We start from the raw sequence: 41,419 nt of genomic DNA on the forward strand, positions 1-41,419 counted from the left end.
CGGGTAATGTCACGCAACTCGGCCCGGAACTTGGGGTCGGGCAGCGCCCCGGCTGATGTAATGCGTTGGCCGGAGGCCTCCGCTTCCGCCTGCATTGCCGCGTACTCGGGGTTCCGCGTCCTGGCGAAATCGAGCAGACTGTCGACCGAAGCGCCGATAGCCGGTTCCTGAGCCAGTGCGGGCATGCCCAAGCCGATGGCCATTAGCACGGCGAATATGGGGGCAAGCCTGAATCGTCGCATACGACCTCCCTGTGAAACGCGACTTTACAAAGCGATGGGCACTCCGGGTGGCTTACCCCGGAATGCCATCGCCCTCATTGTTATTTGGCCGGTTCGAAATGCACAATGGTTACCGCGCCATTGACATTGTCAGCCATGAAGCGAATCTTGTCGCCCGTCTTCATCTGCTCCAGCCAGGCGGCGTTGGACACCTTGAACACCATGGTCATTGCCGGCATGTTCAGGTTGGCCAGCGGACCGTGCGACAGGGTCACCTTGCCAGCAGTCTTGTCCAGTTTTTTGACCTGGCCGTCGACCATCTGCATTTCAGCGGACGTGTTAGCCGGCGTAGCCATGACATGGCCGGCATGGTCGCTTGCGGCCTGTGCCGAAACGGCACCGAGGGTGGAAAAGGCGATCAGGGAGGCGGTGATGAATGCTTTCATGGGTTTCTCCTGTTGGGGGATCAATGTTTGGCAAAGACGCTGGTTTCGCCGCCGGCCTGAACCAGCAGCGTGTTGTAGGGAACGGGTTTCGGACTTTCCATGCCCGGCGATCCCGGCGGCATCGACGGCACCGCGATGCCGATGGCTTTCGGTTTTTCCTTGAGCAGGCGCTGAATATCGGCAGCCGGCACATGGCCTTCAACCACATAGCCGGCTACCTTGGCGGTGTGACAGGAGCCAAGGCGATCGGGCATCCCTAATTGTTTGCGGGCTGCCGGGACGTCCATGACGTTGTTCGACCGGACCTCGAAGCCCGCATCTTTCAGATGATCGATCCACTTGCTACAGCAACCGCAATTCGGGCTCTTGTAAACATCCACCGTTTCTCCTGCCGTTGCCGTTGTGGCAAGGCTGGCACCGAAGGTAGAGATCAAGGCAAAAACAAGAACGGGGTTACGCATGGCGAAGCTCCTGTATGAATCGAGTGGCGTCAGTATGGATAGCTGATGCCAACAATTGGCTGTCTGCCGGATTACATTTATGTAATCTTTTGGGGCTTAATGTTTGTGCGTTTCCTGGTCATGGCTGTGCGTTTTTTTGCCCTTGCCGGCTGGCTTTTCCGCGACCGGTGCAGCCGGTGCCGCTTCGTGGTCGCCATGCCCGTGATCGTGGCCTTCCAGACTGCCGTGGGAGTGGCCATCGCTTTCCGCCACCAGTTGCTCGTAGGCGCTTGCAGACTGCAAAGGCATCTTTTGCAGGAAGGAAGCCATATCCCAGATGGCTTCATCCTCCATGCCGCCCTTCGACCAGGCCGGCATGCCGGAAGCCTTGATGCCATGCTTGATGATCCAGAAATCGCGAGCGGCATCACGTGACGATGGCGAAGCCGGTTTTTCGGAGAGATTGGGTGGTGTTGGATATAAGCCCTTACGAATCTCTGAATCTAGAGCTTCCGGGGACAGGTGGCAATTGGCGCACATCGCCGCATAGTTGCCGGCACCGCGCCGGACCCGCTCGGGGTCGGCGAAGTCGGCTGGAACCTGGATGTCGGCCGCACGACTGGCAATAGACCGCTCCCTTGCAAAGGCCAGCGCCTGATAGGTGAGGGGGCTGTGGGGCGTGTCGGCTCCGACATCGACGACGCCGGCCATGACGACGATCCCCGCCGTTACAACGCCCAGACCAACGGCTGCCAAAGCGCCAAGAAGCATTTTATTCACGATGGATTTCCTTTAATTTGGTGCGAATTCAGTGTTGACCGTGGCTGCCCGGTTTCCTGACCACGACTTCCTGCAACTGCGGCTTCCCGGTTGAGCGCATGGCCCCCTTGCCGGCATCGTTGCTACGAGTCGCTGCGGCAACTGGTCCGGTCCATTCATAGGCCTGCGTGTTTTTTGGTTGTTTGTACCATCCCGGATCGCGGTAATCGCCCGGTTTCTGATCGCGCCGCACTTTCAGCATCGAGAACATGCCGCCCATTTCGACAGCGCCATAGGGCCCTTGGCCGGTCATCATGGGGAGCGTGTTGTCGGGAATCGGCATTTCCATCTCCCCCATGTCCGCCATGCCGCGTTCACCCATCACCATATAGTCGGGGATCAGGTCGGTGATCTGCTTGACCACGCCCCGGTGATCGACGCCAATCATCGTCGGCACGTCGTGTCCCATGGCATTCATCGTGTGATGGCTCTTGTGGCAATGGAAGGCCCAATCGCCTTCTTCATCGGCCAGAAATTCGATCTGGCGCATCTGGCCGACCGCGACATCGGTCGTCACCTCCGGCCAGCGGGAAGCGATTGGCGTCGGGCCGCCATCGGTGCCACTGACGACAAACTCGTGCCCGTGCAAATGCATCGGGTGATTGGTCATCGTCAGGTTGCCCATGCGGATGCGAACTTTGTCCCCCTTGCGGACATTGAGCGAATCGATGCCCGGGAACGCCCGGCTGTTCCAGGTCCAGAGATTGAATTCGAGCATGGTATTGACCTGCGGCGTATAGCTGCCCGGGTCGATGTCATAGGCGTTTAGCAAGAAACAGAAGTCGCGGTCGACTTCCTCGATGAGCGGATGCTTGCTCTTCGGATGGGTTACCCAGAAACCCATCATGCCCATGGCCATCTGGGTCATTTCGTCGGCATGCGGGTGATACATGAAGGTGCCGGGGCGGCGCGCAACGAACTCATAGACGAAGGTCTTGCCGACTGGGATCTGCTTCTGATTGAGGCCGCCCACCCCATCCATACCGTTCGGCAGGCGCTGGCCGTGCCAGTGAATGGTGGTGTGCTCCGGCAGCCGATTGGTCACAAAGATGCGCACGCGGTCGCCTTCGACCACTTCGATCGTCGGACCAGGGCTTTGTCCGTTGTAGCCCCACAGATGGGCTTTCATGCCCGGGGCGATTTCGCGAACGACCGGTTCAGCGACGAGATGGAATTCCTTGACGCCATTGTTCATCCGCCACGGCAAGGTCCAGCCGTTGAGGGTCGCCACCGGATTGTAAGGGCGCCCGTTGGGCGGTTGCAGCGGCGGCATGGTATCCGGTTTGTCCATCGTCACCAGTTCGGGCAGCGCCGCCATGGCGACGGAACTGACCGAAGCGGCGGCGACGGCACCGCCGGCCATGCCGATATTTTTGAAAAATTCGCGACGGGTCGTCATGGTCGTCTCCTTGGCGCTTAGTGGTCGGCCCGACCCGTCGCTGTGACGGTGGCGCGGGCCGCCGTGTTCAGTGAGGGCTTGCCGATCATCGACATCTGCAAATCGCCCTCGGCAATCCAGAAATCCCGCAGCGTCTCGATATAGCTGTTAACCGTCGCGATCTGCGTTCGCGCGTCGGCGAGCAACTCGAACACGCCAATCAGCATGCCGTTGTAGCGCAGCACGTTTTCTTCGGAAATCCGCTTGTGGAGCGGAACGATCTCGTCGCGATAATGGCGGGCGATATCGTAGTGGGTTCGATAGGCGTGATAACTCTCACGAACCTCCGATCGCGCATTTGTCGCCGCCTCGGCTGCACGTTCGAGCGCCTGCATGTAGACAGCCTCGGCCTTGGCCACCTTGGCGCTACCCCAATCGAAGATCGGTAGTTCGAAGCTGATTTCATAACCTTTCTTGTAACCGCTGTCCCGGGCGCCTTCCAGGACGCGGGCCGGCCCCACCTCCAGAACGTTGATGAAGCGGGTCGCCTTGCTCAATCCCAGGTTACTGGCCAGGGCTTCGGTTTCGAGGCGAATGGCTTGCAGGTCAAGGCGCTGATCGAGGGCTGCCTGTTCCAGGACAGGGAGTTCATTGACTGCCTTGGGCAAGTCCGGCAAACGCTCTGGAAGCCGGAAGGCTGATCGGTCTGCCAGTCCGAGAACCCGGGCAAGGCGCTCCCGGGACGAGGTTGCCGCCTGTTCCGCCCTGGCCAGGTTAAGGGCCGCATCGGCGTAAAACGCCTGTTCCCGAGCCTGGCGCAACTTGCTGAAGTTGCCCACCAGCGCCATCCGACGGGCCAGTTCGGCGCCGGCTTCCGAGGCCTGTTTGACTTTGCGCAGGTAGCGCACCGACTCTTCGGCTGCGACGGCGGTGAAATAGGCCTGCCGGGTATCGGCGGCCAGACGGGCAACGTCGATGACCGCCAGGCGCTGGGTTTGCGCGAAATTGCGGCGCTCGACCTCGACTGCCAGTGGCATGGTGATCAAGGCGAAGATATTGAAGGTCAGCGCTTGCTCGATCTTGTATTCGCGACTGCCGTTTTCCGGTTTGCTGGCCCGCAGCATCGAGAAGTGCGGATTAGGAAGCCTACCGACCTGCACCAGATCGGCCTCGCTGATACCCAGGTCAAAAAAGCTGGCCTGCAGCCCCCGGTTGTTGAAGAGCGCCAACTGGATGGCGTCGTCGACCGCCAAGGGCTTCGCCAGGAGTTCGCTGACGCGGCCTTGCAGGGTCGCTCGCTCCTTGTCGCTGCGTGCCCACTTCACTTCCTTGCCGAGCCGCTCCTGGGTGGTCTGTTCAACGCTAGCAAAGCCTCCGTCATCAGAGAAGGTGGCGCAGCCGGCGAGGCTAATCAGGGCGATCACGAACACTGTGCGCTTAGCGCTGCTGTACAGTCCTTCGGGAGGATGGGCTGACATGGCTTATTTCCTCTCGCGCGGGGTGCCTTCGGTCGCTGTTCCCGAAGGTTGCTGCGATTTTGAAGGTGCGGGATTTTCTGTGTTGAGATGCCCCATATGGCCTTGCAAGCGCCCCATCGCGTCATTGGCTTGTCGCCAATCCTGAACCGTTTCGTCCGGCATGGGTTTGTAGTCGACAAATACCGAACGGTAGCCGGCAGTTGGCGTCGAGGCTGGCGATGCGTGGTCATCGGCCCATACCGGACTCATGGCGACGACCAGGATCAATGTCCTATATTTCATGCGGCCTCCGTGGGGAAGGGGGAGTCTTGGGAATCTATCGCTCCCATGGTGGACATCATGCTTTCGCGAAACCAACAATCGGCTGACTTACGGATTACATTTGCGTAATCTAGGGCGATCGATGCTGAATCCGACGCAAAATGGACCAACGATAGCCAACGGTTGGTGGAGAGCGTCATGAAAATATTGGTCGTAGAAGATGAACCAAAGACCGGGATATACCTGAAACAAGGGCTCGTTGAGGCAGGCTTCGTGGTCGATCTGGTGGCGAACGGCCTGGATGGCTTGCATCTGGCGCTGACCGAGGCGCATGATCTGGCCATCCTCGATGTCATGCTGCCAGGTATCGATGGCTGGCAGGTGTTGCAGGGAATCCGGCGAGCCGGGAAAGAGATGCCCGTACTGTTTCTGACCGCACGGGATCAGGTGGAAGACCGGGTCAAAGGCCTGGAGTTAGGTGCGGACGACTATCTGGTCAAACCGTTTGCTTTTTCCGAGTTGCTGGCCCGCGTCAGAACCTTGTTACGGCGGGGGGGCAAGGCAAAAGAGTCAGAGTTTCTGCGGGCAGCCGACCTGGAGCTTGATCTGCTGCGGCGTCGGGTGACCCGTGCGGGGAAACGCATCGACCTGACCGCCAAGGAGTTCGCCTTGCTCGAATTATTGCTGCGCCGCCAGGGTGAGGTGCTGCCCCGTTCATTGATCGCCTCCCAGGTTTGGGACATGAATTTCGACAGTGACACGAATGTCATTGAAGTTGCCATCAAACGCCTGCGCGTCAAGATCGACGAAGGCTTCGAGCCCAAATTGATTCGCACGGTCAGGGGCATGGGCTACGTTTTGGAGATTACCGATTGAAGCAAATCCAGAGTCGATCGCTGACGCTTCACCTAACCTTGTGGTTTGCATTGGCGTCGGTATTCGTGCTGTTCCTGCTCGGCTTGCTCATCGGGCGCTCGGTGGAACTACACTTCGAAGAGCAGGACATCGATGTGCTGGCCGGCAAAATGGAACTGGCCAAGCATGTTCTTGAAAAAGCGCTGGCCACGCCAAGTGGCGAGACGCTGGCAAAACAACTCGATGAGGCTTTGACTGGGCATCACGGTTTGGTCATTGCCGTGGTCGGACCGAACCGGCAACGCTTGGATGCCCATGTGGGGCTTGTTCTGCCCCCTGAATTACTCAATGAGCGTCTCGCAATCGGTAGTGGACGCCCGACCAAATGGGTCGCCGACGATGGTCTCCCATGGCGGGGCATTTCGGCCACATTGACCGCCCGAGGCCAGGCGGGATCCTCGTACACCGTCGTGGTGGCCACCGAAATATCGCATCACGAGCATTTCATGGGCGCTTTCCGGCAAACCTTGTGGGTCTTCATGCTGCTGGCCACGCTGGCCATGGGCCTGCTCGGCTGGTTTGTCGTTCGGCGCGGACTGGCACCGCTGCAGTCGATCAAGCGTCAAGCTGCGGCGATCACCGCCAACCGGCTGCACACCCGTCTGCCGGTTGAGGCTATTCCCCTTGAACTGGGCGACTTGGCGAGCACCTTGAACGAGATGCTGTCTCGGCTCGAAGAATCCTTCCAGCGCCTGTCGGATTTTTCGTCTGACCTTGCCCATGAACTGAGAACACCGGTCAGCAACTTGCTGACCCAAACCCAGGTCACGCTGTCGCGAGCCAGATCGGCCGACGAATATCGGGACATTCTGGCCTCCAATGCGGAAGAGTTCGAGCGCTTGTCCCGAACAATCGCCGACATGCTTTTCCTGGCCAAGGCGGAGAACAATCAACTCATCCCGCACCCGGAGCCACTCGAGCTAGCCGATGAAGTTGCGGAGTTGCTGGAGTTCTACGGGGTCCTGGCCGAGGAAAAGGAAATCCATCTGTCCGTCATTGGCCATGGCACCGTATCCGGCGACCGTCTGATGCTACGTCGGGCGATCAGTAACCTGCTCTCCAATGCGCTTCGCTATACCCCGCTTGGTGGAACGGTGACGGTCCAGATCGAAACGCAGGGCGATGAGGCGGTTAAATTGACAGTGGAAAACACAGGGGCATGTATCGCGGCCGAGCATCTGCCTCGCCTGTTTGATCGTTTCTACCGGACCGACAGTGCACGCCAAAGAACAACCGAAGGCTCAGGCCTGGGGCTGGCAATTACACGCTCCATATTAATCGCTCATGGCGGTGATGTCAGCGTAAGGTCGGCAGAAGGCATCACACGATTCACGCTGTCCTTGCCAGTTGGTGGGCAACTATAAAAATCAAGCGATGGGCCAGGTCGATCTATACCTCAATACGGCCGAACGGGGCACCACCCGACGCAGCTATGCGTCAGCCATCTAGTACTTCGAGATCGAGTGGGGAGGCTTGCTGTAGCAAGCCGAGTATCCGGCAATAGCTTGCAGGTGGGAGCGGTCATACGGGCCAATTTGCTGGCTTACGGCCGCTGAACAACATTGCCGCCGTTGGTGGCGCAGAACGCCACTGACCGCAAAGGCCGACAAGCTCGAATTGGTGATCCGGCAGCTTTTAAAGTGGAGCAGCCCGTTGAATGGCCGCAACCCGAACAGACTGATAGTCCGGTTGTGGCCGAGAGTGTGAGATCGCCAGCGGCAGCTATGGAGCAGTCAAGTTCGCAGAACCTGTGTTTGGCTGAACGACCGCTGTGTAGAAAACCGGCTGACAGCAATGGGCATATTCTGTTGAAAAACTCGCTTATTGGCGAAAAGGAAGGTCGGGCTAAATAGATCGACGTTCACAATCGCTCTGTATTCGACGATCTCGTGTCGGGGAATGTTTCGACATACCCTAGAAAAACCTAGTTTTGAGTTTTTCAACAGAATAGGCACGCAGCTGCCGTTCGGCTTTAGCGAACGTCACGCCCCGCAGCCCAATGTCAGCGTGCTTCTAAGCGGGCATTTTCGTTGGTGGAATCACTCATATGTAAAAACATAATAATCCATTATGGGTATTGACGACTGAATCGGTGAGGCGTAGAAATACACCTGCATCTTGTTGTACGTTCGTTAGGCCATCTAACGCAACGGTGACCAGTCAGCCCCTGTCACTGGTACAGCCTTCAAGGCTTGGGGTCTATTCTTAGTTTCATCCATCCGAACGGGATATCACACCTCCCGTCCGGGATACGTGCGATCTCCCGTTTTCATATTATTTAGGAGATTGTCATGTCCAATCAACAACGTAATTCCGCTTCTTCCGACGCTTCCAACGGTTACTTTGATCTGCACACGCGTGGTATTGGGTATCTCAACCGTACGCGCTGGGTTGATACCAAGGGCAAGGGAGGCCGTCGTGGCACCCCTTTCCTGGCTTGCAGCATCAATGCATTGCATGGCGACGCGAATGATCCGAACACTTCGTTGTTCGATTGCCGTGTCTCCGGTAGTGACGCCCAGAAAATCATCCAGGCAGTCATGCCTTCCGTCGAAAAGAAGGAAAAGGTTATCGTCGGGTTTGTCATCGGCGATATCTATGCGCACACCTACGAACGTAAGGTGCGCGAAAACGGTAAAGAAACCGGTGCAGTCGAAGCTGCTTGCCTTATCAAAGGGCGACTGCTTCAAATCACCTACGTCAAAGTGGGCGACGAAGTTGTGTATCACAAAGACAAGGAAGGGGTCGTGACCATTTCCCTGGACCTGGCGGGTTCGGACGATTCTGATCGTACCGGCACTCACGATTAACCAGCTTCGGCTTTATCACCCAGCGGATCCTTCTCTTTGAGAGCGGTCCGTTTTTCTTTACTGGAGATGACTCATGAATAAAAACGGAGTTTTGGCTAAACAGTACCTGGATGTCAGCTTGCCTCTGCAGGTACTCCAAAGTAATGCGGGGTTTTATCTCGGCACTGCCGATGATGATGGACCCTGCTCACGTGAATCGGTCGAATTCTGGCCAGCTCGTGGCGGTGCAGAACAAGCCCTTCTCAAGGATGAGTTCACGCAACGTCAGGAGCCGTAGGCCCGAAATAACTTTCACGCTAATTCTATTAACCCTGCCTGGGATGAGTATCCCGGCAGGGGACTTGTCTCGGGTTTTAATTAACTGGAGACGAATCAATGAAACGCAAGGAAAAGATCCGATGGTTGCGCGAGGTCGCTAAATGGCTGCGCGCAGCGGCCGGAGCGCCTGGTGTTTTGCTGGTGATGGTGTGGCTCGGAAACGGTGCTCTGTTGCTTATGGGGAAACCCTTGGCAATACCGCAACCTGAACCCGACAAAATGGGAGCGCTCGGTATCATTGCTGTGGCGCTGTCGTACATCTGTTTCAGCGCAGTTGCTACCAAACTTGAGCTGCAGGCCGATCAACTGGAAGAAGAACCCCGTCCGACGATTGTTGTCGAATCACCCTACAAGGTGCGCCGGAAGGGCGATGATTCCACTAGGCTACCCTACAATCTGTGATAGATTTGGAGGCATTATGTGGTCTATCAATACATTCCCGATGATGGTTTTTTGGCAAACTTTAGCCGTATTTGTCACGTTTGGCTTTGCCCTGACAGTTGTTGGTTTCTGGGTTGCCAAGCAGCCAGTGACAGATGACGACGAGAAATCGACGGGTGGCAATATTCGCTCGATGCGTAATCCGTACCGAGTGATGCTACAGCAACGTCGCGCCCGCACCTTTCATCATTAACAGCACAGCAAGCAATCCCTCCCTGGTTGTAACCAGGGAGGGTGCTGCCCAAAAATATCGTCTGGTTTTTTGGACAGCACCTGTTTCCAGCGTTTTGCGTGTTTCGCTAAAAACACGACGCCGTTCGCGGTGCAAAGTGACCTGTCAGCCCCTGACACAGGTACAGTCGAAAGACTCGGGGTTTTATTTAGTGCGGGAGCTCCCTGGTAGGCTCGTCCTGTCCTCCAGTTTCGGCCTCTAAAGCAACCCACGGATGCCTGTGGATCGGAAATCCATAGGTATCGCTTCAAGCAAAACCCGCCGGCCTCGTAAGAGGTTGGCGGTTTCATCCTCAGCAATTCGACAACCCGTCGGGAAACCTCCCGACAAGGTGGGTTCTCCGACTTTTTCATTTACGGAGAACTTCGATGTCCATATCCCTACCTGGCAAGCTGCGCGTCAAACGTCTTAATGGCGCCAATGGTCCTTTTTGCGTCGGCGATCTCGAAACCGAGATTGGTGATTTTCGGGTCAAGGACGCGATCCTCGATCAATTCGACGAAGGCCTCTACGAGGGGCAATTCTGTATCCAGCAGATTTTCCCCTGGTCCTATACGGCTTACGGCCGGATGGTCATCGAGATTCGCGCAAAACTGGCGGATCTGCAGATTGATGGCCATACCCGAGCTGGTGCCGAGCGGGATTCGGTTGAACCGGATCCCGCGAAAGAATCTCCTGTTGAATCCGTAGTGCCTGCACCGGCACCTGCAGCTCCTCCAGCAGATCCTGTGACAGCCTCGCCAGCGGTTCCGATCGACGCAGAGCAGGACACACCGAAGCCGCGCGCACCACGTACCCCCGCGAAGCCGCCGGTGGACACAAACAACGAAGCCGACCAGGCTTTGTTTGGTGATGACCTTTTCGGCGCAGTTGCCGAGCGTCAGCCGGTCAAGCTCGATCCGACCATTGACCGCATCCAGTTCCGTCTCCAACGAGATCGTCTCAAGGCGCTGGACTACACGTTCCACGCCGGTTCGCAGAGCTGGATGTTCTCAGCGTAGTTTTCTTAACCAACGAAAGCCCGTCAGTGGGCTTTCCCATGCGCTGGTCGCATCGGAAAGCTTGCCTCGCGGGTTGTGATTCACAAGCAGGTATGCGGCCGACCGACAGGCTGCGGCGTTTAGCGCCTCGTGCGCCCATGTTTTGGCATCTCTGGCCCCCTTGTTCAGATGCCTCGTTCCGTTGGATGTTGTCGCCGGGGCGATGAGGGGCTTGTTCAGCTCAATAGCTTTTTTGTTTTCTAGCAGAACCCGCGGCGGGTTCATCAAGAGCGTTCCGCAGAGTGCTTTTGATGAAATCGTTGCACCACACCAACCGGTGTGTCGAAGTCTGTCAGCCCCTGTAACAGTCACGGAAGCAATGCTTCCTGGGGTTTTCTGGTTGTTCATCTTGCCCATCGGGTTTTCTCCCGCTGGGGAAGATCCATGGGTCAATTCTCGAATGGAGGTTACTCATGGCTTTAATGTTCTCAAGACTGGCTCACAGCTTCATCAAGAACGGTTATTACCCGACCGATGAAGTCACACTGGGGCGCATCATGTCAGCGCTCGATATGGGCGCCGGCACGATCCGAATCTGCGATCCGTGCTGCGGTGAAGGATCCGCACTGGCCGATGTGCGACACCATCTGGTCGAAAGTGGGGCACAGGTCCAGGCCTTCGGCGTCGAGTTCGACGCTGAGCGTGCCTGGCATGCGAAATCATTGCTCGATACGGTCCTGCATAGCGACATCAACGATGTCTCCTGTTCGCCGCGGTCGATGGGCTTGCTATTCCTGAATCCGCCCTACGGCGATGTGGTTGCTGACAAGGCGCAAACGGGCGACATGGTCAAACGTGAGCGCCTGGAAAAAATCTTTTTCCGGCGAGCCTTGGGAATGTTGCGATATGGCGGGATTCTGACGCTGATCGTTCCGCATTATGTGCTGGATGGCGAGTTCGCCAGCATGATCGCCCGCAACTTTGAGCAAGTGCGCTGTTTCATGGCACCCGAGACTCGTTTCAAGCAAGCCGTCATCCTGGGCGTCCGCCGGCGCAACACCGGTCGGATCGACGCCGGGGTGGTTCGATCGCTGGAGGCCTTTGGCCGGGGCGAGTGCATGGGCGATGTTTTGCCCGAGACCTGGCCAGAGGAACCCTACCTGGTGCCCGAGGCGGATTTCGCGGAAGCGGACTTTCGATTCCACGCAGTCCGGATCGATGCGCCCCAGCTCGAAGCGGAGCTGATGCGTTTCAAGGGCAATACCTTGTGGCCAAGCTTCGGTATGCAGTTCGGCCAGGTTCAACAGGCGCATCGTCGCCCGTTGCGGGCTATGCGTCCGTGGCACCTGGCGCTGGCGCTTGCTGCAGGCCAGATCTGCGGTGAGGTTCGTTCTCCGGACGGTCGGGTATTGCTCATCAAGGGCGATACCTACAAGTCGAAGCGCGAGCACGTCGATATCACAACGCACGACAACGGCTCGATCACCGAGACGACGACGCTGACCGACATCTTCGTGCCCGTGATTCGGGGTTTGGAGTTTACGCCGGGGCCGAAGTTGGGTTCGGTGGTGACCATTCACTAGGGAGCTAACCATGGCAGAAACGGAAAAGGTCTATCAGGTGCGCTTCCTGCGCTATGCCTACCGCCATTTCGACCGGTATTTTCCGGCGCACTGGGTCACTTGGCAGATGTCAGCGCCGACAGGCAAGGAGGCGTTGCGGCGGGTCAGAGCAAGAGTAAGACGAGGCGAGCAGTACCGCCTAGTAAATCCGGACTGAGATCCACACCTTTTAACCAATGCCCCAAGGGACTTTTCACCGTCCCTTGGGGGATGGTGTCCCGGGGCTCATTTTGGAGAAACATAATGTCATTCGAAAATGAGCACGAAACGAACGAGCAGTTCATCGCGCGAATTATGAGTTTCGGCTGTCCGACTGGGCCGCTGATCCAAGCCTTCGCTATCCAGGCCTTGCGGACGTACGCAGAAGCGGTATCGGAGGCGCCGGCCGAGTCGCTGGATTCGCCATTGCTATGCGGAGAATCGTGGAAGGCGACGGCGATATGGCTAAAGACCGAACTCAACCGCAAGTACGGCGGCTTTGGCAGGAAGAAGTCCGTCAGCGATGATGACGTGTGCGCAACGTGTCGTAATTGCCAGTATTCCCCAGGAGAAATGAGTTGCTGCAGTAAGGGGTGGCCGGGTATGGAAGACGCCGACGGTTACATTCCTGAGTGTGCGCAGCTCGCGCTCAAATAACGCAACCCCGTGCAGCTTAAATGCTGCCGGGGTATTTTTATGCCAAAATATTCAGAATTTGAATTGGGAAATCACGATGAAACAGCTTCTCACAAGCGCATTGCTGGCCAGTATTCTTGGCCTGGCTGGCTGCTCGGGCGACGACCATAAAACGATTGAATGGTACGACCAACACCCTGAGGCTCGCGCGGACAAGCTGAAGTGGTGTGCCGTCGATGCAACGCGAGTCACAGACCCCGATTGCATGAACGCAAACAAGTCGCAGCAGGTGCAAAACATAACTAAAGGCACGCGAACGTTTGGTCCGGGCTACAAGTTCTGACGCTGTCGCAGGCCAGTTTGCTATTTGCGAATTGCGAACTGGCAGCCTTTTCAAATTGCCGAGGTAATCTCGATGTCACGATACTCATTAGCTCAGTTTGTACAAAATGCCGATGAACTGGAGGAACGGGAGCTTGCCCGAGAGCACAGGGATTGCCTGACTGGGGCAACCACCTTTCAATGCTGGCTGGACGACGGATTTCTAGGATGGGATGAACCTATGGAAACGTACTTCCTGCAAGGACCAGAAATTCACGTCGGGATAAAAGAAGGACCGATTTATTGGTTCGGCGGCACGCCAAGAGAAATTCTGTCGCCCTACGCCTTGTCCAAGCTGCTGTACGCCGTCTTCCCTGGGGCTGTCGGGCTGCCCATACTGGCCGATCCGGCAATCGTCGAATCGCTGCTTCAGGAGCGCAACGATAGCTTTAGGACTTCGCCTGAACTCCAGAAATGCGATCAATCGTGGATTTCTGGAGAGATCGTGGTTTCTGGCGACTATCTCAGGGACAGCCTAAACATTGATCCAGCGGCCGTTGATTAACTGGCTTACGACTTCGAAAAATCGATGGTATGCTATTTGGGCATATTGTAGTACCACCGTCACGCAATGTGATCGGTGTCTGAATCCAGTCAGCCCCTGAGACTGGAACGGTCGAAAGACCTGGGGTTTATTTAGCGCTTCACCACCCGAACGGGAGATTTCACTCCCGACCGGGGCGTGCGATCTCCCTTTTTTCTTTTAGGAGATTGCAATGATCAAGAGCACTCAAAACACCAAGTCCACCGCTGTCGATAATAACCAGCTGAGCACAGTGATGCGCTCGATGGACGTCGATCAGTGGAAGTATCTGGTTTCACGCATCAGTAACCCGACGACGGCCAAGATCATTGTTGAATATCTCGACAGTGATCCGACCGCCAAGCTTCAGTTTGCGGGTATCTATGTACGCGCCCGCGAGACCGTCCAACGGTCCCGCATCCGCTACGCGAAAGCGAAGCAATGGGGTGAGCGACTGGCTCGCTTGATGTCCTGGATTTCGTCCAGCGCCACCAAGCTTCGTCAGCGCCAATCCGTCGCTGTTGATCTGAATACCCTCCGCAAGGAAACGCCCAATCAGCAACCGCTGATCTGGCCGGTGCTCAACGTCAACATCTAACGCCTTTTCGCCAATACCCAACCCGTTCAGGGGGACAAGTTCCCCTAACGGGCGGCTTGCCTCCTGAATTTACTGGAGCAAGCTATGTATTCATTTACTGAAATCGTTGCCACCGACGAACAGCGCGTTGCCGATGCCATTGGTACTGTTGATGGCGAAATGGTGCGAGGCGTCCTGAAGGTCATGCGTGATGAAGTTTTCATGTCGACTGTCGATCACCTCGATGATGTCATCTTCCGGATGGGTGCTGAACAGGCACGGGCGATCCTCTTCGGGCGCATTTCGCGGCCCTACGTGGCCATCGAGATGTTCTTCGGTCAGGAGCGTGTGCTGGGCACTGATGGCAGCTTTGCCGAAACGCCTACTGTTGGCGCACGATATCCGACTGGAGTGGCCGCCTTGCGCGCTGCTGAGCATGCACGTAACCGCCGACCTGGTGGCATGGTGATGTCCAAAGCCAAACCCTATCAATTGCCGATCTGATCGGTTTTCTATAAGTCCAAGCCCGTCGTGATCGATCCCTCCAGATCGGTCGCCACGGGTTTTTTGCTGGAGATCATCATGCAAATAAACTCCCTCTATGCCGTCCGCGAGTTCGGCGACGTTTTTGTCGATGCTGCCGTCCGGGACGAGCTCGGTGAACTGGTATTTCTCTCTCTGTATGGACGGGATACCGTGATCCTGCAGTTCCTGGCAACGTTTAGCCTGCCAAGCGGGCAGGGCGGTCGTCGTGACTTCACCCTGGTTCGTGGGTTCGAACAGCACTGTATCGGCATGGCCGCACCAGAAAAGCTGCAGAAGCTGACCGGGCGCTTGCCACGTAATAATCTGTTCGGAAATTTGACACACACCTGGTTGTATCGGGAAGACGCCATCAAGCCGGATCGTGTGAATCGCCGGGCGCTGCTCTTGCGCTTTGACGAAACCGAAACGGCGTTTGCTGATCGCACCTGGTTACTCCTTCGTGAGTTGTGCCCAGTGCCCTTGCTTGATCATTGGCGTCAGCCTTTGATGACGGCGCTGGGTGCTGAACTGATTGTGCCGTTGGCCGCCGGCGAGGCACCACCGATCGGGTCGGTCGACGGGGCGCGTCTGCGCGTTCCGGAGTCGTTCGAGCAGATCGTTTCAATGGCCGTGGCCATGGGTGCACTAACCCTTGATGAAGCCGTTATGCCGGCAGATTCGAATCATCGGATAGAGCAAGCTGCACAAGCGGTCGCACAGGCTGCCCATGCTATTGGTCGGATCCAAGCCGATGCTCGCCACGATCCTCGCCAACCGCTTTTCGAGCTGGGCGATATTGTTTGGACTCAGGGCGTTCAGGCATTGCTTGAGAGTGGAGATGTCATTCCAATGAGCTTCATTTGCCGTCATGAACGGGGCGACTGGGGCGTCAGTTCGGACGGCTATCTAAACGATCGAGCGATCAAAGACGGTTCGCGGATCTTCTCGGCCTATCCGATCGATCCCGCCCAACCCTGCAAGGGGTTCGGCGAGAACACGATCTGGGTCATCACCGAGGCGGATCGTTCAGTAACCACCTTGCTGTTGCCGGACGAGTATTGATCCTGCTTCATCTTTAAACCACCAGCCGCATTGTCGGCGTCTTGCTTCATTCACCCGTGCGGGGACCATCTTCCCGCGAGGGAGGTGCGTCCTCGCAATCTATCGGAGTTCGCACCATGCTTGCCTCTACCGTACCTGCCGTTGTGCCACCCGCATTGCCGGCCCCCGTCGAGTTTTCTCTCGGCGATTTTGTCTCAACTTTTGGTGATTCTTTGCTCAATGCAGTTCGTGAGCAAAATCCACCGATCTACAACGGTCAGCCCCACCCGGGGCGGGATCGTGTCATGGATGGCCTGCTACGGCGGCCGTTTGATCCTCAACGCGAAGTTGTCCAGGCCTGCACCGCACTGCTAATCGATGCCGATGACCCGGCCGCGATCATCAACGCGGAGATGGGCACCGGCAAAACCATCATGGCGATCGCGACAGCGGCCGTCATGCATGCCGAGGGCTATGAGCGGGCACTGGTGATTTCGCCGCCGCACCTGGTCTATAAGTGGCGGCGCGAAATCAAGCAGACCGTGCCCAACGCTCGCGTCTGGATCCTCAACGGTCCAGATACGCTGCGGAAGTTGCTGACCCTGCAGGGTATGCTTCTGCGGCCGAGCGTGCCTGAGTTCTTCATCCTGGGGCGTGTCCGGATGCGCATGGGGTTTCACTGGAAACCCTCATTCGCTACCCGGCGCACCGTATATCGTGACGAAGTGGGGGCCTTGCATCACGCGAGCTACGCCAGTTGTCCGGATTGCGGCACGGTCTTGACCCATCAGATGACCGATGGGACGGATATTCCGATGTCGCCGGCAGCAGCACAGGTTGAGCTTGATCGGGATCGTCGGTCGTGCCCGGCTTGCAATGGGCGGCTATGGTCATTGAACCGCAAGGGCAACGCCATGCGCTCACGACGCGAGATCGTACTCGATGCACTCAAGCAATTGCCGACCATCGGCGAAAAAACGGCAGACCGTCTGCTCACGACCTTTGGCGAAAGCCTTTTGGGTTCGATGCTCGAAGACAATGTCTACGAGTTCATCAACCTGATGGATGAGAACGGCGACCTGGTGTTCAGTGATCGCCAGGCACTCCGGATGGAGCGTGCCATGGCCAATACGGAATTTGCGTTTGGCCAGGGCGATTATCAGGCGACGGAATTCATCAAGCGCTACCTGCCGCACGGTTACTTCGGGCTGCTGGTAGTCGATGAAGGCCATGAGTACAAGAACGATGGTTCGGCTCAAGGGCAGGCCATGGGCGTACTGGCGCGCAAGTGTCGCAAGACGCTGTTGCTTACCGGGACGTTGATGGGCGGCTATGCTGACGATCTGTTCTTCCTACTCTGGCGTCTGAATCCGAAGGCGATGATCGCTGATGGCTATCGGGTCAATGCCCGGGGTTCTCTGGGCTCTGCTTCGATGGGCTTCATGCGTGACCATGGCGTGCTCAAGGATGTGTTCAAGGAAACCTCGGGAGAGGCTCATAGAACAGCCAAGGGCAAGCACGAAGCGAAACGGACGGCGAAGGGTGCCGGTTTTGGGCCCAAGGGCATCATGCGCTACGTTTTGCCGTGCACGGTGTTTCTCAAGCTGTCGGATATCGGCGCCGGCATCCTGCCGGGCTATACGGAGCACTTCACGGAAGTGGAGATGACCGAAGAGCAGGGGAAGGCTTACGACAAGCTTTCCCGCACGCTGAGCGCTGAGTTGCGCTATGCGCTGGCCAAGGGCGACCCCACGTTACTCGGGGTGGTCCTGCAGGTGCTGTTGGCCTGGCCGGATTGTGCATTCCGTGACGAACTGGTGATGCATCCGCGCACCAGGGCGACATTGGCCTTCCAGACGGCGATCTTCGGCAACGAAGACATCATGCCCAAGGAACAGGCCTTGCTCGATCTCTGCAAGCGGGAAAAGGGCAGGGGCCGCAAGGTGCTTGCTTACTCGGTCTACACCGGCACGCGGGATACAACGACGCGCCTGAAGCTGATCCTGGAGCGCGCAGGCCTGCGCGTGGCCATTCTGCGTGCAAGCGTGGATGCCACGAAGCGGGAAGACTGGGTCGCTGACCAGGTCGATCGGGGCGTCGATGTTGTGCTGACGAATCCGGAACTGGTGAAAACCGGTCTCGACCTGCTCGACTTTCCAACGATCGCCTTCATGCAGTCTGGCTACAACGTCTACACCCTGCAGCAAGCTGCCCGCCGTTCCTGGCGGATTGGCCAAAAGCAGGATGTCGATGTGTACTTCTTCGGGCATCGCGCCACGGCACAGATGACGTGCCTTGAACTGATGGCCAAGAAAATCGCCGTATCGCAATCCACCTCAGGCGACATGCCGGAGTCGGGGCTGGATATTCTGAATCAGAACGACGACTCGATCGAGGTTGCGCTGGCCAAGAAATTGGTGGCGTAGCTCCGGTCTTAATATCAACCACCCTTGCGGGGAACTCCCGCAAGGGGTTCTCCGCGTTCATTTGGAGAATTCCATGAAAGCCGTATCCATTTTAAGCATGCGTACCAAGCGTGGTTCGCCCCATATTTGGGTTGAGTCGATCGCCACTCGGCGGGCCGGTTTCGAGCCTGGTGTGAGGTTTTCAGTCGAGATGCACGGCAGCGGTGTATTGCTGCGCGTTGCTGAGGACGGCGATCGTCGCGTTTCCCGCAAGATCCGCGGGGAGAGCATAACGCCGGTGATCGATATCAACTCGCAAAGCGATCTGGCGCCGCTCAGTGGTCACGAGTCGGCCCGGGTTGTGTTCGGTGACCGTCGCATTTTCATCTCGCCATTGGCCAGCGAGCTGCGCCGGCGCCGTCGACTGCTTCGCCTGCAGGAACATCTGGCGGATGGTTATCTCGAAACATCGAGCATTGCAACCGGTGGCGGTATCTTGTCTCACGCGTTGCATGCAGGGTTTCAGGATGCCGGGCTTCATGCTGAGTCTCTGATGTGCAACGAGATCCGGAGTGACCTGGCTGAGCATGCCATGGTGCACAACGATGCGTTTGACGACCAAACCATCATGGCCAACATCCCCCTACAGGAACTGGCATTCGATGAAGAGGTTGTCCGACGCTTGCCAGAATGCGACGTGTGCGATCTCGGCCTTCCTTGCAGTGGTGCCTCGCAAGCGGGCCGTTCTCGAAACAAGATCGCCTTGCCAGAGCACCATTCGGCCGTTGGTCATCTTATCGCACCGGCCATCGCGCTCCTGGCCAAGCTGAATCCCGTGGCTTGTCTTATGGAAAATGTTACCGCCTATGCGGACAGCGCATCGGCGGCGATACTTCGAGGCTATCTTAGCGACATGGGTTATGAGGTCCATGAGCGGGAACTGCTCGGAACGGAATGGGGAGAGCTTGAAGCCAGGCGGCGTTGGTTTCTTGTAGCCGTCACCAAGGGCATACCGTTCGACTTCGACAAGCTGCAGCCCGGGCAATATCCCGAGCGGCGGTTGTCTGATGTGATGGAGCATGTCCCCCTGGATGATTCGTCCTGGAGCGCTATGCAATATCTCAAAGACAAGGAAGTGCGGGACGTTGAGGCTGGGAAGGGTTTTCGGATGCAGATCTATGATGGTAGCGAGCGGAGTATCGCCACGCTAACCAAAGGGATCGCCAAACGCCGGTCAACCGATCCGTTCTTCAGGCATCCGCAGGATCCGAATCTGCTTAGGTTGCCTACCGTTCGGGAGCATTCGCGCCTGAAAGGGGTGCCAGAGCATTTGGTGGCGGGCTTGTGCCAAACCACCGGTCACGAGTTGCTCGGCCAGAGCATTGTCTATCGTCCAGTTCGGGAAATAGCAAGGCTGCTTGGGGAGGCGCTTCTAGCGTTTCGTCAAAGTTCCTTTGTGCCAAGTGGGCAGAAGTTTGCCTGTGCCGCATAGATTTCGATGGGCCGATGGCCTTTCGTCCCCCCTCTTCGGAGGGGGTTTTTTCGAGGGTGGCGTGCCACCTTGGAAAAAACCAGCAAGCTAATGGCCCAGTTCGGACAATTGCCGCTACGTTACGGTGAATATGTCCGCCTTCCGATACCTGCCACAAGAATTGCAGGGCTCGGCTTTACGTACCTCTCAGGAGTCCAGAAGTTCAGCGCAATGCTCTGGAGGTTTCGTGTCTGCCAAAGCGATCGCGATGTTGGCGCGGGCGACCAGTTCCATCGGCTTCAGCCGATTTACGTACAACCCATGGGCGATACGGTCCATCCCTGCGCCCACCAATTTTGAGACCGTCCTCAAGCTTCCTGACAAAGCCACGCTGCTCGTCATGCCTCCGTGCAGGATCAGGTTCCGTTGGCGGTATAGGCGATGAAAAGCGTCCGCAACCAAGTCTTTCGCGGTAATCAGTTCCTTGTTTGGCGCCCCGACCAGCCTCGTCATCCTTTTGATCGCGGCTTCGTCCGCACCGTGACGGATTCCCAGAGGCTCCTTTGCGACGATGGCCCTGACCAGTCGGATCGCCCGTTGTTTGTTGGTCGTACATGCTGCCAAATCGTCCGCCAAGGCCCCGGTGGCCGCCTTGGCTACTTTATAGGACAGCGCCGTCAACTCCGCCCGGGGTATAGAGCAGGCTACCAGCGATGCCAGATGGTCCGCGGCAACGGATCGGTTGTTCGGTTCGCCCAACAACCCCTCTACGGCAGCCCATCCTCCCGCGATCGCTGCGGTCGGAGAACTCTGTTCAAGGTGCGCGAGCAGCTCAAAGGCCGCATCGACGCTCTCGGAAATGGCGTCCGAGGGCTCAGCGAACACCATTCCGGAACGGAATAGCTCCTCTACGCGGACGCCCCTCGATCCTTTTTGTATCGGCAGCGCCTCATCGGCCCCCTCGACCCAGATGAACGGAAGCGCCTTAAGGCCCCTGCCGGTCCCGATGGATAACCGCGCCGAGTAGCGGTCGAGCAGGTCCCGTGCAGACTCGGCCGCGCCTTGGGCGTCCCGGGCGACTACCGTCCAGACGAATCCTCCCGACGGCCTGACATCCCGCGTGCTGTGCCCCCTGTCTTTCAACCATTGCGCAATTTCGGCCGGGCGAATCCAACCGAGAGGAAATCCTCCAGGTTGGCGCGGCGGATGTTCGAACGCCACGAGTACCCGCCACTCGCGCAAGGGAGTTTCCTGCTCCAAGGTCTGCAGTTCGTCGCAAAGTTCCGAAAGCGTCGTTTCCTGCGGGGATGAAACGATGATTTCCCGCAATTTCGCGTGGACATGGGCGCTGGAAAATCCCTTGTCCAGCAAGTGCGTTGCGACGCACTTGGCCATCCGTTCGGGAGAAAACTGCATTCCGCCGCGTATTACGGCGCTCCAACGGGAAAGGTAATTCGAGCCGATGCTCTGCGAAAGCTGGCAAATTGCGCTGTACGCCTCCCCACCCTGCCTAGGAACCTCCCGCAAGCGTTCGTTGAGGGCGGTTTTCTCTTGCGCGGAAAGGGTTGGATCCGCCCCGGACATGCGTTGGATCGATTTGGCGAGCCGCTTCACCGATGCTTCGCTTAGCGTGCCAAGCAGCATCGCGTCGCTAGCCTCGATCAGCTCCTGGAGTGCCAGTTCGATTCCGATACCCCAGAGGGAACGGTGCCACGGTAGGTTGGCGTCGCAGAGCTCCAAGAGGCGCAGGGCCGCCAAGCGTTCCGTTTGATTGTTGGATTTCAGCATGTGCGGTATTATGGACGCAACGGCAGATTCTTTTGCCAACCGTCTAAGGGACAATGACCTGTGACGAGGCGGCGAAAGCCAAATCCGATCAGCTCCACGTCCCTATTCATTGCGAAGCCCCGTCCGAACGACGGGGCTTTTCTTTGCTCTCCGTAAGACCTCGGAAAATCGACGCACACTGCTCGCCGAAAAGGGGTTTTTGTCCTCTTCCAGAAATGAGATGACCACCGATGGCAAGAGCTTCGTCAGCGGCCTCTTCAAGATGCTGCATTCAGACGGCTCCCACCCCGGATTGTCGAATGAGGACCACAGTACATTCCGCCTTCATTTAGTCCTGGTGACCTCAAGGACTGTCCTGCGTCGGCTCTACTTCAAGCATTAACTCGGGCGCTCGAAACCGATGGCAGATGTAAAGCTACCCTTTGGCTGGCGCGACGGCGAGTACATCCATATCAGCCATGTGGATCGCGGACTGAAATGCAACTGCCAGTGTCCCGGTTGCAAAGCCGATTTGATTGCGAAGAAGGGCGAGGATACCGCCCACCACTTCGCCCACCGCGCAAAGACTGATTGCACGTACAAGCCAGAAACAGCGCTCCACGATTACGCAAAGCGCCTGATTGCCCGGCAACTGGCATTCACCACGCCTTTTCTCTATGTGGCTATCCAGGACGACAACTACAGGTTTTGGGTCGATGAGACAGTGCCCGGCAAGGAACACGCAATTCTTTCTGGCGCCTTCGAACAGGGATTTAAGGAGATCGTGCCCGATGTCCAGTTTGAGACCGACGCCGGGCTGCTTTTCGTCGAAGTGGCGGTCACCCATTTTGTTGATCGAGAGAAGCGTTCAAAGCTGAGGCGCTACGGCATTCCAACGGTTGAAATCGACCTCTCAAAAATTGCCCTGAATACGCCACTTGAGGAGATCGATAAAGCCGTTCTCTCCAAGATGTCGCTGCGAAAATGGGCGTTCCACCCCGACGAATTTGATCTTCAAACTCGACTTCGGAAGCAGTTGCAGGAAAAAATTGCTCAATATGAATACGAGAATTGGCGAGATAACCCCTACGACCCGGATCTTGATGACGACGACCGCCACGAGGACGATGACGGCGAGGGATGGGACTTACTAATCCAAGCAGCCGATGACTACGGCGGCGAAATGACTCATGAATGGCTACAGTCCATCCCGCAGAACCGAAGAATCGAGACTTACAAAACACTCAACCACCTAGCAAAACTGACCTATCACTGTTTCTTGCTGGATCGACGACCAGAAACCTTGCCGCTGCTCTTCAACCGCAGAGATGCCGTTGGACCGCCATTTCTCTGCCCTTCCATCGTTTGGCGAACAGGCGTGTTTTTCCGTTTTGTGGTCGCCAACACTAAAAGGCGGGAGTTCAGACTTGGCGATGTCCTCCAATGGTGCCGCACCCGCTACGACACGTTTTCCTACGGGACCGGATTCGACGATCCTGACTCGCGCTATACCTCCCAAATAGATATCGATGACGAGGTAACAGAATTTCTACTGGAGCTTGAGCGGGAAGGCTACCTGGAATCTGATGGCTTCATTGCAAAGCGCCGAGTATTCATCCCGGCGATTAAATACCTTCCGAATTGGAGCCGTTTCAAGAGATAAGCTCTTGAATGGATTACAATCGCACGATTATGACACGCTCCGAACTCATCGCCCGCCTCACTGAACGCTTTCCGTCATTGGTCACAAAGGACGCCGAAATGTCGGTCACGGAAATCCTTGCTGCGATCAATGCAGCCCTGGCACAAGGTGATCGCATCGAAATTCGCGGCTTTGGCAGCTTCGCGCTGAACTACCGTCCGCCACGCACCGGGCGGAACCCGAAGACCGGGGAGAAGGTGGCGGTTGGCGCAAAGAGGGTACCGCACTTCAAGGCTGGGAAGGAACTCCGTGAGCGGATCGAAGCGTCGGCACCAAGGGAAGAACCGGAACCGATAAAGAAGGCGGCTTGATGCCTGACTACCGCGCTGCCCTCGCCACCCGGTCCTCATACGTCGAGAACGTGCTCACCCACTCTATGATCGCCGCACTCGCTGGAGAGCTTTGGCGGCGCGATCCTGAGGTCCGTATGGACATCCTTCGAACTGAGGTTGATGAGTCGGGATTCGATCTGGTCCTCACAATGTCAGGGCGAACACGGTTCGTTCAAATCAAGCAGGTCAACTCCGAGGGGAAAAACAAAAGCTTCTCCGTCCGAACCGATTTCACGCTGATGCTAGGTAGTTGCGTTGTGGTCATTGTCCATCGGGACTTCGACCTGGCTATCGAGGGTTACCGCTATTTTGGCGCCACCCCGAACGATCCGATGCCAAGCGTCGATGCCTTCAACTCCTCAGTCCTTCCCGGTCGACGGGATAAGGAAGGCAACAAGAAGGTCCGCGAGCACTACCGGGACATTCCAGGGTCACGCTTCCGGAAGCTGCCTTCCGTTTCTGATCTGCTGGACGCCCTATTCCCGAACGCGGCTTCTCAGCCAGCGGAAGCCTCGCAGGTCTCTGCGCCTGCACTTGCTGGCTGATCTTCGGCGACAACAACGCCCTCTGTTTCCAGGAAATAGAAGTTGCCGAACGCCGTCCAGTTGAACTGATAGCGGCGCTTGAGAACGATGAAGACATCCTTCCCGCCGATGGGGATGTCTAGAGTGATTGGGCCTACTTCTACTTTGTCAGATTCCATTTCAATCCGATGCTTAGAGGATAGCGGCTTGTTTTTTGTAGGCAAAATCCTTGGCAAGCTGTCGTCGTCGATGGCGATCCTCGATGGACGCGGCGAGGTCGGCATCGGTTTCGATCTTGGTCGGCAGCTTGTGGCGCATGATCTCGACCAAATCGTTGCAGGACAGCAGATCGGCCGTCTCGCGATGGGCCAGACGCTCCTTGGCGAGGAACATCAGCGCGACCATGACCAGCGCCATGTGATGGTGCCATGCCTGCCAGCCCCTGACCTGGTAGTCCGCCATACCGCAGGCGCCCTTGGCGTCCTCGAACGCGCGCTCGACGAAATGCCGGGCCACCTGCATGTCCGCCAGCCGGCGCAGGCTGGCCTCGGGCTTGGCATTGGAGAGGCAGAACTTCAGCTTCGTGCCACCGATCTCGCGACGCACCAGCAAATGCCAGCAGCGTGCCCGTTGTTCGGTACCATCCCACAGCCACACCCGCTGTTTCAGGTAATCGGCGACGACTTCACCCTTTTCTCCCTCGCGCACCGACAGCCGACACCAGCGCGACGCCGGCTGGGCAACGGCCCAGGCCGTCGCTGTCAGCGGCGGGGTCTGTGCCTGCAAACGGCTGGGGGCTTTGCCTTTGGTTGTTTGACGCGCCGGTACGGCCGGGGCCGGATCGGACAGGTAGATCGCCTGATCAGAATGAACCTCCGCCAGGAAGGTTTCGCGCTCGCCCGCCAGGGCGCGCAACAGCCACGGCAGATGCCCGTAGCCGGCATCGAACACGACGTGGGCGAAACGCAACCCTTCCCGCCGCAGGCGATGGATCATGCGCAGCGCCATCTCGCCCTTGGTGCAAAATTCCATTCCCTCGGGAATGCCAGCCTCCTGGCAACGGGCCGCATCGGCGAACCATTCCTCGGGAATATACAACTCCCCCTCGACCAGCGCGGCGACCCGATCCCGCACCACGGCGGCGAAGACGCCGACTTGGCTGTTGTCGGTCTTGCCCAGGCGCCCGTTCCACTGGCGCGCGACACCGGCCGACATGTCGCCCTTCTTGGCGAAGGCACTCTCATCAATCACCAACGCGCTGGCGTGGCCGAAATGGACGTTGGCATCGGCAATCAGTTGCCGGCGCACGCCGCTGCGGTTCCAGGCCGATTCGCTCAGCATGTGGTGGAGCCGCTGGTACCGACTACCCGAGACGGTCTCGGCCATCTTCTCCAGGTTGCGTCGGCGGCACTGGAAGAGGCCATGCAAATAGAGGCGTGCCGCGTCTTCGACCGAGCGCGTGCGGCTCTGGAAGCAAGCAAGGTACGGCGCGAAGTGGGAATCGAAGTGCGCGACTGCGGAAGCAACCAGCGCGGCAATGCTATTGGGGTATTTGAGTTGACATCGTAATCGACAACTCGTTGATAAACAATGGATTGCATTATATCAGGGGACGTTTGACGAAAGGGAAATTAAAGTACGTTAAGCCTTTGGAATTGGCTGTAACGGGGAAGTAAGCCGAAACGGACGTAATGGGCGCGTCACATTCACATGCGTGCAGCGGACTTCTGACCGGGAACGGTCAGGAGTCCTATGTACAAAGCGCCGCGAGAAGCCGGAACCGCCGAAAATTCCGGCGATCAACCGGCAAGCTGCTTGAGGCGCTCGGCTAGGCGGCCGAAAGCCTCGTTCACGTATCCCAGCTTTACGCCAGTTTGCTGCCATTCAAGGTTTCAGGCTGTCCGGCAGCTGGGTGCCCGTAGCTGCCGTTCGCGCAGCCAAGTGTTCAACGGCTGGTATTTGATTGCAGCTGCCGTTCCCGCCAACAGTACCCTCGCTAGTCTTCGCTCTCAGCGGTCATTTGGTGCGCGCCGTTTGAGCGACTGCTACACATGACGTTGCTGCCATTCGAGCTCGCCCGACGAAAATTTCTGGTGCGGAGTGCCTTGAACTAACCTGACGCCTGGTCCGCGTAGTCGATTCTTCACAATGCGGTAACACGATTGTAACCGTCGGCGATTAATGTCGCCCTTCCGATTTGATTTGCTTTATTGCATGCCGATGTTGATTCGAAACTCGAATCAGCCACGGCGGCATGGAAGGGGTGCCCTTGATTTATCTGAACGACGTATCCATCCGATACCACGACGATCTGGTGGCCCTCCAGCCGACCTCGCTACGTTTCGGTCGCGGGGAGTTTACTGTACTGCTGGGTGCTTCCGGTGCCGGCAAATCCACCCTCCTGCGCTGTCTTAATCTGCTCAACAAGCCAAGCACCGGTCAGATCAATGTGGATGGCATCGGGGCGATTGAGGGCAGCGCGGCCTTGCAGACCCATCGCCGTCAGACCGGCATGGTTTTCCAGCAGCACCAGCTCATCGAGCGCCATACGGCCCTGGCCAACGTGTTGCTCGGGCGTATCGGCTATCACTCCACCTGGCGTAGCCTCTTTCCGCTGCCACGCGCCGAGCGCCAGATAGCGCTGGAATGCCTGAACCGGGTTGGTCTACTGCACAAGGCACTGCACCGGGTAGACCAACTGAGCGGCGGGCAACAGCAACGAGTAGGCATTGCTCGGGCCCTGGCACAACAACCCCGCCTGATGCTGGCCGACGAGCCCGTGGCGAGTCTCGATCCCGCCAGTTCTCGCCGGATACTTACCCAACTCAAACAGATCTGCCGCGAAGATGGGATTACTACCGTGGTCAGTCTGCACCAGGTCGAATTCGCCATAGAGTACGCCGACCGGGTGATCGGCCTGGCCCAAGGCCGCATCGTCTTCGATGGGTCGCCCGATGCGCTGACCGAGGGTGTGCTTGACATGATCTACGACCAGACGACGCCAGTGCCCACGCGGCCCACCAAAAATGCTCACCTCCTAAACAATCCATCGCTTGACCTAGCCATCATTGAGGACTAACCCATGAAAAATCTGCTCGCCCTGCTCGGCGCACTCACCATCGCCATTGGCGTTCATGCCGCGCCCAATCCGGACCCGCAAACGCTCAAGGTGGCCCTGCTGCCGGACGAAAATGCTGGCACCGTCATCAAGAACAACCAGCCCCTGAAGGATTACCTGGAGACCACCCTTGGTAAGAAGGTTGAACTGATCGTAACTACCGACTATTCGTCAATGATCGAAGCCATGCGCTTCGGGCGCATCGATCTGGCCTACTTCGGCCCGCTCTCCTACGTACTGGCTCGCCAGAAAAGCGAGATCGAACCCTTTGTGGCCCTCAAGGCCAAGGGCAGCACGACCTACCAGTCGGTGATCATCGCCAATACAAGTGCCGGGATTACGCGCATCGAGGACATCAAAGGCAGGAACATGGCATTCGGCGACAAGGCATCGACGTCGAGCCACCTGATTCCAAAGTCCGTCCTTGCCGAAAAGTCGCTAGATGCCGGCCGGGACTATCAGGAACATTTTGTCGGCTCGCATGATGCTGTCGCCATGGCAGTCCAGAACGGACATGCCCAAGCCGGTGGCTTGAGCCGTCCGATCTTCGAGTCCTTGGTCGAGCGCAAAATCATCGATCCGGCCAAGGTGTCGGTTCTCGAATATTCCAAGCCCTTTCCCCAGTACCCCTGGACGATGCGCTCCAACCTGAATCCTGAATTGAAGGAGAAGATTCGCGCCGCCTTCCTCAATCTTAAGGACCCTGCTGTTCTCAAGCCCTTCAAGGCGGAAGGTTTTGACGTGATTACCGACAAGCATTACGACGTCGTCCGCAATCTGGGCCCCCTCCTCAAGATTGATCTCGCCAAGTTCCAGTAAGCATGAATACTCGCAGCCTCGATCACAATGTGATCATTGATCAACAGCAGCGCGCCTGGAACAGCGGCGCGCTGCGACTGGTGACGATGCTTCTTGTCATCGGCCTATGCATCCACTATGTCGGACTGTTCGACGGGGAGCGCCTAGCTGACGGAGGCCCTGCCATCCTCCTTTTACTCAGTGAAATGTTCCCGCCGGACTTTCAGAACGCCCGCAGTTGGCTCAAACCGCTGATCGATACGCTGGCCATGAGCGTGGCCGGTACCGCTCTGGCGGTCGTGCTATCTATTCCCCTGGCCTTCCTCGCGGCCCGCAACACCACGCCGCATCCGGTGATCTATCAGGTGGCCCGAGCCACCCTGAATGCGCTGCGCTCGATTCCCGAACTGATCCTGGGCATCATTTTCGTTGCTGCGGTTGGCTTTGGCGCGCTGCCTGGCGTACTGGCTTTGGGCTTGCACTCTGTAGGCATGATCGGCAAGTTCTTTGCCGAAGCCATCGAGCATGCCGACGAAGCGCCCATTGAGGCAGCTCGTGCCGCTGGCGCCACGCCTATCCAGGTTCTCCTGCACGGGGTTATCCCGCAAGTGCTGCCGCAAATGGCGGACATCTCGATCTATCGCTGGGAATACAACTTCCGTGCCTCGACTGTCATGGGCATGGTGGGCGCTGGCGGCATTGGCTTCGAGCTCATGGGTTCTCTGCGCATCATGCAGTATCAGGAGGTCTCGGCCATCCTGCTTGTGATCCTGCTCATGGTTACGCTGGTTGATACATTCAGCAGCACGCTCAGAAAACGCTTCAAATGAATGGAGACAATATGAAGCCTAAAGTCGTCCTTACCAGCTGGGTGCATCCGGAAGTCATCAATCGGCTGGCTGAACATTGCGACGTAGTTCCCAATACGACTCGCGAGCGCCTCTCCAGAGAGGAAATCCTGAGTCGCGCCAAGGATGCAGATGCGATCATGACCTTCATGACCGACAGCGTCGACCAAGAGTTTCTGTCTTCCTGTCCCCGTCTGAAAGTCGTCGGCTGTGCCTTGAAGGGTTATGACAACTACGATGTCGATGCCTGTACCCAGCATGGCATCTGGCTCACCAATGTGCCCGATCTGCTGACCATTCCGACAGCGGAACTGACGATCGGCCTGTTGATCGGACTTACCAGGAAGATTATTCAGGGCGATCAACTGGTCCGCAGCGGTTCCTTCGACGGATGGCGACCTGTGCTTTACGGCGCCGGCCTGACAGGCCGAACTTTAGGCATCATCGGCATGGGTGCTGTGGGACAGGCCATCGTTGCCCGCTTGCAAGGCTATGAACTAAAGCTGTTGTACGCCGACCCCCGACCTTTGCCCCCCGAGATAGAGGCTCGCCTTGGTCTGCGCCGTGTCGCTGTGGATCAATTGCTGGCGGAAAGCGACTATGTCGTTCCGATGCTTCCGATCAGCGAAGAAACGCTTCACCTGATCGACGCCGATGCGATCACAACCATGAAAGCCGGAGCGTTCCTCGTCAATGCCTGTCGTGGTTCCGTCGTCGATGAGGAGGCGGTGGCTGATGCGCTTGCTGCCGGCAAGCTCGCCGGGTATGCCGCGGATGTCTTCGAACTCGAGGAGTGGGCCCGGCCGGATCGACCGACGAATATATCCGGACGTCTGCTGGCGGATTCCGAGCGAACGCTGTTCACACCACATATTGGCTCTGCCGTGGACTCCGTCCGCCTGGCGATTGAAATGGAGGCAACGACCAATATCCTGCAGGCCTTGGCTGGCCAGGAACCGCAAGGTGCAGTCAATCGCCCGGTAGCAAAGGTCGCAGCCTGAACACACTCAACCTCGACCAGGTTGCGAGTTTTCTCGCTATCGCCCGACTGGGCAGCTTTCGTGCAGCGGCGCAAGAGCTGGGGATTTCCCAGGGGGCCATCTCACAGCAATTACAAAAGCTGGAGCGCCTACTGGGTGCCCGTCTTGTCGAGCGGGACCCCAAGGGCTGTCGGTTGACGGTGGAAGGGCGGGAGTTCGAAGGTCATGCCCGAGATCTCCACCGCCTCGCCAACAATGCGCTCAACACATTTCGAGAGCGTCGCCTTGTCGTCGGCGCCAGCAGCAATATTGGCATCTATCTGCTCCACCCTTATCTCAAGGCGTATGGCGACGAAAGCGGGGCAAGCATTGACATCCAGATTAGCCGAAACCTGGTGGTTGCCGAACAACTCGCCAAAGGCGAGATTGATGTCGCTCTCATGGAATGGTGGGACGAGCGTCCAGGCTATGTCTCGCGCGTCTGGCGAACAGAGGAAATGGTTGTCATCGTTGCGCCTGAACATCCCTGGGCAGGATTGCCCTATTTGAGTTGCAGCCAATTAAGGCAGACGCCGATGCTTGGCGGCGAGCCCGGTACGGGTACTGGACGGCTTCTGGCGGAGTATCTGGGTATCGAATTGGCAGAGCTATCAATCGGTGCACGCCTGGGTTCAACCGATGCCGTCAAGCAATGGGTGAAAGCGGGGATGGGTGTGTCGTTGGCACTTGCCGGAACTGTCGATGATGAGACAAGATCAGGGAAGCTAGTCGCCATCCCGCTGGAAGGAAACCCGCCACCACGCAAGGCCCTTCAGGTGGTTTGGCGGGATTCGCTCAGCGATGAGCATGCGGCTTGTCGATTCGGGACTTGGCTGGTTGAATCAGCCGCGTTATCGCATCAAAAAAATGTCCAGGTTCATCCAGCGCGCTGGCCATTGGGTGAGTAGCGAAATTCGACAAGCAGCCGCTCAGATTCGTCATCTGAGAGTATTCTGTTGGACGTAGTTGAAAGGCGGCAATGGAGGCTGTAGCTGCCGCTAAATCTGCTCGCACCCAATGACCGATAACGCCGAGTTGCTCGCGTAGGCTTTCCGGCAGGTTTCAGAGTCAAGCGGTCGGTCCGATGACCACTCAGGAGAAGAGGCGACCGGCAGCTCTTGGCCCAGACTGTGTAAAAACGTGAACGAATTTCGCCTTGCCAGGTCAATGCAGTAGGCATTTACTGGGGGCGACTGAGATGAAGCGTTTCGTTCAAGGCGAGAGCCGGACTCAAAGCACATTGTTGCCGGAGCTACTCGATGACTATATTTCCGAATCAAATCCAGTCCGTGTGATTGATGTCTTCGTCGATGAACTGTCGCTAGGCAAACTAGGTTTCGAAGGTGTTGATCCGGCAGAGACGGGGCGGCCGGCCTACCATCCATCGGTACTGCTGAAACTCTATATCTACGGCTACCTCAACCGCATCCAGTCGAGCCGGAGGTTAGAGCGAGAGGCTCAGCGTAATGTAGAACTGATGTGGCTGACGGGACGTCTCACGCCTGACCACAAGACTATCGCCAATTTCCGCAAGGACAATGGCAAGTCCATCCGGAATGTTTGCCGTCAATTCGTTGTCCTGTGTCAGCAATTAAGTTTCTTCACCGAAGCCTTGGTCGCCATCGACGGCAGCAAATTCAAGGCCGTGAATAATCGTGATCGGAATTTCACCAGCGCCAAGCTGCAACGGCGGATGGAGGAAATCGAATCAAGTATCAATCGCTACCTGACTGAACTTGACACCGCCGACCGCCAAGAACCGGCTGTGGCGCAAGCCAGGTCAGAGCGACTACAGGACAAGATCGCTACCCTGAAGGCACAGATGAAAGAACTTCAGGCCATTGAGGTTCAACTCAATGCAACACCGGACAAGCAGATTTCCCTGACCGATCCGGATGCCCGTTCGATGAAGACCCGTGGCACGGGGATCGTCGGCTACAACGTCCAGACAGCAGTGGATGCCAAGCATCACCTCATTGTTGCGCATGAGGTCACCAACATCGGCATTGACCGAGACCAGCTGAGTTCCATGGCCAAGAGCGCTCGTGCGGCGATGGGCGTGGCAGACCTCACCGTGATTGCCGACCGGGGTTATTTCAAGGGCGAAGAAATTTTGGCCTGCCACGAAGCGGGCATTCATGCCATTGTTCCCAAAACGACCACTTCCGGCGCTAAGGCGGCGGGACGATTTGACCGGGCTGACTTCATTTACGATGCGGAGAAAAATGAATACTGCTGCCCGGCCGGAGACCACCTGATCTGGCGATACGCGAGTCGGCAGGACGGCTTGCTGCAAAATCGGTACTGGAGTTCAAACTGCCAGCGATGTGCCATCAAGGAGAAATGCACCCCCAGTACGAAACGACGCATCACTCGATGGGAACATGAGGGTGTGCTTATGGCCATGCAAAACCGACTGGATCACGCACCCGACAGCATGCGTATCCGGCGTCAGACGGTGGAGCATCCCTTCGGAACGCTCAAGTTGTGGATGGGCAGCGCGCACTTCTTGACCAGAACACTGGATCGGGTGAGCACGGAGATGGGATTACATGTGCTCGCCTACAATTTGAAGCGTGTGATGAAAATCCTGGGCAATGAGTCCCTGATGGAAGCAATGCGGGCCTGAAAAGGCCTTAATTCGAACCGGTCTGTCGTTTTACTACCCAATTCCACCAATTCCCCATCGCGACGGCCCAACCGCACGTCAGGCCTGCAAAATTCCCGCTACGTTTTTACACACTCTGGGCCGGCAGTTGCCTGATGATAATTTCATTGTAACTATGCCAAGTTGGTCAGGCGCCTGATATTTGCTGGTTATATTTGGTGAGAATTCATGGTCAACTCACGTGATATTCCGCACCAATCGGCGGAATTCGTTCATGCTCATCAGTAGCCCGCCTCTTTCTGGTGACGGAATGCCATGACATAGACCGCATCGGCCGCCGGTTCGTGGCGGTACAAGGCCACATAGCCGGAATCCCCGTAGGTAATCACCAGCTCGCGCAACTCCGGCATGTCAGGGAGCGGTCGGCCAATGTCTGGGGCCGTTTCCAGCAGCAGGAAGTGCCGCTCAATGGCCTGGCCGGCCCGCCTGGCGGCTTCCGGGGCCTTGGCGACCAGGAACTGCCGACATCGTTCCAAACCATCCGCCGCGCCTTCGGTGACGATTACGTGTGGCACTCAGGCATCGCCTTTTCGTCTTCGGTGCCCCAGGTGTTCAACCAGGTGCGCACTTCCTGGCCGGTCAAGTGCCGTCCGGTTTCCTGATAGGCCGCCCAGGAAGCTAAGGCTTCCTGTTTGAAGCTCTCGCGGGCTTCCTCCCGTTCGACGTATTGCTGGATGGCTTCGAGCATGATCCAGTGCGGCGAGCGGCGGCGCTGACTGGCGAGGTGTTGGACGCGGCCCTTCAGCGCCTCTTCAATCTTGAGCGATGTTGCCATTGCTGTTCTCCTATCACTTGGTAATACCTAGTGATAACTTAGCCCTTCCGGCCCTGTCCGTCAAATGATCGTCTAACGGCCGCGCCAATATTGTCCGTAAAGATGTTGATTTAGCGAGAAGTCGGACAATATAATTGTCGGACGGAATAACGGACAAAAAGCTCAGAAATGGCATTGATTGGCTATGCACGTGTATCGACCGCGGAACAGGATACTGCCTTGCAGACGGATGCGCTTCGCAAGGCCGGATGCGAGCGCATATTTGAGGACACGGTTTCCGGTTCTACATCGGAACGGCCCGGCCTGTCATCGGCACTGGCGTTCCTGCGTGAAGGTGATGTTCTTGGGGTTTGGCGACTTGATCGGCTGGGCCGTTCCTTGCCTCATCTGATCGAGGTTGTCGCCGGACTGGAGGCGCGTGGTGTGGGATTTCGCTCCCTGACCGAAGCCATCGACACCACGACACCCGGCGGTCGCCTCATCTTTCACGTATTTGGCGCGCTCGGACAATTTGAGCGCGATCTGATCCGTGAGCGCACCAAGGCAGGTTTGTCCGCCGCCGCTGCACGTGGCCGCAAGGGAGGGCGAAAGCCCGTGGTGACGGACGAGAAATTGCAGAAGGCCAGGATGCTACTAGCTCAAGGGCTCAACGTTCGCGAGGCCGCGCTACGACTCAAGATTGGAAAGACTGCGCTTTACGTGGCATTAAGCACTACACAGCCAGCACCCAAGGATAGCAGCGCCCCGACTTCTGAAAATGACACTCGCGCTGGCCCGCCTGGCACACATGTAAGCTGAGAATTCGGCATCAGCCGGGAAACGCTCTACCAATATTTGCGGACAACAACCGAATAACCCATGCCACGCCGATCACTCTTGACGACCGTCCAACAGGAAGCGCTGTTTGCCTTCCCTGGCTCCGATGTGGAGATTGCGCGGTATTACACCTTCGATGAGCGCGATCTGTCGATCATTCGCCAGCGGCGTGGGGCGCATAACCGGATCGGCTTCGCTGTTCAACTGTGCTACCTGCGCTACCCCGGCTACGCGATGGCCGCCGATACCACGCCGCCGGATGCCCTTCTGTCGCATGTATCGCGGCAGTTGCGCATCAATCCGGCAGCATGGGCCGAATATGCTCAGCGCGACGAGACCCGGCGCGAACATGCGCTCGAATTGCAGGCGGCATTTGGCTATCGTCCGTTCTCTACCGGGGAATACCGGAAGCAACGCGGCACGTTGACGGAACTGGCGCTCCAGACAAACAAAGGGATGGTGATCGCCGAGCAGTTGATTGAAATACTGCGCAAGCACCACATCATTTTGCCGCCCGCAGGAGTCATCGACCGTTTATGCGCGGAAGCATTGGCGCGTGGCACGCGCTTGTTCTACCAACGATTGACGGATGAATTGGACGCCACACATCGCAAACAACTGGACAAGCTGCTCACGCCACGCGATGACGTGCGCACCATTGTATTGACCTGGCTGCGCCAGCCGCCCGGCGAAGCGAAGGCAAGGCGCATCCTGCTGCATCTTGGTCGCCTTGATGCCATTCGTGAGGTCGGCTTGCCGGTCGGTCTTGATAAAATGGTGCATCAAGGCCGACTGACGCAATTGGCCCGCGAAGGGACGCAGATGAGTATTCAACATCTGCGCGATCTGGAAGCAACGCGCCGGCACGCGACACTGGTGGCCATGCTGATCGATACCCAGGCTACCGTCATCGACCAGATACTGGATTTGAACGACAGGATCATCGGCAAGATGTTCTCCGATGCGAAACGCAAGCATGCGGAATCGTTCCACAACAAGGGCAAGGCGATCAACGACAAGGTGCGGCTGTATTCGCGTGTGGGCCATGCACTGATTGATGCGCGCAAGACCGGCACCAATCCGTTTACGGCAATCGAAGCGGTCATCCCCTGGGAGACCTTCACGCAAAGCATCACGGAAGCAGAAAAGCTGGCGCAGCCGGAATCGTTCGATCATCTTCATCTAATCGAGGAGGGTTATAGCCAGGTGCGGCGCTATTCGCCCCGTTTGCTGGAAGCGTTCGCGTTCAAGGCAGCACCGGTCGCGCAAAAGGTGCTGGACGGTATCGACACGATCAAAGCCATGAATGCGGCTAACGCCCGGTCGATGCCGAAAGATGCACCGGTCGAATTCATCAAACCACGCTGGGAACAATATGTCGTGAAAGATGATGGCATTGACCGCCGCTTCTATGAACTGTGCGCATTGTCCGAACTGAAAAATGCGTTACGGTCGGGCGATGTATGGGTGCCAGGTTCGCGGCAGTTCAAGGACTTCGAGGAATACCTTTTGCCACCAAACCGATTTGCGGCGCTGCGCAATGCGGGCGATTTGTCGCTGGCAATCGACACCGATGGCGAACGCTATCTGCAGGACCGACTGGCGCTACTCAAAGAGAAATTGGTTGAAGTGAACCGCCTGGCCGCTGCCGGTGAATTGCCTGACGCAGAAATCGCCAACGAATTGTTAAAGATCAAGCCACTGACCAAAAGCGTACCGGAAGAAGCGGAACGGCTTGAAGAACACATTTTTGGCGTGATGCCTCGCCCCAAGATTACCGAACTGCTGCTTGAGGTCGATCAATGGACGGACTTTACCCGGCACTTTACGCACCTGCGCACCGATGCGCTGCCCAAGGACAGGTCGGCATTGCTGACAGTGATCCTGGCCGACGCCATCAACCTGGGGCTGACAAAAATGGCGGAGGCATGTCCGGGAACGACGTTCAACAAACTTGATACCGTGCGCGCCTGGCACGTTCGTGATGAATCGTATTCAAAAGGGTTGGCCGAATTGGTCAACTACCAGCATCGATTGCCGTTCGCGTCGCATTGGGGCACGGGCAAGACTTCTTCATCGGATGGTCAGAACTACAAGGTTGGCGGTCGTGGCGGGCAAACCGGACAGGTCAACTTACGGTACGGTTCAGATCCCGGAATCAACTTCTATACGCATATTTCCGACCAATACGCGCCGTATCACATCAAGGCCATCACCTCAACAATACGCGACGCGACGCATGTGCTGGATGGTTTGCTGTACCACGAATCGGAACTGAACATCGAGGAACACTATACGGACACCAACGGCTTTACCGATCACATATTTGCATTGTGCCCGCCACTTGGCTTCCGCTTCGCACCCCGTATTCGTGACCTCAAGGACAAGAACCTGTTCGTACCCGATGACCCGAAGAATTACCCGGCGCTGGCGAACTTTCTTGGTGAAAAAATCAATCAGAAAATTATTCTGACGCAATGGCAGGAATATCTGCGCCTGGTCACGTCAATCAAACAAGGCACCGTGACAGCATCGCTGATGTTGCGCAAGCTTGCCAGCTATCCACGACAAAACGGCCTGGCGCTTGCACTGCGCGAAATTGGGCGCATCGAGCGCACTATTTTTGCGCTGGACTGGCTGCTCGACCCGCGCTTGCGCCAGCGCGTGACTGCCGGCCTGAACAAGGGTGAGGCGAAAAACACATTGGCTCGCGCCGTATGCTTCAACCGGCTTGGCGAAATCCGGGATCGCACCTACGAGCTTCAACGTCACCGAGCCAGTGGCCTCAATCTGGTTGTGGCGGCGATTATCTTGTGGAATACGGTCTACTTGGAACGGGCAGTCAACGCGATGCGTGCCCAGGAATATCCCATTGATGAGGCGTTGCTCAAGCATGTTGCGCCGATTCACTGGAACCATATCAATCTGACTGGCGACTACGCCTGGAAACAGCATCGGAGGGTCGAGAAAGGCGGATTCAGGCCGTTACTACCAATTCCAAAGGCTTAACGTACTTTAATTTCCCTTTCGTCAAACCTCCCCTATCAGATGGCGTCCGCATCAGCCTGTTTTCTAATCTGACAAAGTAGAACTAGGGATTTTCCATGGGTGGCTGGCTTGCAAAAGGAGTAATGCAATAGCCAGAATTGTAAATGAAAATAAATCTCATTTCAATTTCCAACCCGGTCGTGGCTATTGTTTCTTGCTCACCTCGCCGACCATGCGCTCAAAGCTGGATGCCCCGCTCGTTTTCATAAACATGCAGAGCTTGCCAGTACGCTTACACAGATCCTTTACTCGCCAGTAGGCGTTATGACTGATGCAGCCGGCCTGACAGATCGCAATATCGGCAGCGGCCAGCACGCCATCGATCCGGTGCATGCTTTCTTTCAGGCCACCGTCGTGAGACAGGAAACGTCCGCCAGATTGCTCAACCACCTCCCGGTAAGAGGTCACTACGCTGGACCTGCCGCCCATGAACAACACTCATTTCCCAGCGAGATCGCTTTAGGGGTCTGACAGTGCCTCATCCTCGCGAGCCAAGGATTCCAGCGTCTCCTCTGCATAACGGGCGAATTCCCGCAGGCGGTTCAGTTCCTTGTCCCGTTCTGCCAATTCTGCTTTGAGCCGAACATTGTGCTGCCAGACTTCATCGCGCTGCCCGCGAAGATGCCCATCCAGCAAGCCTTTGCGGGAAACGACTACATTCCAGAGCAGGGCAATAACAGCAATCAAATGTATTTATTCGCGTTCTAACCGGACATTGCTGATGCAAGTATGCCAAACTTACCGGTGGGTAATGATCGTAAGCTACCGCGTAATTTTTGAGCAAGATGGACTTTCCGGGGTTTTAGCCAAAAACTCCCAACATTGACCATGCGGGATGGGCGGTGTTATTCCCGATCCGACCGGCAGAGGAGAAATTAGTGGAACGCAACATCGCCCCTACCGTAGTGCCACCGCCCTCGCCAAGGCAGGGCCCCCTCGTGCAAGATTCCTTGGAGACCGGAGCCATCGTGCTCCGGCCGGAGCAGGTGCCGCAAGCCGAGCAGGCGCTTGCCGCGCTGGACTTCGCGGACGTTCCATCCGGCGACATCATCAAGATCGGCCTCGGTGCCGAACAGGCGCTGCAGAAGACCCTCGACGGCTTCCTCGCCCGGCTCGACAAAAAGACGGCGTCCAAGGTGTTCGCTCTCTTCGGGCGCCTGGAAAAAGGTGTCGATGACGCCAAGCTGCCTGAAATCCTGGAGAAGATCCAACAGGGTGAAGCCCCGGGGTTCTTCGCCGGTCTGTTAGCCAAGCTCACCGGCCGCAAGCCCGAGGAAGCCTTTCGCGAGTTCATGCAGGAGATCGGCGAGTTGATCTCGATCCGGACGCAGACGCTGGCCGACGAGATGGTCCGCCTGGAGGGCGAACTGTCCAAGGAAATGAAGACGCTGTTCGGCGAACTGCAGGCGCTGGAGAGCCTCAAGCAATCGTACGGCACGCACTTCGCCAGCTTCACCGTCGATGCTGCAGTCGCGCGGGCGTTTCTCGAAAAGGCCCGGCAGTACGTAGCGCAGCAGACTGCGGCAGCGGACCCTGCCGACGTGTCCGCCCAGGCACGGTTGCGTGAGCTGCAGGACAAGCTCAGCCTGCTGGAAAGTCGGGCCCTTGCGCTCGAAGGCACCTATACGCGCCTGCCGGCCGACCAGATGGTGATCCAACAGATCGAGGCCGCCGGAATCGCGACGCTGCAGGAGACCGCCACAACGGTGTCCTCGCGCTTCGCGTCGATCAAGATGACCTTGCTGGCTATCCACGGTGCATTCGCGGTCAAGTCGGTGCAGCAGATCGCTGAGCGCCAGGCGCGCCTCGACCAGCAATTGACGCAACTGCGCGGCCAGGCCACCAAGGACGTGGCAATCGCCGCGGCCAAGGCACCCGGTGACAACCGTGTCGCGCAGGCGCAGCAAATCGCCGCGATCATCACGCAGACGCGCGAGATCCACGAACTGGTCGAAACCGCAAAGCAGGAAACCGAAGCGAAGTTCGAGGCGGCGCGGCAGATGTTCGAGCAGTCGCGAGCCGAGCTCGCGGCGCTGCGCAAGGCATGACAACAACCCGGAGAAAACCATGCTCACACTAACCCTTGACAAGCCCGGTGCCGCGCCGGCCCGCAAGCTGCAACTCTCGCTCAACAAGGGCGCTGCGTTCAAGGTGACCGTCGCATGGCAGTGCGACGCCCGCCATCAGGACGACATCGACATCCATGCGCTCGAGGCACGCAACGGCGGCAATGGCGCGAAGGTTACGGTGCTCGAAGAGATTCTGTCCACCTACAACACGACGAAGATGAGCCCGAAGACCGGCGTGCTGCCAACCGCGGCCGACGGCTCCTTCGCCACGCCCACGGGCGGGCTGCGGCACTCCGGCGACGTCCGGGTCCAGGGCAACACCGAAACCATCGTCATCGATGGCTCGAAACTTCCCGCGGACGTGAACGAGATCCCCCTCTTCGCCACCGTCCACAAGGCCGAACACACCGCGGGGCACGACGAGGGCTCCGCGGCCGAGGACGAGGCGGCCTTCGCTGACATTGAGGTCTGCACCGTCACCATCGCCGACGAGAGCGGGCGCGAGCTGGGCGCCTACCAGCTGTCCAAGGAATTCGGCGAGTTCAACGTGGTGCAGCTGGGCAGCATCATGCACGGCGACAACGGCTGGGAGTACGCGCCTGTCGGCCGCGGCTTCACGGGAACGTTCAACGACGTTCTGGGCCACTTCTCCTGAAGGCCTGCTGTGCCGCCCACGAAGGACAAGTTGCGCCCGACGGTCATCGGCGCCCCGGGCGCTTCGCTGCGCACCCCCGCGGGGGCCGCGCCGCAAGCGCAGGACGTCCTGTCGCCGACGCGTCGTGTCCCCGCTGCCACGCCGGTGGTGCGGCAGCCGACGGCCATCCCGGGTGCCGAACGAAAGCGGATCGAAGTGGCTGTGTCGGATTTGCAAGCGTTGTCGCCAGGCGCAGCTGCCGGGGTATACCAGCAGGCGCGAGCACTGGTCGGCGCATTCGTCGTCGACAAGGCTTCGCAGCGCAAGGCGATCCTGTGGGGCCACAACCTGCAGCAGGTGCACGGCGACCTCGTCACCGAGATGCTTGCCCTTGCGCGCAGCCCTGTGCTGCGTCAGGTGGAGGGCTACCTCGCGCGAATGATGGACATTCTGGGATCGATCGACCTCATGGCCGTCTGCGGACATGGCGGCGACAGTCTCGTGGGCCGGCTGTTCCAAGGCATCAACAGCCGGATCGACACGCCGGGCGAACTTGCCCAGGCCCAGGCCGAGCTGGAGCAGCTGCTGGCACTCATGGGTGGCGCACTCGACCCCCTGCTGGATCTGAAGGACCGGCTGCTGCGCCTGTCCGGGTCGATGGAGGGGACCGCGGCACAGGTCGAAGCTTCTGCCATCGGCGCCCTGTTCCTGTCGGAGCGCCTTCGTCAGGGCGACGCCGCACTGGCGCAGTGCTTCGTGGAGCGCAGCATGAGTCTGACGCAGACCCTGGTGCAGATGCGGCAAGCCGGCTCCACGCGAGAAATACAGATCGAGCAGCCGATCCGCCTGATCGGCGCCATCCAGAACGTTGCGCTGGTCGTGATGCCGGCGTTCATCGGCAGCATCGCGTCCATCGCCACCCTCAGCGCCAGCAAGACCACGATCTCGCCGACCGAAGCCGGCGAACTGGCCTATCGGCTGCGGGACATCATCAGTCAATTGAAACCCTGAACCAGGAGCAAACATGAACAGCAAACTCACACTGAATCTGGACAAGTCGGCCAACGCGCTGCGCTTGGCGCTCGACAAGGCCGGCGTGGTGGCGAACGTGAAGGCGGAAACCGCCGCGATCATCGACGTCTCCGGCTCGTTCGAGCACGAACACGAGGAGGGCACGACCAGCATCCTGATCGAGCGGCTCGTACCCTACTGCATGGTGCTCGACCCGGACCGCAGGATGGATGTCTTCACCTTCAGCGCTGGCGAAGACAGCGCCCACTACGTGGGCGCGGTGACGCCCGACGATGCGCGCGACTACGTCACGCGCAACATCGTCGACAGGGTTCCGGGTTGGAAGGGCGGCACGACCTACAGCTTCGTGCTCGAGCGGGCGCTCGAGCAC

At 57.8% G+C, this 41,419-nt stretch carries 47 protein-coding genes and 1 pseudogene; 32 read left to right on the top strand and 16 right to left on the bottom strand.

Annotated elements, in window-relative coordinates; translation table 11 throughout:
• From WBK19_RS02735 to WBK19_RS02765, 7 genes and pseudogenes are all read right to left on the bottom strand, one after another.
• Nucleotides 1-203, bottom strand: a pseudogene (locus tag WBK19_RS02735) (TolC family protein); the annotation flags it as partial.
• 119 nt (nt 204-322) lie between these two features.
• Entirely contained in the window at nt 323-667 is a 345-nt protein-coding gene (locus WBK19_RS02740; RefSeq protein ID WP_511286738.1) for a copper-binding protein, read from the bottom strand.
• Between the two features lie 20 nt (nt 668-687).
• Complete coding sequence (locus WBK19_RS02745; RefSeq protein WP_511286740.1) at nt 688-1,128, bottom strand: DUF411 domain-containing protein; 441 nt, start codon at nt 1,126-1,128, stop codon at nt 688-690.
• A gap of 96 nt (nt 1,129-1,224) precedes the next feature.
• Nucleotides 1,225-1,878, bottom strand: coding sequence for a c-type cytochrome (locus tag WBK19_RS02750; RefSeq protein ID WP_511286801.1), 654 nt, complete (start codon nt 1,876-1,878; stop codon nt 1,225-1,227).
• Nucleotides 1,879-1,915: 37 nt separating this feature from the next.
• A complete protein-coding gene (locus WBK19_RS02755; RefSeq protein WP_511286742.1) occupies nt 1,916-3,325 on the bottom strand; it encodes a multicopper oxidase family protein in 1,410 nt (469 codons plus the stop codon).
• 17 nt (nt 3,326-3,342) lie between these two features.
• Nucleotides 3,343-4,782 (bottom strand): TolC family protein, encoded by a 1,440-nt coding sequence (locus WBK19_RS02760; protein ID WP_511286744.1) that lies wholly within the window; start codon nt 4,780-4,782, stop codon nt 3,343-3,345.
• Nucleotides 4,783-4,785: 3 nt separating this feature from the next.
• A complete protein-coding gene (locus WBK19_RS02765) occupies nt 4,786-5,064 on the bottom strand; it encodes a hypothetical protein (protein ID WP_511286746.1) in 279 nt (92 codons plus the stop codon).
• Nucleotides 5,065-5,241: 177 nt separating this feature from the next.
• Here WBK19_RS02765 and WBK19_RS02770 point away from each other — a divergent pair, with 177 nt between their 5' ends.
• The 7 genes from WBK19_RS02770 (at nt 5,242) to WBK19_RS02800 (ending at nt 10,760) form a co-directional block, all read left to right on the top strand.
• Entirely contained in the window at nt 5,242-5,919 is a 678-nt protein-coding gene (locus WBK19_RS02770) for a heavy metal response regulator transcription factor (protein ID WP_511286748.1), read from the top strand.
• On the top strand, nt 5,916-7,322 hold the full coding sequence (locus WBK19_RS02775; protein WP_511286750.1) for a heavy metal sensor histidine kinase: 1,407 nt from the start codon (nt 5,916-5,918) through the stop codon (nt 7,320-7,322). Before WBK19_RS02770 ends, WBK19_RS02775 begins: the two co-directional genes overlap by 4 nt.
• 927 nt (nt 7,323-8,249) lie before the next feature.
• A complete protein-coding gene (locus WBK19_RS02780) occupies nt 8,250-8,768 on the top strand; it encodes a DUF3577 domain-containing protein (protein ID WP_511286752.1) in 519 nt (172 codons plus the stop codon).
• A 73-nt stretch (nt 8,769-8,841) separates the two neighbouring features.
• Nucleotides 8,842-9,045 carry a hypothetical protein gene (locus WBK19_RS02785; RefSeq protein ID WP_511286754.1) on the top strand — a complete coding sequence of 68 codons (204 nt, stop codon included), beginning with the start codon at nt 8,842-8,844 and terminating at the stop codon, nt 9,043-9,045.
• 98 nt (nt 9,046-9,143) lie between these two features.
• The gene (locus WBK19_RS02790) at nt 9,144-9,488 is read left to right on the top strand and encodes a hypothetical protein (RefSeq protein WP_511286756.1); all 345 of its coding nucleotides are present in this window, start codon (nt 9,144-9,146) and stop codon (nt 9,486-9,488) included.
• 16 nt (nt 9,489-9,504) lie between these two features.
• Nucleotides 9,505-9,720 carry a hypothetical protein gene (locus WBK19_RS02795; RefSeq protein WP_511286758.1) on the top strand — a complete coding sequence of 72 codons (216 nt, stop codon included), beginning with the start codon at nt 9,505-9,507 and terminating at the stop codon, nt 9,718-9,720.
• 407 nt (nt 9,721-10,127) lie between these two features.
• Nucleotides 10,128-10,760 carry a DUF3275 family protein gene (locus WBK19_RS02800; protein WP_511286760.1) on the top strand — a complete coding sequence of 211 codons (633 nt, stop codon included), beginning with the start codon at nt 10,128-10,130 and terminating at the stop codon, nt 10,758-10,760.
• On the opposite strand, the gene WBK19_RS02805 is transcribed toward WBK19_RS02800, so the two are convergent.
• The gene (locus WBK19_RS02805; RefSeq protein WP_511286762.1) at nt 10,752-11,156 is read right to left on the bottom strand and encodes a hypothetical protein; all 405 of its coding nucleotides are present in this window, start codon (nt 11,154-11,156) and stop codon (nt 10,752-10,754) included. The genes WBK19_RS02800 and WBK19_RS02805 overlap by 9 nt on opposite strands.
• A 56-nt stretch (nt 11,157-11,212) precedes the next feature.
• Between WBK19_RS02805 and WBK19_RS02810 the strand changes: the two genes are divergently transcribed.
• From WBK19_RS02810 to WBK19_RS02855, 10 genes are all read left to right on the top strand, one after another.
• Nucleotides 11,213-12,322: a DUF6094 domain-containing protein gene (locus WBK19_RS02810; RefSeq protein WP_511286764.1), complete on the top strand. Its 1,110-nt coding sequence runs from the start codon at nt 11,213-11,215 to the stop codon at nt 12,320-12,322.
• Nucleotides 12,323-12,332: 10 nt separating this feature from the next.
• Nucleotides 12,333-12,518, top strand: a complete 186-nt coding sequence (locus WBK19_RS02815) for a hypothetical protein (protein ID WP_511286766.1) — start codon at nt 12,333-12,335, stop codon at nt 12,516-12,518.
• A gap of 86 nt (nt 12,519-12,604) precedes the next feature.
• The gene (locus WBK19_RS02820) at nt 12,605-12,997 is read left to right on the top strand and encodes a hypothetical protein (RefSeq protein ID WP_511286767.1); all 393 of its coding nucleotides are present in this window, start codon (nt 12,605-12,607) and stop codon (nt 12,995-12,997) included.
• A gap of 76 nt (nt 12,998-13,073) precedes the next feature.
• Complete coding sequence (locus WBK19_RS02825; RefSeq protein WP_511286769.1) at nt 13,074-13,319, top strand: EexN family lipoprotein; 246 nt, start codon at nt 13,074-13,076, stop codon at nt 13,317-13,319.
• A 72-nt stretch (nt 13,320-13,391) separates the two neighbouring features.
• On the top strand, nt 13,392-13,862 hold the full coding sequence (locus WBK19_RS02830) for a hypothetical protein (RefSeq protein ID WP_511286771.1): 471 nt from the start codon (nt 13,392-13,394) through the stop codon (nt 13,860-13,862).
• A gap of 211 nt (nt 13,863-14,073) precedes the next feature.
• Nucleotides 14,074-14,478 carry a hypothetical protein gene (locus tag WBK19_RS02835; protein WP_511286773.1) on the top strand — a complete coding sequence of 135 codons (405 nt, stop codon included), beginning with the start codon at nt 14,074-14,076 and terminating at the stop codon, nt 14,476-14,478.
• An 84-nt stretch (nt 14,479-14,562) separates the two neighbouring features.
• Nucleotides 14,563-14,961 (top strand): hypothetical protein, encoded by a 399-nt coding sequence (locus tag WBK19_RS02840; protein ID WP_511286775.1) that lies wholly within the window; start codon nt 14,563-14,565, stop codon nt 14,959-14,961.
• 27 nt (nt 14,962-14,988) lie between these two features.
• Nucleotides 14,989-16,044, top strand: coding sequence for a hypothetical protein (locus tag WBK19_RS02845; protein ID WP_511286777.1), 1,056 nt, complete (start codon nt 14,989-14,991; stop codon nt 16,042-16,044).
• A 116-nt stretch (nt 16,045-16,160) separates the two neighbouring features.
• Nucleotides 16,161-18,449: an SNF2-related protein gene (locus tag WBK19_RS02850; protein WP_511286779.1), complete on the top strand. Its 2,289-nt coding sequence runs from the start codon at nt 16,161-16,163 to the stop codon at nt 18,447-18,449.
• A gap of 73 nt (nt 18,450-18,522) precedes the next feature.
• Nucleotides 18,523-19,920 carry a DNA cytosine methyltransferase gene (locus WBK19_RS02855; RefSeq protein ID WP_511286781.1) on the top strand — a complete coding sequence of 466 codons (1,398 nt, stop codon included), beginning with the start codon at nt 18,523-18,525 and terminating at the stop codon, nt 19,918-19,920.
• A gap of 186 nt (nt 19,921-20,106) precedes the next feature.
• Here WBK19_RS02855 and WBK19_RS02860 read toward each other — a convergent pair whose 3' ends face one another.
• Both WBK19_RS02860 and WBK19_RS02865 read right to left on the bottom strand, forming a co-directional pair.
• A complete protein-coding gene (locus WBK19_RS02860) occupies nt 20,107-21,687 on the bottom strand; it encodes a hypothetical protein (RefSeq protein ID WP_511286783.1) in 1,581 nt (526 codons plus the stop codon).
• A 106-nt stretch (nt 21,688-21,793) separates the two neighbouring features.
• Entirely contained in the window at nt 21,794-21,958 is a 165-nt protein-coding gene (locus WBK19_RS02865; protein ID WP_511286785.1) for a hypothetical protein, read from the bottom strand.
• Nucleotides 21,959-22,087: 129 nt separating this feature from the next.
• Here WBK19_RS02865 and WBK19_RS02870 point away from each other — a divergent pair, with 129 nt between their 5' ends.
• Genes WBK19_RS02870 through WBK19_RS02880 form a run of 3 tightly spaced genes read left to right on the top strand, consistent with a single transcriptional unit; the run spans nt 22,088 to nt 24,245 of the window.
• Nucleotides 22,088-23,329, top strand: coding sequence for a competence protein CoiA family protein (locus WBK19_RS02870; RefSeq protein ID WP_511286787.1), 1,242 nt, complete (start codon nt 22,088-22,090; stop codon nt 23,327-23,329).
• A gap of 29 nt (nt 23,330-23,358) precedes the next feature.
• Entirely contained in the window at nt 23,359-23,679 is a 321-nt protein-coding gene (locus tag WBK19_RS02875; protein WP_310492147.1) for an integration host factor subunit beta, read from the top strand.
• Nucleotides 23,679-24,245: a hypothetical protein gene (locus WBK19_RS02880; protein WP_511286789.1), complete on the top strand. Its 567-nt coding sequence runs from the start codon at nt 23,679-23,681 to the stop codon at nt 24,243-24,245. The genes WBK19_RS02875 and WBK19_RS02880 overlap by 1 nt, the downstream gene beginning before the upstream one ends.
• Here WBK19_RS02880 and WBK19_RS02885 read toward each other — a convergent pair.
• Together WBK19_RS02885 and WBK19_RS02890 are read right to left on the bottom strand one after the other, a co-directional pair.
• Nucleotides 24,197-24,403: a hypothetical protein gene (locus WBK19_RS02885; protein ID WP_511286791.1), complete on the bottom strand. Its 207-nt coding sequence runs from the start codon at nt 24,401-24,403 to the stop codon at nt 24,197-24,199. The genes WBK19_RS02880 and WBK19_RS02885 overlap by 49 nt on opposite strands.
• Nucleotides 24,404-24,416: 13 nt before the next feature.
• A complete protein-coding gene (locus WBK19_RS02890; RefSeq protein ID WP_494650601.1) occupies nt 24,417-25,820 on the bottom strand; it encodes an IS701 family transposase in 1,404 nt (467 codons plus the stop codon).
• Nucleotides 25,821-26,493: 673 nt separating this feature from the next.
• Here WBK19_RS02890 and phnC point away from each other — a divergent pair.
• The 6 genes from phnC (at nt 26,494) to WBK19_RS02920 (ending at nt 32,636) form a co-directional block, all read left to right on the top strand.
• On the top strand, nt 26,494-27,303 hold the full coding sequence (gene phnC / locus WBK19_RS02895; protein ID WP_153133008.1) for a phosphonate ABC transporter ATP-binding protein: 810 nt from the start codon (nt 26,494-26,496) through the stop codon (nt 27,301-27,303).
• Between the two features lie 3 nt (nt 27,304-27,306).
• Nucleotides 27,307-28,161: a phosphate/phosphite/phosphonate ABC transporter substrate-binding protein gene (gene phnD / locus WBK19_RS02900; protein ID WP_153133009.1), complete on the top strand. Its 855-nt coding sequence runs from the start codon at nt 27,307-27,309 to the stop codon at nt 28,159-28,161.
• 2 nt (nt 28,162-28,163) lie between these two features.
• On the top strand, nt 28,164-28,970 hold the full coding sequence (phnE, locus tag WBK19_RS02905; protein WP_153133010.1) for a phosphonate ABC transporter, permease protein PhnE: 807 nt from the start codon (nt 28,164-28,166) through the stop codon (nt 28,968-28,970).
• A gap of 11 nt (nt 28,971-28,981) precedes the next feature.
• Entirely contained in the window at nt 28,982-29,989 is a 1,008-nt protein-coding gene (locus WBK19_RS02910) for a phosphonate dehydrogenase (protein WP_153133011.1), read from the top strand.
• Nucleotides 29,986-30,915, top strand: a complete 930-nt coding sequence (locus tag WBK19_RS02915) for a LysR family transcriptional regulator (protein ID WP_153133012.1) — start codon at nt 29,986-29,988, stop codon at nt 30,913-30,915. Before WBK19_RS02910 ends, WBK19_RS02915 begins: the two co-directional genes overlap by 4 nt.
• 290 nt (nt 30,916-31,205) lie before the next feature.
• Complete coding sequence (locus WBK19_RS02920) at nt 31,206-32,636, top strand: IS1182 family transposase (RefSeq protein ID WP_226461979.1); 1,431 nt, start codon at nt 31,206-31,208, stop codon at nt 32,634-32,636.
• A 260-nt stretch (nt 32,637-32,896) separates the two neighbouring features.
• Here the strand turns inward: WBK19_RS02920 and WBK19_RS02925 are convergent, their stop codons facing one another.
• Both WBK19_RS02925 and WBK19_RS02930 read right to left on the bottom strand, forming a co-directional pair.
• Nucleotides 32,897-33,190: a type II toxin-antitoxin system RelE/ParE family toxin gene (locus tag WBK19_RS02925; protein WP_129927734.1), complete on the bottom strand. Its 294-nt coding sequence runs from the start codon at nt 33,188-33,190 to the stop codon at nt 32,897-32,899.
• Nucleotides 33,178-33,450: a CopG family ribbon-helix-helix protein gene (locus WBK19_RS02930; RefSeq protein WP_129927733.1), complete on the bottom strand. Its 273-nt coding sequence runs from the start codon at nt 33,448-33,450 to the stop codon at nt 33,178-33,180. The genes WBK19_RS02925 and WBK19_RS02930 overlap by 13 nt, the downstream gene beginning before the upstream one ends.
• Nucleotides 33,451-33,618: 168 nt before the next feature.
• Here WBK19_RS02930 and WBK19_RS02935 point away from each other — a divergent pair, with 168 nt between their 5' ends.
• Both WBK19_RS02935 and WBK19_RS02940 read left to right on the top strand, forming a co-directional pair.
• Complete coding sequence (locus tag WBK19_RS02935; RefSeq protein WP_153133013.1) at nt 33,619-34,248, top strand: recombinase family protein; 630 nt, start codon at nt 33,619-33,621, stop codon at nt 34,246-34,248.
• A 60-nt stretch (nt 34,249-34,308) separates the two neighbouring features.
• Nucleotides 34,309-37,275 carry a Tn3 family transposase gene (locus tag WBK19_RS02940; RefSeq protein ID WP_153133014.1) on the top strand — a complete coding sequence of 989 codons (2,967 nt, stop codon included), beginning with the start codon at nt 34,309-34,311 and terminating at the stop codon, nt 37,273-37,275.
• Nucleotides 37,276-37,458: 183 nt separating this feature from the next.
• Here the strand turns inward: WBK19_RS02940 and WBK19_RS02945 are convergent, their stop codons facing one another.
• Together WBK19_RS02945 and WBK19_RS02950 are read right to left on the bottom strand one after the other, a co-directional pair.
• Nucleotides 37,459-37,743 carry a DUF2325 domain-containing protein gene (locus tag WBK19_RS02945; protein WP_424191413.1) on the bottom strand — a complete coding sequence of 95 codons (285 nt, stop codon included), beginning with the start codon at nt 37,741-37,743 and terminating at the stop codon, nt 37,459-37,461.
• Between the two features lie 30 nt (nt 37,744-37,773).
• Nucleotides 37,774-38,001, bottom strand: coding sequence for a hypothetical protein (locus WBK19_RS02950; RefSeq protein ID WP_494650573.1), 228 nt, complete (start codon nt 37,999-38,001; stop codon nt 37,774-37,776).
• Nucleotides 38,002-38,192: 191 nt separating this feature from the next.
• Here WBK19_RS02950 and WBK19_RS02955 point away from each other — a divergent pair, with 191 nt between their 5' ends.
• From WBK19_RS02955 to WBK19_RS02970, 4 genes are all read left to right on the top strand, one after another.
• Entirely contained in the window at nt 38,193-39,362 is a 1,170-nt protein-coding gene (locus tag WBK19_RS02955; protein ID WP_494650575.1) for a hypothetical protein, read from the top strand.
• A gap of 19 nt (nt 39,363-39,381) precedes the next feature.
• On the top strand, nt 39,382-40,038 hold the full coding sequence (locus WBK19_RS02960) for a TerD family protein (protein WP_494650576.1): 657 nt from the start codon (nt 39,382-39,384) through the stop codon (nt 40,036-40,038).
• Nucleotides 40,039-40,068: 30 nt separating this feature from the next.
• A complete protein-coding gene (locus WBK19_RS02965; protein WP_511286797.1) occupies nt 40,069-41,028 on the top strand; it encodes a hypothetical protein in 960 nt (319 codons plus the stop codon).
• A 13-nt stretch (nt 41,029-41,041) separates the two neighbouring features.
• A partial coding sequence (locus WBK19_RS02970) for a VWA domain-containing protein (protein WP_511286799.1) occupies nt 41,042-41,419 on the top strand: 378 nt, incomplete at its 3' end.

It is taken from the genome of Azonexus sp. (genome assembly GCF_049652925.1).
Classification (GTDB): domain Bacteria; phylum Pseudomonadota; class Gammaproteobacteria; order Burkholderiales; family Rhodocyclaceae; genus Azonexus.

Coding starts and splice junctions, on each gene's coding strand:
- WBK19_RS02745 (WP_511286740.1), bottom strand. CDS start 1,128: ATGCGTAACCCCGTTCTTGTTTTTGCCTTGATCTCTACCTTCGGTGCC.
- WBK19_RS02855 (WP_511286781.1), top strand. CDS start 18,523: ATGAAAGCCGTATCCATTTTAAGCATGCGTACCAAGCGTGGTTCGCCC.
- WBK19_RS02935 (WP_153133013.1), top strand. CDS start 33,619: ATGGCATTGATTGGCTATGCACGTGTATCGACCGCGGAACAGGATACT.
- WBK19_RS02840 (WP_511286775.1), top strand. CDS start 14,563: ATGTATTCATTTACTGAAATCGTTGCCACCGACGAACAGCGCGTTGCC.
- WBK19_RS02960 (WP_494650576.1), top strand. CDS start 39,382: ATGCTCACACTAACCCTTGACAAGCCCGGTGCCGCGCCGGCCCGCAAG.
- WBK19_RS02880 (WP_511286789.1), top strand. CDS start 23,679: ATGCCTGACTACCGCGCTGCCCTCGCCACCCGGTCCTCATACGTCGAG.
- phnD (WP_153133009.1), top strand. CDS start 27,307: ATGAAAAATCTGCTCGCCCTGCTCGGCGCACTCACCATCGCCATTGGC.
- WBK19_RS02920 (WP_226461979.1), top strand. CDS start 31,206: ATGAAGCGTTTCGTTCAAGGCGAGAGCCGGACTCAAAGCACATTGTTG.
- WBK19_RS02770 (WP_511286748.1), top strand. CDS start 5,242: ATGAAAATATTGGTCGTAGAAGATGAACCAAAGACCGGGATATACCTG.
- WBK19_RS02885 (WP_511286791.1), bottom strand. CDS start 24,403: ATGGAATCTGACAAAGTAGAAGTAGGCCCAATCACTCTAGACATCCCC.
- WBK19_RS02825 (WP_511286769.1), top strand. CDS start 13,074: ATGAAACAGCTTCTCACAAGCGCATTGCTGGCCAGTATTCTTGGCCTG.
- WBK19_RS02850 (WP_511286779.1), top strand. CDS start 16,161: ATGCTTGCCTCTACCGTACCTGCCGTTGTGCCACCCGCATTGCCGGCC.
- WBK19_RS02810 (WP_511286764.1), top strand. CDS start 11,213: ATGGCTTTAATGTTCTCAAGACTGGCTCACAGCTTCATCAAGAACGGT.
- WBK19_RS02755 (WP_511286742.1), bottom strand. CDS start 3,325: ATGACGACCCGTCGCGAATTTTTCAAAAATATCGGCATGGCCGGCGGT.
- WBK19_RS02765 (WP_511286746.1), bottom strand. CDS start 5,064: ATGAAATATAGGACATTGATCCTGGTCGTCGCCATGAGTCCGGTATGG.
- WBK19_RS02910 (WP_153133011.1), top strand. CDS start 28,982: ATGAAGCCTAAAGTCGTCCTTACCAGCTGGGTGCATCCGGAAGTCATC.
- WBK19_RS02815 (WP_511286766.1), top strand. CDS start 12,333: ATGGCAGAAACGGAAAAGGTCTATCAGGTGCGCTTCCTGCGCTATGCC.
- WBK19_RS02945 (WP_424191413.1), bottom strand. CDS start 37,743: ATGGGCGGCAGGTCCAGCGTAGTGACCTCTTACCGGGAGGTGGTTGAG.
- WBK19_RS02870 (WP_511286787.1), top strand. CDS start 22,088: ATGGCAGATGTAAAGCTACCCTTTGGCTGGCGCGACGGCGAGTACATC.
- WBK19_RS02865 (WP_511286785.1), bottom strand. CDS start 21,958: ATGCAGCATCTTGAAGAGGCCGCTGACGAAGCTCTTGCCATCGGTGGT.
- WBK19_RS02805 (WP_511286762.1), bottom strand. CDS start 11,156: ATGGGCAAGATGAACAACCAGAAAACCCCAGGAAGCATTGCTTCCGTG.
- WBK19_RS02830 (WP_511286771.1), top strand. CDS start 13,392: ATGTCACGATACTCATTAGCTCAGTTTGTACAAAATGCCGATGAACTG.
- WBK19_RS02785 (WP_511286754.1), top strand. CDS start 8,842: ATGAATAAAAACGGAGTTTTGGCTAAACAGTACCTGGATGTCAGCTTG.
- phnE (WP_153133010.1), top strand. CDS start 28,164: ATGAATACTCGCAGCCTCGATCACAATGTGATCATTGATCAACAGCAG.
- WBK19_RS02820 (WP_511286767.1), top strand. CDS start 12,605: ATGTCATTCGAAAATGAGCACGAAACGAACGAGCAGTTCATCGCGCGA.
- WBK19_RS02940 (WP_153133014.1), top strand. CDS start 34,309: ATGCCACGCCGATCACTCTTGACGACCGTCCAACAGGAAGCGCTGTTT.
- WBK19_RS02860 (WP_511286783.1), bottom strand. CDS start 21,687: ATGCTGAAATCCAACAATCAAACGGAACGCTTGGCGGCCCTGCGCCTC.
- WBK19_RS02760 (WP_511286744.1), bottom strand. CDS start 4,782: ATGTCAGCCCATCCTCCCGAAGGACTGTACAGCAGCGCTAAGCGCACA.
- WBK19_RS02930 (WP_129927733.1), bottom strand. CDS start 33,450: ATGGCAACATCGCTCAAGATTGAAGAGGCGCTGAAGGGCCGCGTCCAA.
- WBK19_RS02835 (WP_511286773.1), top strand. CDS start 14,074: ATGATCAAGAGCACTCAAAACACCAAGTCCACCGCTGTCGATAATAAC.
- WBK19_RS02780 (WP_511286752.1), top strand. CDS start 8,250: ATGTCCAATCAACAACGTAATTCCGCTTCTTCCGACGCTTCCAACGGT.
- WBK19_RS02790 (WP_511286756.1), top strand. CDS start 9,144: ATGAAACGCAAGGAAAAGATCCGATGGTTGCGCGAGGTCGCTAAATGG.
- WBK19_RS02740 (WP_511286738.1), bottom strand. CDS start 667: ATGAAAGCATTCATCACCGCCTCCCTGATCGCCTTTTCCACCCTCGGT.
- WBK19_RS02875 (WP_310492147.1), top strand. CDS start 23,359: ATGACACGCTCCGAACTCATCGCCCGCCTCACTGAACGCTTTCCGTCA.
- WBK19_RS02800 (WP_511286760.1), top strand. CDS start 10,128: ATGTCCATATCCCTACCTGGCAAGCTGCGCGTCAAACGTCTTAATGGC.
- WBK19_RS02750 (WP_511286801.1), bottom strand. CDS start 1,878: ATGCTTCTTGGCGCTTTGGCAGCCGTTGGTCTGGGCGTTGTAACGGCG.
- WBK19_RS02795 (WP_511286758.1), top strand. CDS start 9,505: ATGTGGTCTATCAATACATTCCCGATGATGGTTTTTTGGCAAACTTTA.